The sequence below is a fragment of the uncultured Bacteroides sp. genome, from assembly GCF_902472605.1.
Classification (GTDB): domain Bacteria; phylum Bacteroidota; class Bacteroidia; order Bacteroidales; family Bacteroidaceae; genus Phocaeicola.
Map to the genome: position 1 here is coordinate 1 of NZ_CABROP010000031.1, position 40,936 is coordinate 40,936.

Genomic DNA, 40,936 nt, shown 5'->3' on the forward strand with positions numbered 1-40,936 from the left:
CACATCATGATGGCTTGGGAAACTTCAATCACAGCTGACGGTTGCCACTGCGCTGAACTGAAGGGTACTCCGGAAGAACAGGCTGCCTTGGACAAGAGCTACGCTCACTTGTGCGAATTGCGTGACGAAGTAATCGCTATGGGCGTTCTTCCTGCTATCTCTGAATGGAACAAACTGAACCCGAACATCAAATAATCGGATATTCCATTGATATACAAAAGGAGACTGATATTCAGTCTCCTTTTTTTATGTACCTTGGTCTGTAGTTGTTTCACTTGAAGAATCACACCCCACACATTGAATTTGTACACGGAGAAAACGATTAACATACTAAATATAAGACAGTTAACATTTTCCTATGTACATCAGTCTCTTCTTGACATTCCTCCTGAAAGCACTATCTTTGCCGCTCCCTACGATGTACTTCCTTAACCCCTGAGCAGCAATGAGAACCAATACCCTGTTATTCCTTTTTATCCTGCCACTGATTTGTCATCCCTTGCAGGCTCGCCTGCCGGAAGGCCTTGTGCGTCACGACTCCATCTTCTCTGCCTCGCAGGCCGGAGAAACATCCACGCCTAAAGCGAAAGACCAGTTCCGTAGAAATTTCTCGTACATGGGTATCCCCTTTATTGCCGCCGGACTGGTTGTAAAAGGAGAAAACCGGAATTTCCGTACCCTGCGCAACCGCTTCCAACCTACCTTCCATCATGAATATGACAACTATACACAGTATGTGCCACTGGCTGCTACGTGGGGAATGAAACTGGCGGGGGTAGAAGGACGAAGTTCGTGGAAAGAACTGACTGTCAGCAATGTTTTTTCGGCTGCCCTCATGGCCGGATTCGTCAACACCCTGAAACATACCACCAAGGAACTCCGTCCGGATAATTCCTCGAACAACTCGTTTCCTTCGGGACATACCGCCACCGCCTTTATGTGCGCCACCATCCTGCATAAGGAATATGGCATGATCAGCCCGTGGTACAGCATCGGCGGCTACACCCTGGCCGGACTGACCGGAGTAACCCGACAATTGAACAATCGTCACTGGATTGGTGATGTGCTGGTGGGTGCGGGCATCGGCATGATTTCCACCGACTTAGGATACTTCTTCTCCGATTTGATTTTCAAGCATAAGCATACCGGCCTTGAACAGAATGCCAGTTACACCCGTGATGACGCACCGTCTTTCCTGAGCTTCAATATGGGAGTAGCCACTGCACCTTCTGTGTTGCGCACTGCCGAATTATATGACATGGAACACGGCTCTCCTTTGGGCATGCATCTGCGGACAGGAACTGCCACGGTTGTCAGCGTGGAAGGCGCCTACTTTTTCAATGCTTACCTCGGACTGGGAGGGCGCTTGAAAGTGGCTACCTTACCGGTGATAGCTGATATTCCAGAAGAAAACAAACAACACTTCGACCTGGACAATGACTTGCAGGAAGGAGCTCCGGTCAACATGTTCCTACTCGACGGACTAGAATCGGACCACTTGGGGTTTTGCGACATCGATTTAGGAGTCTACTTTTCGTACCCCTTGAGCCGTTACTTCCAACTGGGCAGCAAACTACTGGTTGGACGACGGATGAATGCCGACTTTAGCCTGAATTCACTCTCCCGCATCAACCCCGATATCTTTGACCGCCAGAAAGTGAGCCAGGAAGCCTACAATCAGTTCTACAAGGAAGATGTGGAATATTATCTCCAACAGGAAGGCCTGACTACCCACGAACTCCTGCACAGCACGTTTGTGGACGAAGAATTTCTGCACATCCGGAAAAGTTCCACCTTCAAACTGGGTACGGGTGTTTCTCTCACCTACCGTTACAAGGAGAATGCGGCCCTGCGCCTGTATTGCGACTATGATTTTGCTTCTCCCCGTCTGACTTATGACCTGAAAAATTCCTGGACAGACGAAGAAGGGAACCGCGAAGCACGCTCCTACAGCAGACGGACCCCGATGCATAACTTTACTTTCGGAGCCTCCATCGCGTTCATGTTTTGAATCGCCTGAAAAGGCGTTGCACATTCTACTTATTTTTATTATTTTCGCCTCCCGATATGATAGACCAAGCCACCATAGACCGGATATTGGATGCGGCACAAATAGTAGATGTGGTATCCGAATTTGTCACGCTTCGCCGAAGAGGGGTGAACTACATCGGACTATGCCCCTTTCACAACGAAAAGACCCCTTCGTTCAGTGTCTCGCCCAGCAAGGGATTGTGTAAATGCTTCAGCTGCGGAAAAGGAGGCAACGTGGTGCATTTCATCATGGAGCACGAACAGCTCTCCTACTACGAAGCGCTGAAATGGCTGGCCAGAAAATACAACATCGAAATCAAGGAACGCGAACTGACCGAAGAAGAGAAGCAGGCACACAGTCTGCGTGAAAGCTTGTTCGTAGTCAATCAGTTTGCTGCCGAATATTTCCAAGACATCCTTTACAATCACATTGACGGACAGCGCATCGGTATGACGTACCTGCGCAGCCGTGGCTTCCGCGATGACATCATCAAGAAATTCCAGTTAGGATATAGTCTGGACAACCGGGACGCACTGGCCCGCACAGCCTTACAAAAAGGCTACAAGGAAGAGTTTCTCGTCAAGACCGGACTCTGTTACCGCAAAGACGACGGTTCCCTGCACGACCGTTTTTGGGGACGTGTCATTTTCCCCGTACATACCTTATCGGGTAAAGTGGTAGCCTTCGGCGGACGTGTGTTGAGCGCGGCCACCAAGAACGTACAGATGAAGTATGTCAATTCGCCGGAGTCGGAAATCTATCATAAAAGCCGGGAACTCTACGGTATCTATTTTGCCAAACAGGAAATTGTCCGCCAGGACCGCTGTTTCCTGGTAGAAGGTTATACCGACGTCATTTCCATGCACCAAAGTGGCATTGAAAATGTGGTGGCTTCCTCAGGTACGGCTCTGACTCCCGACCAGATACGGCTGATACACCGTTTCACCAACAACATCACCGTGTTGTACGACGGTGACGGAGCCGGCATCAAGGCCAGCATCCGAGGTATTGACATGCTGCTGGAAGAAGGAATGAACGTCAAAGTCTGCCTGTTGCCAGACGGGGATGACCCGGACAGTTTTGCCCGCAAGCACAATGCCACCGACTACCAAGCTTATATCAACGAGCACGAAGTCGATTTCATCCGGTTCAAGACCAACCTGCTGATGGAAGAAGCGGGCAAAGACCCCATCAAACGGGCCAGCCTGATTTCCAGCATCGTCAAAAGCATCTCGGTGATTCCGGATGCCATTGTCCGTTCTGTTTACACACGTGAATGCAGCCAGCTCCTGCAAATGGAAGAGAAGGTGCTGATAGAAGCTGTAGCCAAACTCATGGAACAGGCGCAGGAAAACAAATTCAAGGAGAACCAAAGGAAACAGCAGCAAGCCCTCAGGGCACAGCAGGTGTCTCAAGAGAAAACAGAATCGCCTGCCATTTCGACCAGCCCTACTGAAAAACAGGAATCACCTGTTCCGCAGGAAAATCCGACGACTTCACCGACAACTTCAACGGATGCACAACCGGAAGCTACTGCAACGACAGCCACTGCCTCAGCGGATGAATACCTCTCTTACATTCCACTGGAAGGAAACGAACAGAAAGTATTCTACCAACGGGAACAGGCACTGATACGCATGCTTATCCGCTATGGCGAGAAAGCCATGTGTTATTTGGAAAATGAAAACGGAGAAGAACGGCCACTCACGGTGATAGAGTGTATTTCTGCAAGTTTAAAGGAAGACGAATTACAATTTCATAGCGCATTGGACCGCCGTATTCTGAAAGAAGCGGAAACACACTTGCAAGAGCCGGGATTTGTGGCTGAACGCTACTTCCTGAGTCATCCCGACGCAGATATCAGTAAACTGGCTGCCGAAATGGTCAGCGACCGCTATCAACTGAGCAAATACCATTCCAAGGGACAGAAAATCATTACCGATGAAGAACGGTTGTATGAACTGGTCCCCCGTCTGCTGATTGATTTCAAGATTTCAATTGTGGAAGAAGAGATGAAGCACACACTGCAGGCCTTGAACAATCCAGACATTTACAACGACCCGCAAAAGTGCCAGGAAATTATGAAGCATTACCAAGACTTGCAGAAGATACAGATTCCGATGCTTCAGAAAGCGGGAGACCGTGTCGTATTACCTCCCAGCCTATAAAAAACTATTTCCCCTTTTTCAGACGCAGAAGGGGAAATAGCACATCTGTTAATATTTGGCCCGAATCAGGTTCATAAACTCTTCACGCGTCTTTGCCTGATTGAACGCACCGGTAAAATCGGAAGTAGTGGTCACTGAATTCTGTTTTTCCACCCCTCTCATCTGCATGCACATGTGTTTGGCTTCTACCACCACCATTACACCTAATGGATTTAATGTTTCTTGAATGCACTCCTTAATCTGGAGCGTCATGCGTTCCTGTACTTGCAAGCGATGGGAAAAAATATCGACCACACGGGCAATCTTACTCAACCCCGTAATGTATCCGTTCGGGATATAGGCCACATGCGCCTTTCCATAAAACGGCAGCATATGATGTTCGCACATGGAAAAGAAATCAATGTCCTTCACAATCACCATCTGGCTGTAAGGCTCCTTGAACTTCGCCGCATTCAGCACCTCTCTCGGATCCATTTCATATCCACGAGTCAATGTCAGCATGGCCTTGGCCACACGTTCTGGAGTCTTCAATAACCCTTCACGTTGCGGATCTTCTCCCAGCAAAGAAAGAATCTCTTTGTAATGGCCCATCAGCTTTTCCACCTTTTCCTGCGGCCAGTTTATCGAATTGGTATCTGTCATCATTATTCTATAGGTATATTAATCTGTTCGCGCACAATAGATACTTCCTTGAAAACTCCTGTCGCCTTCAATTTACGCATGGTAACATGTGCTTCTTCAATGCTCTTGAAGTCTCCCACCCTGCACAACCAACGTGGAGGCTGGAAATAAGTATAAACCGGCAAGTCAGGAAATTCCTCTCTTACCTTTGCCGCTACATTGTTCGCCTCACTACGTGCCTGACGGGAATTATTTCCGGCATACACCTGTACACGAAAACCGCGGGCCTTCAATGTCTTCACCGGTTCTGAGCTTGTAGACCGTACATAGCGTTTCCCTATCAGAGAAGTAATCTGTGCATCCTGATGGATAGTGACCACTCCTTCACCCGCCCGACGGGTTTGCAAACTTTCAATAATGTTTCGTTGGGCATAACTCCCACTGACACATAATAAAGAAACAATGAATAAAAAATATTTCAGCATAACCGGATTTTTAGATAGACATAGAAAACAAAAGTCAATTGAGCACAGAGGGAAGGAATGACACTGCACGTCCTCATCTCTCTGTGCTCAAGCAATTCCTGATTAATTCAGAGATTGGAAATTATTTAAAAGCATCGATGATACCTTTGAAGTCAGCAGCCTTCAAAGCAGCACCACCAATCAAACCACCATCTACATCCGGATTTGCAAACAATTCTTTTGCATTTGAAGGCTTGCAGCTACCACCGTACAGGATAGAAGTGTTTTCAGCCACTTCCTTACCATATTTAGCAGCTACCAAAGAACGGATGTGAGCGTGGATTTCCTGAGCCTGCTGAGGAGTAGCAGTCTTACCAGTACCGATAGCCCAAACCGGTTCGTAAGCCAAGATGATCTTGCTGAAGTCTTCGGCAGACAAAGAGAATACAGAAGCCAGCTGAGCTTCTACTACTTCATTCTGCTTGTTAGCTTCACGTTCTTCCAATACTTCACCGATACAGAAAATCGGTTTCAAGTTGTTAGCCAAAGCCAATTTAACTTTTTCAGCCAGGATTTCTACTGTTTCGTGGTAGTAAGCACGACGTTCTGAGTGACCCAAGATTACATACTGAGCACCTGTAGATGCAACCATTTCAGCAGAAACTTCACCAGTGTAAGCACCAGAAGCTTTGTCTGCGCAGTTTTCAGCACCTACGCCAATGATAGAGCTGTCTACCAAAGGAGTAACAGAAGCCAAGTGAATAAACGGAGTACAGATGATTACGTCGCAGTTAGGTTTGTCTGCAGTCAATACTTCGTTCAATTCTTTTGCCAAAGCAATACCTTCCTGCAGGTTCTTATTCATTTTCCAGTTACCTGCTACAATGTTTTTTCTCATTTTGTTTTAATTTTAAAGGGTTAGTTATAATGTTTCTTTTTCCTTTTCTTTTTTCTCTTTCTCTCGGCGAGCCTTGATACGCAACCAAATCAAATCGATGATGGTAAACAACAATAACGGGCCCAAGAACCAAAGTGCCACCACTACAATCTTATGTACATTCGTCTCAGGACTCCACGTACTGAAAGGGAGACGTTCCAACGGGGCATTCAACTGGTATTCGTCGGGTAAATTAGAGACACTCCATTTACGCAACACCACCCCTTTTTTCAACAACATCAATCCCGGATTCGAACGGATCATGGTCTTCAACGTAATTTCATCCACCAAGGCAAAAGGATATTCAGCTCCTGTATTTTCCTGCCAATCCATAATATCCTGTTCCGAAGAGGCCGTCAGGCAAAGAAAACGGTAACCGTGTTCCACGCTGTAGTCGTAGACTTGATTAATCAAATCCATTCCGCTGTCGTCAGCCTGCTTCAACCAGGGAGCGACAAGCAGAAATGTATATTGGTCACTCTGTAAAATCTCCTCCGTCAAATCTTCTCCAGTTTCCAACGACGTAATAGAGAAATCATGAATCGGCGGTTCATATCCTTTCTCCTTTACCCGTGTTTTCGAGTCTACAAAAGTCCATGTGGAATCGGTAGGGAAATTATCAATGGTGAATTCCTGCTCTTTCCCATTCTTGGAATAAATAAAAATCGTTTCATATACCGTAGGTTTTTTCCCTTCGGGAATACTCATTCCTTTCTGGATATCAGCCCCTACATGATAAGGCCGAAAATCAAAGACCGGCAGATAACGAAGATTGAATAGGGTAAAAAAGATAATAAACACGATGCTGTACAGCGAAATCAGCCAGTCTACTTTTGTTGTCACCAAGTTGAATATATACCGTTTCCATCGAAACACCGAAATGGCTGCTACCAGCAAGACAATGTTTTTGAAGAAGGTTTCCCAGTTCGTCAGAACCACCACATCTCCAAAACATCCGCAGTCGGATATCGGATTGGCTATGGCAAGCCACAACGTCAACGGAGTCATGAAAGACATAACCAGCAACACCAATAAAGGAGCCACCCGACGCCGAATACCAAAAAACAAGTAAATACCTATGATAAATTCCAGTAGAGCAAACAACATTGCCACCGCATACGGCACATTCCCTTTGCTCAAACCTAAAAAGCCCCATGCTTCCAGATAATCCTGCACCTTGTAAACAGTGCCCAAAGGATCATTTGCTTTTACAAATCCGGAAAACAAAAAGACAACGGCCAGCAGAAAGCGGCAGAAGTTACTCCAGACTACAATGACTCTATGTAAATACTTATTCTCCAAATTCTAACTTTATCAATCCAAATACGGCATAATTAATCATATCCATGTAATTGGCATCCACACCTTCCGATACCAATGTCTCTCCTTTCAAAGATTCAATTTGTTTGGTCCGGTAAATCTTCATCAGAATCAAATCAGTATACGAAGTGATGCGCATGCTGCGCCAGGCCTCATCATAATCATGATTCTTTGCGAGCATCAGTTCCAAGGCCTTCTTAGCATAGATGTCATACAACTCCAAAGCACGGTCTTCCGTAATGTCTTCCTTCTCGGCATATCCCAGTTCCAATTGAATCAACCCAATGATACCATAATTGACAATAGCGATAAACTCCGGACGGATACCTTCGTTCACCAAGGAAACGCCTTTTACCTCTATACTGCGAATACGATTGGCTTTGATAAAAATCTGGTCTGTCACAGAGGATGGACGCATGATGCGCCACGCAGCCCCGTAATCATGCAACTTCTTGGCAAACAAGTCGCGGCAGACAGCGATTACATGTTCAAATTGTTTTTTGGTTTCTTCCATCTTTTATGTGAGAATGTGTGGCAAAGTTACTGTTTTTTCACAGAGCACACAATAATAAGAGACATAAAAAATGCCATTTCATACAGACCTTCCGGCTGCATGAAATGGCTATTTCTATTACAAATGTATTCTACTTATCAAGAGCATCTCAAGACTTGTCCGATACGCAAGGTAGTGGTACGCTTGATACCATTAATCTGGCACAAACGGTCGATAGACACATGATACAAACGAGAAATGCGTCCCAATGTATCTCCTTTACGAATCTTGTGATAACGGATAGCCGATTTTTCAGTTTCCGCAGCTCCTGACTTACCTGACTTCACAGCAGCCAATGCCCGCGTACGCTGATAGGAATAACGGTTGGCACCACGTACAAACAAATAGCTGTCTGTCACAATATCCTGATTGGGGAAATCAAACATAAATTCCGGATTGATGACTTCACCCAAGAAACGTGTTTCAAAATGAAGGTGTGAACCCGTAGAACGACCGGTATTTCCACCCAAGCCGATAGGATCTCCTGCCTTTACATACTGGTCTTCTGCCACAATTTGTTTCGACAAGTGACCATAAATGGTTTCCAGACCGTTGTCATGACGAATCACTACATACTTTCCGTATCCTCTACGTTCATATTTTACCATACGAACACGTCCGTCGAATGCAGCACGGATTGTATCGCCGATATAGACTTTAATGTCCAATCCGTTGTGCATACGCCGCCAGCGAGGACCGCATTTAGAAGTAATGATTGTATGGGTTGTCGGCATACAGAAACCGGTAAGATCAATTCGGAAACTATCTGGAACCTGAGTACCACCGTACGCATGAACGCGATCATTGTTCCAGTTGGGATAAAGACTATAAGCAGGATATACTGCCTGTTCAGCTTTAATCTGACGAATCAAAGCCAGTGAATCAACTGCTTTCAATTTTCTGTCAATAGGCGCCTGACGAGCGAGAAGATCTTGTCCCGAGACACTGATACTCACCATTGCCAAAGCGGCCATCGCTACTGTTCTAATGCATTTTAATATCATTCCATCTATATTTTTCAGCTAGTATCCGTCGGTTGGTTTTCGTGATATAAAATATTCCAGTCCGACCTCCAAATAGAATACCACTACTGGTTAAAAACAATCAAATTTAGAATGCATATTCCCGAAATATGCCTTTCGTTTTACAAACAACGTTCCAAAGATAAAATTTTTTCGTCATACCCGGTTGCCTGGTTAACTATTTTTTATGTATTTTCATACGCCCCGGCATGAATTGATGTTGTAAAACATAAGGATCAGCCACACAAAAGATTAAACAAGATCACTTAGACGAAGTATTCAGCTTGTTTTGCATAATGAATTTGCCGTTCTCCCACTCATAACGTAAAGGAGCAGATACAATATAATGTTTCAGCTCGTCTGCTGTCTTCTTGTCCAAATAATCGGGAGTAGAATAAGTAATTGAGAGAACGGGCTGGTCAACCGACAAGGAAGCTGTCCACAAATACATGTCGGCATAAGTCCGGAGGTTTTTCAACGAATCAGTCTGCACATCAGACTGCGGCATGACATAAAACTCGTTTTCTTCTGGGAGCTGAATAAAGTCACTCTGCGGCAACTCTTTCCAGTTGGTATCATAAAATGCAATCCGACTGTCTCCAGCAGGAGCAAAATAAGTAGATACAGCACAAATCACCTTGACAGAATCATTCAACGGCAGCAGTTTCAGTTCCAGCGTACTGGCCGAACTACTTTTCAGAAACAAATAATCTGATGTCAGTTTTGTCATCTCCGAAGTGTTTCCAAAACGATTTTTCACCTCTGCCTTCATACCACTTTCCAGAAAATCACCAAAATCGGCCCTATTTACTTCTGTCAGGAACGGAGACAAAGAATCAGGCATTGCCACAAACAATGTTTTCAAATCCTGGGCACATATGCCCCCGCATATTCCCAATATAAACCATATAATTAAAAGACGTTTCATAACCTACTTCTTCAAAAAGTGCCCAAATATACAATTATTTTCTTTAGTGTATACAAGGAATCCGTTTTCTCTTATCCCTTCCCATTCCGTCGTTTCAAGAAATCAGTCGGACTTTCCCCAAAATACTCCTTGTAGCACCGAGTGAAATAGGAAGGAGAACTGAACCCCACCTCGTACGTAATTTCAGCCACAGTCTTTTCTGTAGAAGCCAGCAACGATGCAGCCTTCTTCAACCGAGCTATACGCAACAATTCATTAGGTGAATAACCGGTCAAAGCTTTTGCCTTACGATATAACTGTACGCGTCCTAACCCCAACTCTGTGCCTAAGAATTCTACGCTGAGATTGGAATCTCCCATTTTTTCATCAATCAACCCTTTCAATTTTTCCACAAATCCTTTATCCATATCGCTTAAAGACTGCTTCTGGATTGTAGCAATCGAATCTCCCAAGGATTTCAACCGTTTGCGGTTATCTATCAGATTCCGGATACGGGTCAACAAGACCTTGGCATTAAACGGCTTGGTAAGGTAAGCATCCGCTCCAGAATCATACCCTTGAATGCGTTGCTCATCCATGGTATAAGCCGTCAGCATCAATATGGGTATATGGGAAGTCTGAATCTCATTTTTCAATCGGCGACAGCATTCAATACCATCCATTACAGGCATCATAATATCACAAATTATGACATCGGGTACATATTTCATCGCTTGACGGATACCGTCTTGTCCATTGACGGCCTCTATGACCGTATAACGATCCCGTAACAGCATCTCTGTATACTCTCGCACATCCTGGTTGTCATCAATTACCAGGACGATTTCTTTCTCTGCAGTTCCATCCGTCTCAATCGTTTTCGGCAACTGGTGCAAAGTTTCCAATCCGGCATCCAAAACGGCCCCTTCCTGCAAATTCTTCAACGATTCGTTCTTTTCAATAATCTCTTCCACTTCTCCTTCCTGTTTCATTGGAAGTTCCACCAAAAAGCAGGTACCTTTTCCCTCCGCACTGTCCACTATCACATTTCCATGATGCAAATGCACAAAAGCCTCTACCAGAGCCAGTCCCAAACCTGACCCCGTATGCTGCATGTCAATCTGATAGAAACGTTCAAACACATGACGGGCATGATCTTCCGACATACCAATACCCGTATCACTTACTTTCAAACGCAAAAAGCGCAACTGCTTCTTTTCTATCTGAGACAGTTCTACCTTTATTTCTCCCTTTTCAGGAGTGAATTTAAACGCATTCGACAACAAATTATAAATGATACGTTCCATTTTTTCCACATCGGCCACCATCATATAATTTGACTCATCTCCTTCTGCGGACACCGTAAAATGGATATGCTTTCTGGATGCCAATACATGGAAAGCCTCGGTCCACTCTCTAACTCCCGTAAGTATATTAAATTCAGAAAGACGCAAATGCAACTTTCCATGCTCATATTTCTGGAAATCCAAAATCTGCGTAATCAGCCTCAACAAAATCGATACGTTTCGTTGCACAATCTCCAGCATTTTCCGCTCCCGGTTCCCCAATTGTTTTTCTTCTAACAACTGATTTACCGGATCGGCAATCAAGGTCAACGGTGTACGGAAATCATGTGACACACTGGTAAAGAAAGCCAACTTAGCATGGGTCGCATCTTCCAGTTGTCGAGACAATTCTATCAGCTGGTCTCGTTGTACCTGCAACTGATCTCGCTGCTGTTCCAACTGTTTCTTCTGAGTGGACAATTCGGTGTTCATCCGATTCTTTACCCAAAAAGCACGTACCAAAAAGAACATCATAAATCCCACCAACACCAAGATCACCACACAAGCATACAGGAACATTTTTTGTGCGGAATAACGAAGGAAATAATCATCCAACCGATTATGAAGCAATTCTATCTTATGGTCTAAAGCAAAGATATGTTCCGTCTGCAATTGCATAATTCGGGCATTACCCTTATCCACAGCGGCCGTTGACAAATAATTTTCCCGCTCATACTTCTGTCCTTTCAAAATGGACATCGCCACTTGTATCACCTTATCTCCACCTGTAGGATAAATAAAAGTAGCATTCAATTCCCCCTTGGCCACACTTTCCACTCCATATCCTTTCCCTGCCACTGCATCGATTCCAATAAACAGAATATCTTTTTCACGCTTCTGACGCCGCGCCTCCTGATAAGCTCCCATGGCCATCCGGTCATTTTGCGCCACAATCAGGTCAATCTGGTCATGATTTTTTAAAATCGTATCGACTACCACCTTCGCCTTATCCTGAAACCAGCCAGCATCTGCAGAAGCCACAATCTTTATATCAGACGCTTTTTTCAGAGCATCCATCATTCCACGATGACGCTCTATAGCAGGAGTAGAAGCTTTCAGTCCTGTAATCTCCACCACTTTTCCTTTTCCATGCAAGGCATTGACAATGTATTCGCCCACCTTCTTTCCTACTTCATAATTATCGGCTCCTACGTAGGCAGTATATTTATCGGAGTGAATTCTCCGGTCTACCAATACCACCGGAATACCTGCTTCATACGCTTCTTCAAGTACAGGAGCGATTGCTCCTGCCTCATTGGGTGCCACAATAATCAAACTTACTCTTTGACGAATAAATTCTTTGATATCCTTAATCTGCCGTGCATTATCATCCTGTGCCTGACGAATCTTCACCTCTACTCCAGGATAGAACAAAGCCTCACGCAGAATCTCCTTATTCATCTGCACGCGCCACTCATCATTACTACACTGTGAAACTCCAATAATATATTTAGACCTTCCTCTATTGCAAGCCATTAACAAACATACAAGGAAAAAGAGTAAAAGGTATTTATGCCATCGATGTCTCATGGAATCTATATTAAGTTAACTTTGCAAAGATATATCAAAGCAAGGAAAGCCTTTCAACCAAAAAGATTTTTTTCTTGATTATTAAGCAATAAAAATGCGGTTTTAGCTGTCACAGCCAAAACCGCATGCTTTTCAAATCTAACCTAAACTAAAAATACAAACTTATAAACCTTATTCTTTACATTTTATTTCTCAAATATAATGGGAATTCAGGCATAGCTCCATTTTGAGTGCACACAAATGCTGAAACTTCCACAGCCAGTTCATGTGCTTCACGTACGGTCTTCCCTTTCAAGATAGAAGCCACGAAGGTAGCAGTAAACGAATCGCCTGCTCCAACCGTATCTGCAACCTCCACTTTCGGAGTTTCTACAAAGGATACATTTCCTGGAGTAAATACATAACTTCCGTTCACCCCACAAGTCAGAATCAACATCTTCAAGTTATATTTAGCCAGCAAAATCCAGCACTTATCCTGCAAGTCAATGCCCGGATAGCCAAACATACGGCTCACTGTAACCAACTCTTCATCGTTAATCTTCAACACATTACATTTTCTGAAAGAGTTGCAAAGCACTTCCTTAGAATAGAATCCCTGACGAAGGTTGATGTCAAACACTTTCAGTGTGCCTTCCTTCGGCATAGCATCCAAGAACTTGTTGATAGTTTCACGAGAAACGACACTCCGCTGAGCCAAAGAACCAAAACAAACAGCTGTAGTCTGCTTTGCCAGCCCTTCCAGCGCCAGTGTATAAGGAATATTATCCCATGCCACTCCTTCTTTAATATCGTAACAAGGAACTCCTTCTGCATCAAGTTCCACTTGCACCGTTCCAGTAGGATACGGCACACGTTCAATCATGCAATGCAGGTTCTTCTCATAAAAATTTTCCAAGATTTCAGTTCCCAACTTGTCTTCTCCTACCGCACTTACCGCACGTCCGTCAAGTCCAAACTGTGATACGTGATACGCAAAATTTGCTGGAGCTCCTCCAAGTTTCTTTCCTTCAGGCAGCACATCCCACAGTGCTTCTCCTATACCTACTACGATTGTATTATTCATAGTCTTACTATTTAATGTTTAATTTTCAATGTATAAAAAAGTAAATAAATCACACCGGCAGTCATCACTGCTACAGCACCGTTTTGTCCTACTGCATCGCTGGCGATTCCCATCAAAAGCGGGAATACGGTACCACCGAAAAGTCCCATAATCATCAATCCAGACACCTCATTTTTCTTATCCGGCATAGCCAGCAAAGCCTGTGAAAAGATAATAGAGAACACATTTGAGTTACCAAAACCAATCAACGCAATGCAGATATAGATAATCGTACGTGAATCAAAAGCAAAGAGTCCGATCATGGCCAGAACCATACAAATCACGCTAATCAGGAAAAACACCTTAGACGACACAACCCGTAAGATAAATGCCCCAGAGAAACAACCTAACGTACGGAATATAAAATACAGGCTCGTTGCAAATCCGGCTTCCGTCAATGTCATCCCAATGCGTTCCATCAGAATCTTCGGAGCCGTAGTATTCGTACCTACATCAATTCCTACGTGACACATAATGCCCAAGAAAGACAGCAGGATAAACGGCTTACCCAACAGTTTCAGACAATCAGCAAAGCTGGAAGCTTTATCCGGCTGTTCCTCGGTTATTGGTGTAGCCGAAAGCAAAAGAATTGCAAAGATAGCCACAATCATATAAATCGGGAACAACACCCTCCATCCCAGACCAAAGGTCGGAATGGTTTGCAAAGCTCCCCACATAGCCAGATAAGGCGCCAGGAAAGAAGCAATGGCTTTCACAAACTGGCCAAAAGTCAGTGTACTGGCCAAACGATCACCTGAGATAATATTACTCAACAATGGGTTCAGAGAAGTCTGCATCAGTGCATTACCAATTCCCAGCAAGGAAAAGGCACAAAGCATCAAACCATAGCTGTCACCAAACATCGGCAGAACCAGTGACAAGAATGTCACTATCAGACTCAACAACACAGTCTTTTTACGTCCGATGCGGTTCATCAACATTCCCGTAGGTACGGAGAATATCAAAAACCAGAAGAATACCAAAGAAGGAAATATATTCGCTTCTGAGTCACTCAGACCCAAATCCTCCTTTACATAATTGGATGCAATTCCAACCAAGTCCACAAATCCCATGGCGAAGAAGCAAAGCATCACCGGGAAAAGTTTCGCATATTTTAATTGAGCATTTGTCATATTCGTTCGTTTTTTAGTTTACATTCCGTTCTCTCATTTTTAGAGATTATTCCGCAGTCAACTCTATTACATGACTTTGAGTCGGCTGGAAACCAAAGACATCCAGTCCCACCTTCATCAGATAGTCACCGGAAAAGACTTTACCACTCTCCTTCAGTTCAGAATCTTTTTCCGGCATCAAATTGATTTCTTCCACCTTATACATCTTATTCGGGTCCAGCCCCTTCACCTTCAGTTTCATCAGTTTCTCCTGAAAACGGGGATAAATGTCGTAAGCAAATATCACTCCCTTGGAGCGGTCTTCATTAACATAATTCACGGCCATGTGGTTGGATTCATACGGAGACACCAAACGGTATTGTACTCCATCCAATATCACCGGCTGCAAACGTTTCCAGTTAGCCACGGCAAGCTGGCAATATTGCAGTTCTTCCGCTTTCAATTCTTTCAATCCAATATCAAAGCCCAACTTACACATGGAAGCCATATCGGTACGGAACTTGATAGAAGCATTCTTGTTCCAGCTGGTAACATGCGCACACATGGCCTTTGCCGGGAAGAACTGAGAGAATCCCCACTGAATATAGGCCCTTTCCACCGGATCAGTGTTATCACTGCACCAGAACTCCGTGAAATATTTCAAGGCTTCATAGTCACAGCGAGCACCGCCACCAGAACAAAGCATCATCGGCACATCCGGATAATTCTTCTTTACCCGTTTCATGACATTGTAGACACCTCTCACATGGTCAATATAAAGACGTCCCTGTCTTGTTTTTAAGTAAGAAGAATAAATATTCGTAATCGGACTGTTGCAATCCCACTTAAAGTAAGCAATACCCGGATTCTCTTTCAACAGTTTGTCTATGACACCATACACATAATCCTGTACCTGCGGATTACTCAAATCCAGCACCAGCTGATTACGGTAATAATAAGCGTCACGATTCGGATAATGGATTGCCCAATCGGGATGCTTTTCGAACAATTCGCTTTGCGGGTTGACCATTTCCGGTTCAATCCAAAGGCCGAACTTCACTCCTTCTTTCTGAGCAGCCTGCACCAAGGCATTGATACCACCAGGAAGCTTGTCAGCCGTAGTTTCCCAGTCTCCCAGTCCTGCGGTATCCCCGCTACGCTTGTATTTGTTTCCAAACCATCCATCATCCAGCAGAAACATATCCACGCCGAGTTCTTTCGTTTCCCGAATCAAATCGACCAGAATCTCCTCATTAAAATCAAATCCGGTATTTTCCCAGTTGTTCAACAAACTCAGGCGAGAACCTTTTCCGCCTTTCAACTGGTAATTACGTGCCCATTCCTGGAAATTACGGCTTCCTTCACCCGTACCTTTATAACTTAATGTAAAGATGAACTCAGGAGTAGTGAACACCTCTCCTTTCGCCAGTTCATAATTGGAAGCATAAGGATTGACAGCCGGAATCACACGCAGGTTCCCCACGTTATCCACTTCAAAAGTAAAACTGAAATTACCTGTCCATCCCAATGTACCCATCAGGACCTCTCCCTGATTTTCTGAGGCAGGAGCATTCAGACCGACCATGAAAAAAGGTTGTGCATGCATGGCAGCACGGCTTCCCAACTTGGTATCTATCACTTTCTTTCCAAATACCAGTCTCTGAGTGTTCATCTGTACTTCTTTTGCCCAATCTCCACTGAACTCGGTCAGGTAATAGGAAGGACTATTGAAATACAACATGGTTGAAGCATAACGGAACAGCTGAACGGGTTTCTTTTCCTGATGTTTTATTTCACTCCAGGTCTTGATGATATTTTCCTTCTCATAAGCTACATAATGCAATGTCACGTCTACCGGATATTTATCGTCTCGCAACAAGATATCGGTCTGCGTACCTCCTTCCACACTCTTGGAAGAAGAAGACACATAATATAGCCACGTGGAAGCATTCCCATCAGCATGGGTAATGCCTACCGCCGGTTCAAAAAAATCCTCATTACCCGAACCGGAATAAACCTCCCATCCGCGAGTGGAAACACTCGCATCCGAAGCAGGATGTATCCGCCAGTCAAGGTTCTCCAAGTCAGCCTCATGTAACAGTTTCTCTCCCAAATAGGTTTGATAGAGCCGTCCGTTTTCAGCCACCTGAAGCACCAAATCCGTCTTATCCGTAGAAATACGGATAATCTTCTTCTCAGCAGCTCCTACATACTGAAACCCCACCAGTACACCCAAAGCCGTCACAAAAAAGTTTTTCATGGTCATGTCTGTCTCTCGTTTATCGTTTATTACAACCCCAATTTATATATGTTCATATTCTCCACCTTATAGTCAGCACCTTCACCATAGAAACGCAGTGTGTTGTATGGCTTGGTAGGGAATACCAGATTTGTCATGGCAATACGTCCGCCGTCTACAAAAATTTCAACAGAACATTTATCTACAAAGATATTCAAATGATAAGTTTTACCTTCACACAAGGAAAGCGGAGCCCATGTGCCCAAAGCAAAGTCATTCTTATAGTTGATTGACATGGTCTTGCGGTGGTCATCTGTTTCTTTTTCATGTACGGTTACCTCTCCGTAACGTGTCAAATCCACAATACCGCTTTCCGTACGGTCAGCCACCAACTTACCTGCCTTCATGTCTAGGTAAACTTTCATCTTCTCACCTTTGTCATTCAGCAACTCAAAGCCTGCCACCTGTGCCTTGCCCGGAGTCACATCCATTTCCAGTTCATAAGCACCGTCTGTGTTCGGCACAATCTCATTCATCTTATATTCGTCTTTTACAGTGAACGCATCCACCTTACGAGTATCCTTACGCAAAGTTTCAGTTTCCTTCACCGCATTGGCAGCCATGTAAATCTGACCGTCCTTTGTGTAAAGAGACAATTCACGCGGCAACGCATTGGCGCCACGATACTGGCGAATAGGAGTAGCATTGGCATACTGCCAGTTGCTCATCCAAGGCACAGCAATCACGCGGTCACCTGTATTAGAGAAGCAAACAGTAGCATAATGGTCTTTTCCATAATCCAACCATTTCGCTACTTCAGGCTTCGTATCACATTTAAATTCTTTTCCGTCAAAGTCACCTACGAAATATTCTGTGGCACTACCTCCAAACATACATCCCGGGTTGATATTGACAATCATCACCCACTTCATCTTGTTCTTGTCACCATCTACCGGCAACTGAATGAAGTCAGGACATTCAAACTGATTAGGCTGAACGCCATATCCCTTTCCAAATCCACTCTGATATTCCCAGTCTTTCAAATTAGAAGAAGAATAGAAACGCATTTCCTTATCAGCAGAAACAATCATATACCATTTCTGAGCTGGTTCATACCAGAACACTTTCGGATCGCGGAAATCTTTCAATCCGTCAAACGGAGTCAGAATCGGGTTCTTCTCGTATTTTGTATAAGTACGTCCATTGTCATTGCTGTAAGCCATGCACTGAATCTGTCCGTGTTCATCACTGGCTGAGGTATAGAAAGCAATGATAGCGTCCTTTCCGTAGCCTGCGCTGTTGTTTTTATCCACCACTGTACTTCCAGAGAAAATATGTCCCAAGGTGTCACGGGCAATTGCCGGCTTCAAGTGATCCCAATGAATCAAATCCTTGCTGACTGAGTGTCCCCAGTGCATATTGCCCCATTTAGAACCGTAAGGATTGTACTGGAAATACAAATGATACTCTCCGTCTTTATATACCAGACCGTTGGCATCGTTCATCCAGCCATAAAGCGGGGTGTGATGATATACCGGACGGTAATAATCCGTATTAGTTGTATTAAATGTATCCGACAGCTGGATATGATCCCAGCAAACCGCATTGGCAGCTACCTTTCCGATGGTCACAGTAGCCTCTTTCGCACCGGCAGGCAGTTCAAAAGGTACATAGTATTCTACACTGTCTACCGCCAGACGGATATCCATCGGTGTGTCAGCCGGACTACCTGTATCCAACTTTACCTTCCCTTCATTGGAAGATTCCTGAATAGGAAGCAATAAATATTTGGCTGGATTCTTAATATGTACAATGGTCAAAGTATCGCCTTGATGTTCGAACACAAGGTCGCTCTTCTGCGATTGACATGCCCCCATACCAGTCAATAAAAATGCTCCTAATGCGAGGTTAACAAAATTCTTTTTCATGATATGTTATTTTATAGGGATTAAAAATACAAATTATTTATATAATAAAATACCTTAACTGAAAACTCTTTATACTCCGGCAGCCCGAAGGCATACCGGAGAATTATATAATTGATTAAAAAAATGAATGTCAGAATTTTATCTGTGCGGAGAATTCCACCGTGAACGGGCGAATATAACTTCCGGCCATAACCGTGTTTGCATATTTTCCTGCTTCATCCTTCGTCACCAGTTCTGCTCCGGCAATACTACCTTTCGCACCCGTCTGGTTCAGGAAGTTGACAACTGAACATCCCAATGACAGCTTCTTGTTTACTTGCCAGTTCAACCCGCCGAAAGTTTCCCAACGGCCATTGAAGTAATAGGCATCGTTGATATTGGCATAAGTCTTGCTAAAGTAACGGAAACTGGTCCAGATTTTTAAGTCCTTCGTAATCATATAGCTCGGGTCAATTTCCACAATGACCTGTGGAATTTCCGCTACGATGTTACCGGTAGCATTAATTTGGCCCACATAACCGTCAGAGAATGTCACTGAAGTTTCGTATTTCTTGTAAGTCGGCTTCTGGTAAGTGAAAAGGAAGTGTAAATCGAATCCTTTAAACGGATGTGTCACCACGTCAGTAGTCCAACCCAAGGTCTTGATGTCATAAGTCAACGGTGCGGCCAAGATTTCATTTTCACCATTGATGCTATGCTGTAAGTTCAAGGTAGAGTTGTTGTTGGTCTTTGAAATATAAGAGAACAAAGAAGTCAAGCTCAACCATTCATTGTTGTAATAAATACCCACACGTCCCAGAGGTACTGAAATCTTGTCCACATTCGGCGATACAGCCGGTGCAAAATTCTCTAGTTTCGGATGCTGTGTAATATAAGTGAAGTCACCGGTAAATCCGAATTCTTTCGTCAGCTTATAAGTTGCAGCCGCACTCAACGCATAGTTGAACCAGTCATAGTCCATCGGAGTCGGCGCGATGACTGTTCCGTTAGGAGCTGTAGCCCCCAAATGATAGTCAGCAAAACGTCCTACGAAATTACCGTTTGCATCTTTCACTGCCGCATTGTTTCCACGAAGTGCCTGATACTCCAGACGCGCACCATAGTAAAGGTTGAATTTGTCTGTCACATCCCAGTCATGAGTGAAATACACAGCCAATTTATTTTCGTGACCCTTATAATATTCTGATGCATTCTTGTTGAAATCGTAGTAATAACCATTACCATCATACGAACGAGAAGTAGAAGTCGCATAATCCGGATTATACAGACGAACCGGATAACTTCCATCGGTAGGAACTGACTGGTCATACATAGTGGTATTAGATGCATAGTCTATGTCATAATACCATTCGTTCAATCCCAAACGCCAAGTTCCGTTCGACAACTTACGAGACAACTCTGTAGTAAACATAAACTCATCAATAAATCCACGATTCAGACATGACATACGGCTCTGCACATATTCTCCGTTGTATGCCTGCATGCGACCATCTTCACCTTCATACTGATAATTGATGCTGCTGTTTGCACGTTGTGAAAGTTCCATCGGAGTCTGGTACACACAAGAACCTGTCGCATGATCATATTTCATAATCACCTTCCATGAAAGTCCGTTGTCCCAGTTATAATTGTTCATCAATGACACTTCACTACCCTTGTTCTGTACCGCATCATACAAACTGGTCTTCTTCAACTCACCGGTTTTCATGTCACGGTATATCATTTCATTATCTACCGGCAAGTACGAAGTCGTACCCAAAGCAAAAGCGCCCAGTTCACGTACACTACCATCACCCACATAAACAAACGGAGCCGACTGGGTGGCATACATATATACCGGATGGCTGTTGCTGTAATGATACATAGCCGTAAATTCACCGCGGTTCTGATTGTAATGCTTCGTCAAGGCAAACTTGTAAATCTGAGTACGGTCCTGGAAAGGAGTCGACTTGATTTTGAACGTTCCCGGGTCGAAATCCTGGTAAATACTTCCACTATAGAACCAATCCTTGGCAATCTCTCCATTCAAGTTCAACGAGATTTCCTGCATGCCAAAATGGTTTGATTTGTAGTTCAACGTACCATTAAAGCCTTTTTGCCCCAACTGAGTAAAAGAGTTCACCGCATAGCCAATATTTCCCGTCGTAATGGCTGTTTCAGAAATTTTCAGCAACCCGACATGACTCAAGCTGGCATCTGCTCGCCACAATGAATTCACACTGTGAGGATTGGTAGCATAAGTTACCGGAACTCCGTTTTCAAGCACATTCACATCCGCAGAGGGCAAACCAATTTGAATTTCACGAGGTCCATTCGCACTGGCAGCATTCAACATTACATTACGGTTTCCTTCTTCCTTAGAACTACCGTCATTTGAGGTTTTGTTGTCTTGTGCATATCCATTCACACAAGCCAAAGCGAGCAGCAACACTGCAGCTCCCATACGATTAGAAAACTGTTTTTTTTCGGCCTTCATAGCATTAATTAATTAGCTGTTTGCATGAAAGTTGTTTTTTATTTATTGTTTGCTGCAAAAATAGGAAATTGACTATTTGTAAAACATAAGGAATGTTACATCCTGTGACAATATTGTTGCATGTAACATAATTGCAACAGGATGAAACATTCTTACAAATTAAAGAAAAAGTCAGTATATCACCATCCCCCTCGGGGGAGTAGCCAGTTACTTCAACGGATATACCCGCAAAATCTTGACAGTGTAACCGTCATTGTCTGATTCAAAACACATCTTGTTATAAGTTTCCGACGGGAATACCAGATTGGTCATTACAAACTTTCCATCCTCACCGAAAGCTTCTACACTTGAACGGTCTACAAACAAACGCAACGTTATTTCTTTATCTGTGGTAGCAGGAGCAACCGTTACTGCCGGGAAATCGCTGCTGAAATCCACTTTTCCGCTCTTGCTGCGATCCATCACAAACTGCTTGCGTGGCACATCGTAATACATGGAAACCTTCTCTCCTTTCTCATTCAACAGGCAGAATGAAATCTTTGAGGCGCCCGCATTCTGAATCACCATCTCAATCTCATAAGCTCCCTTGTTGTCTTTCAACAAGCTTGCCACTTCATGATGACCAGCGACCTTGAATGAAGGCACAGAAACCTTCTCACCACGAGCTTTCTTGATTTCCTTGGAAGGAGTACTCTTCAGATACAGTTCTCCCCCTTCACGATAAATTGTCAAATCACGCGCAATGGTATTAGCGCTGCGGTACTGACGGGTCGGCACATTGTTGGCATATTGCCAGTTGCTCATCCATCCCAAAGCCACGCAACGGCCTTCAGGTGCATTGTTCCAAGTGACAGTGGCATAATTGTCCTTACCCCAGTCCATCCATTTGGTCTGTGTCGGGAATTCATTCACGAACTTCTTTCCATCAAATGAACCGATAAAATATTGTGCGGCGCTACCCCCGAAAGGACCACCCGGATTCAGGTTACAAATCAGCACCCATTTCTTCTCACGGGTACCTTCTACTGGAAGCTCAACCAGGTCCGGACATTCCCATACACCTCCGTGAGCACCCTGCATGGCACCAAATTCACTTTCTTTTTTCCAATCCTTCAGGTTAGCAGAAGAATAAATCTCCATATGCTGACCTACCGCCAGAATCATACACCAATGTTTGCCCGGTGCATACCAGAACACTTTCGGATCACGGAAGTCCTTCTCTTCAGAAGTTACAATCGGATTTCCTTCATATTTTGTAAAAGTCTTTCCATTGTCCAGACTATAAGCCATGCTCTCTGCCTGTACGTCTCCCCAAGGAGTAGACTTGGCAGAAGTATAGAAGGCCACGATAGCATCTTTACCAAAGCCTGCCGTATTCTCATGATCTACTACACACGAACCGCTGAAAATAGCGCCCCATGCATCCGGAACGATGGCACAACCTTCAAATGTCCAATGTGCCAGATCGGTACTGGTAGAATGTCCCCAGTGCATGTTTCCCCATACAGAACCGTAAGGATTGTACTGGAAATACAGATGATAAACTCCATCTTTATAGAACATACCGTTCGGGTCATTCATCCAGCCGTATGCCGGTGTGTGATGATAAACCGGACGGAAACTTTCCTTGTTCGCCATATCGAAAGAATCAGACAGCTTCAGTTCTTTCCAACAAAGTGCATTTTCAGGAACTCCCTGTATGTCGATAGAAATGTGTTGTCCTTTATAAGCCGACAACGCAAATGGAACGTATGAGTCTACTCTTTCACGTGCCAAACGCACATTCATGAAAGTACCTTCCTGTTCATTATCCTTTACCACACAAATTTTACCTTCCGGTGCATCATCCTGTATAGGAAGAATCAGATAGTTTTCTTTCACATCCAGAGAAACAATACTCTGTTCACTTACCAGATGACGAACTGTCCACGCAGATTCCGCTTGCACGATAGGAGCCATTCCTAAGAAAAGTCCTAAAAGGGCTGCTTTCATTGTATAGGCATACTTTCTCATAAAATAAATTTGTTATTGGTCATTATAAACTAATAACTTTCCCCTCCCTCCCCTTGCAAGGGAGGAAAAGGAAAGTCAGAATTAATTATTCATATCCTTTATTCTGTGTGTACAATCCCGGGATGTAGAACATCTGGTTGTAAGGCACAGGGAAGAATTCGTTCTTCTCAGGAGTGAAATGAGCGTCCTTGTAATACTGTCCATAAGTCTGACCTTCATATACGTCATTCTGTTCACTCTGGAAGTACGCATTCAAAGTCTTTGAAGCAATACCCCAACGACGCAAATCAAAGAAACGTCCGTTTTCCATGGCCATTTCCAGACGACGTTCCCAACGCAGACATTTACGGGCAATTTCCTTGTTAGAGAAATAACCTTCCGGATAGAGTGCAATTTCACACTGGTCTGCAGCATAGCTGATATGTTTGGTAACGGACTGCTTTGCACGATTACGGATATCATTCACGATGTTCTCTGCTTCGTCCAATCTGTTCAGTTCAATCAATGCTTCCGCACGCATCAGCATCACGTCCGTGTAACGGAATACATAATCATTCATTGCAAAAGCCTGCCATGAACCGTTGTAAGTTTCTCCCTCAGAACGTTGCGGTACTTCCTTCAACGAAGTATAATATCCATACGTATTCGGTGTACGTGAATTGGCGGTAGTCATGGTATATTCAGCCTCATACTTGTAAGGGAAAGTCGGCATACCTACTGTATGGAACAAACGTGGATCCCATTTCTGATCCGTAGGCTGACCATTAATCGGATAATCAATCTCGTTGTTATAGTCATCAAACATCGGTAGACCGTTTTTGGTCTTGAAGGCATTCACCAAATTCTGAGACGGCTTGTGGAAATCCCATCCGCAAGACCACATCTGCCAGCAGCCATTCAGCATATTCGACCAGTTGGCACGTCCGTAAGTGGTATTGTCATCCTCATAATCAGAGCACTGCACCGCAAAGACAGATTCTTTACTATTCTTGTAGGCCGGTAAGAAAATATCTCCATAATCTTCCAAATATCCGTAATCGGAAGACACAACCTCATCCGTATAGTCTATCACCTTCTGCATGTATTCAGAGTTGATATGGCTTTCACCCGTAGTAGCTTCATATCCGTCTCCCCAAGCCAAAGTCAGATAGCATTTAGCCAGATAAGCAGCAGCTGCTACCTTATTAGCCCGGCCATCTTCACCCGGTCCTTTCACCGGCAACACGTCATAAGCTGCTTTGAAATCATCAATCACTTTCTGGAACAATTGTTCGTAGCTCAATGCAGTATTGCTAACCTGTTCATACGAATTATCTTCCACTACTTGTTCGTCAATCCAAGGAACCTGACGGAACACAGTCAACAATTTAAAATAGAAATGTCCGCGCAAGAAACGCATTTCAGCCACACGCTGTGCCTTTACATCTTCGCCCAACTGATCGCCATTACGTTCCAAGGCCAGCAACGCACGGTTGCAACGAGAGATAGCCACATACAAACGATACCAAAGTTCATCCATCTCACCCGGAGTGGTAGGGGTCAGTGTAGTCCAGATATCAAAGGCATGATAACCTGTATCCGTCGTTCCTGAACCACCTTTCAGACAGTCGTCCGAGCTCACGTCACCATAAGGGAACAAGTTGAACGGGTAAGTGTACCAGCAGTCGCCCAACATGGCGTAAGCCGCATTTACCATTTTCTCCGGATCAGAGAAGGCTTTGTCTTCGTCTACTACTGCAGTCGGAGTATAATTCAAAAAATCTTCACAGCTACTCAATGACAAACCGAGTGCACAAGCTGCCAGCAATATATATTTTTTCATCATTTCCTTTATTTTAAATTAGAAACCAATTTGTAAACCAAATGATACAGAAGTTGCAAGCGGATAATTCCAGTTCGGATTTTCCGGATCCGGACAAGTCAGACTCTTGCTCTTGATAGTCAGCAGGTTTTGACCTGACACGTAAACTCTGGCACTAGTCATCTTAAACTTAGACAAGAAAGTAGTGGGCACGGTGTATCCAAACTGCAACGTACGCAATTTCATATACGATCCGTTTTCTACATAATAGCTGGAAGCTCTACCTTCATCTGCTGTATTATTTGTTGTCAAAGCCGGAATAGTAGAACTTGTGTTGTTCGTGTTCCAAGCACCCAGCAAACGGTTTCCTTTGTTAGAACCCGCATCTACAATACTCCAGAAATCTGTCTGCGCTTTCTGGTTATTGTACACATCCTGATCGCAAACACCTTGCCAGAACATCGTCAAATCGAAGTTCTTGTAGTTCAACGCAATATTCAAACCATAAGAGAAAGCAGGTACCGGATTATAAATCCACTCCTGGTCGTCCTGAGTAATGATGCCGTTTCCATCTACATCTTTATATTTCAAGCCACCGACACGGGCATTAGCCTGTCCGGAAGCGTCTACTTCAGCCTGGTTCTGGAACAATCCTTCTACGATATATCCTACTGAAGAACCATAAGGCATGCCTGACTCTACCAAGTTTTCTCTTGAAGTATGAGCATAAGCTCCGGTAGTAGTCGACGGCAGGTAAGTAACCTTGTTACGGAAGAAGTCTACATTGGCACTGACGTCCAAGCCCAGTCCACAGGCCAGTGACTTACGGTATCCTACATTGAATTCCATACCCCAGTTACGCAAAGAAGGACCATTCAACCAAGAATTACCACCTTCACCAATGGCACCCAGATAAGCCGGATTAATCAACATGTCACCTACATTCTTCACATATCCATCAATCGTACCATACAAGCTGCCATTCAAGAGAGTAAAGTCTGTACCCACGTTATACTGTGTAGCAGATTCCCATTTCAAATTAGGATTGGCAAGCTGAGTTGCACGATATCCTGAAGGGAAGGTTCCTGAACCCTGAAGATACAAGTCGTATGCAGTTGAAGTCACACGGTCCAATCCGTAATCCACTACATACAAACCAAACTGTGCATTGTTATCAATTGCCTGGTTACCAGTTTGTCCCCAAGACAATCTCACTTTCCAGTCATCCATCCAGCTTGCTTTGATCCATTTAGATACACGCAAACCCAATGTAGCTGCTGGGAAAGTACCCCAACGGTGACCTTTACCAAAACGAGAAGAACCATCTTGACGGATTGTAAATGAAGCCAAAACCAAGTCATCAAAGTTATAATCAATCTTTCCAAAGAAAGAAGCCAGACGGTAACCGACTTTCGCACCTGTATTCTTCATGACGCCTGTCGCAGCATTCGGCCACATATAATCTACATCTTCCAAGGCATAACCTTCTGAATAAGCGCCGAATTCAAGTGAACTCTGCTTTGACAATTCAGATCCAACCAAGACATTGAAATCATGTTTCTTCGCCACTTTGAAATTGTAGTTGATGGTATTTGACCATGTCCAGTTCACTTCATTCTTATTTGTCAATGTCGTCTTAGCGATGTCATTGTTGACGATATCAGAATGGAAAGTATGCGTCATTGAATTAATAAGTGAGTTATACGTATCAATACCAAAGTTGGAACGGAATACAAAACCTTTAAAAGGTTTGATATCTACATACCCGTTACCAAACAAACGCCAGTAGTCCAAATGGTTGTCTTTGTTGTGATACAATTCACGCAACGGGTTCTGACGGTCGCTCATACCACCTACCGGACCCGCGAAAGTTGTTCCATCAGTTTCATATACCGGTACGGTCGGTGCCATCTTTAATGCATTTTCCATCGGTGCACAGTCTACCTGACTTGAATAAGTCACTGTAAAGTTTTCACCGATAGTGACATACCTATTTATATTATAGGATGAATTCATACGGGCTGAAATATTTTCAAAATCCGTATACTTCAAGATACCATTGTTTTTCTTATAACCCAAAGAGAACATCGTTGAATGTTTGTCATTCGCATGCGAAAGAGAAAGGTCATAATTCTGAGAGAAACCAACTCTTGAGATTTCATCCAACCAGTCTGTATCAGAATAACGCATGGTCTTCTTGCTGTTGATGAATCCGTCATACCGGCCATTGACTGTATAATTTACATATTGGTTTGTTTGCGGATTCCATACCGTAATCGGAGTTCCTGATGCCGCATTCAAGTCCAAACCATAGTTGTTGGCATAAGCCACCGGATCCAATCCATCATTCAATGCAGCTTGCGCCATGGCTGTAGCATATTCAGATGAATTACATACATCCATCAATGACTGAGAAGAATAGAACTGAGCAGTCAGATTGGCAGAGAAATCTACTTTCACCTTATCAGCCTTCTTACCTTTCTTAGTAGTAATGATGATCACACCATTAGAAGCTCGTGAACCATAGATAGAAGCAGAAGCCGCATCTTTCAATACCTGCATACTCTCAATATCATTGGCATTCAATGAATTCAGAGACATATTAGTCGGCACACCATCAATCACATAAAGCGGATCCTGAGAAGAGTTAAAAGAACCGATACCACGAATACGTACCGTAGCCGTACCACTCGGAGAACCATTAGTCGTAATCGTCATACCAGCCACTTTTCCTTGCAAAGCTTTCATCGGGTCTGGATCCGGAGCTGTTTTCATGGCATCTGTTGAAACCACAGCAACTGAACCGGTCAAATCGGCCTTACGCTGAGTAGTATAACCTGTTACCACCACTTCCTGCAGCATTTCCGTATCTTCTACTAAGTCTACATGCAAAACTGCCGCAGCTTTCAAGGTTTGAGTTTTAAAACCCACATAAGAAATTACAATTTCTGCTCCTTGTTTTACTGATAAAGAGAATTTACCATCAAGGTCAGTAATCGTACCATTTGTGGTACCTTTTTCAAGAACGGAGGCTCCAATAATCGGCTCCCCATCAGACTTCGAAATCACAGTTCCTTCGACCTGCAAACTTTGCGCTTGCAATACCATACACACCATTGAAAATAGGAGTGTAAATAAGAATGCTCTTTTATGGCTTTTCATTTACGCATAAGATTAAGTTAAACATTAAGTTGTTTCATTTAACCGTTTTTCAACGGTGTTGCAAAAGTACCGACCGACCACCAAAACATATATAAAAAATGTTTCATCCTCGAATAATTATGTTACATGAAACATAGTTATTCAAAGATGAAACATTCGTACGATAAGTGACTTTCTAAAGAGAAAGTTGCTTATTATCAAATATTATCAAAACGTTTCTTTTCGTTTTTTGCTTGTAACAATCAGATAAACTCCCAACAGAATCAAAGGAACGCTCAACCATTGGCCAATGTTCAAAGTCATACCTACCTCTTCAGCTACTTGTGGATTTTTCATAAATTCCAACCCAAACCGGGCCCCAAAGAATATCAACAACGACACCCCAGTAATCAGGCCGACTCGTTTCTGTAAATGATACTTATGATACATCACCCATGAAACAATCAAAGCAATCAGACAATATAGCATCTCATAAATTTGAGTAGGATGACAAGCCTGGGCTACTCCATTTTGGTTATACAATTCCTGCCATTCACGTGAACGCACAAATTCAAATCCCCACGGTAAGGTGGTCGGGAAACCGAAAATTTCGGAATTCATCAAATTACCGAAACGAATACATATACAAACCACGGCTACTGCCGGAATCAGACGGTCGAACAACCACCATACACTTTTCTTCGTGACAGTCTTGGAGTACCAAATCAAGGCCAATATCAAGGCAAAGACACCCCCATGACTGGCCAGTCCCCCTTTCCAGATTTTCAGAATCTCAATGGGATGCGCCCCATAATAATCCCATTCATAAAAGAGACAATGCCCCAGACGGGCTCCAATTACACTACTGACAATACAGTACATAAATAATTTATCCGCCCAGTTATCCGGACAGCCTTCTTTCTTCAACATACGGGAACCGATTTCATAGGCCAAGATAAATCCCAAGCCCCACATCAGACCGTACCAGCGGATTTCGAGCGATCCCAAGTGAACCAGCACCGGATCCACATCCCATACAATGCTCGCAAATGTCATTTCTTTCAGTCTTTAATTAATAGAACTCCACAAAGGAACAAAAAAAATAAATACGTGCAAACAAAGACCACTGTTAAAGCCGTTTCAAGGCCAACTTGATTACCTTTTCCACCGGCGCCTCCGGTTCCTCCTTGAGAATCTGAGCCGTCACTTTCTGCGAAGGGGCCTGAGCAAAGCCCAGCATAGTCAAGGCAGCTACCGCTTCCTCATACACTTCCGAGTTGGCGGCTACTGCCACTGACTTCACAGTAGTGGCACTCTCGATGCCTGTCACGGCAATCTTATCCTTCAATTCCACAATGATGCGCTGCGCGGTCTTCAATCCGATACCTTTCACGGTCTTCAGCAATTTGTCGTTCCCACTGCCGATGACATTACACAATTCCGAGGGAGAAAGTGCCGACAAAATCATCCGTGCCGTATTTCCTCCAATACCCGACACACTGATGAGCAGCAAGAACAATTCCCTTTCCTGGCGGGTGGCAAACCCGTACAGCACGTATGCATCTTCCCGGATGGCCTCGTAAATATAGAGTTTGACCTCTTTCTTTCCCTGTACGGCCGAAAATGTATTCAATGACACATTAATGCCGTATCCCATTCCGTGACAATCTATTACTACCCAAGCCGGAGTGGCCTCTACAAGTTCTCCTTTGATATATTCAATCATGTTTTTCTAACAATTTATAAAATAGCGAACAAAAATAATGATAAGAAAGTTATAAATTGTAAGTTCAGCGAGTTTTTTTGGAAATTCTCCCATTTTCAGCTTGTTTGGAACGATTCTAATTCTGTATTTTTGCGACACATTCAACGAAACAACCTAAACATATAAGAAATATGAAGAAAATAAGAGCAGCCGTAGTAGGTTACGGAAACATCGGGAAATTTACCCTGGAAGCCCTTGAAGCAGCTTCCGATTTTGAAGTAGCAGGTGTGGTACGCCGTCATGGAGCAGAAAACAAACCGGCAGAACTGGCCGACTATCCGGTAGTAAAGGATATCCGCGAGCTGAAGGACGTAGACGTAGCCATCTTAGCTACCCCGACCCGCAGCGTAGAAGCCTACGCCAAAGAAATCCTGGCATTAGGCATCAACACCGTAGACAGTTTTGACATCCATACGCAGATTACCAGCCTGCGCCGCACACTGAACGAAACCGCCAAGGCACACAACGCCGTTTCTATCATCTCTGCTGGATGGGATCCGGGAAGCGACTCTGTTGTTCGCACATTGCTGGAAGCCATCGCTCCGAAGGGTATCACTTACACAAACTTTGGTCCGGGCCGCAGCATGGGACACTCTGTAGCCGTTCGTGCCATCGAAGGCGTGAAAGATGCGTTGTCCATGACTATCCCGGTAGGTACAGGCATTCACCGCCGTATGGTGTATGTGGAACTGGAAGAAGGAGCTGATTTCAAAACAGTAGAAGCAGCCATCAAGGCCGACCCGTATTTTGTAAACGATGAGACACACGTCATCCAGGTGCCTTGCGTAGACGACCTGAACGATGTAGGTCATGGCGTAAACCTGGTACGTAAAGGTGTATCTGGAAAAACTCACAACCAACTGTTTGAGTTCGACATGAAAATCAACAATCCGGCCTTGACCGCTCAGGTACTGGTATGCGTAGCCCGTGCTTCCATGAAACAGCAGCCGGGATGCTACACCATGATCGAAATTCCAGTCATCGACCTGTTGGCCGGCGACCGTGAAGAACTGATTGCACATCTGGTATAATACAATACATCTCTATATCGCAACGGGCCGATTCCTCTGCATGAGGTACCGGCCCGTTTCTTTTATATCATTCTACAACCATTTCCGGACAATCTCTTCCGTGCGGTTCCACAATTCCTTTTGCTGCACATGAGGAAGATATTTCTTCGACAGCCACACCGGATGTCCACTGGCATTCAATGTGCCTGTCCGCTTTCCAGCTTCTTCGTCCAATAAAAGCCCCACTGCCGTAGCGGCCCCCTGACGGGGTGTCCGGATAAAAGGACGGAAAAAGATATCCGTCAGCGGGTCAAACCATAAATGCATGGTGATAATGTCTGTCGACACAATCCCCGGATCGGCTGCATTGACTACAATTCCTCGCTCTTTCACACGGTCGGCCAGTTCCAGCGTGAACAAAGTCAATGCCAGTTTGGTGTTGCTGTACACCGGAATCCGCCAGAAACTTCCTTTCTTTCCCTGGTAGAAAAAATCCGGAAAATCCAACCGACCAATGGCATACGTACACGACACCATGTTCACCACCCGACTTCCCTCTCCCATCAACGGGAGCAATTTTCGTGTCAACAAATAGGGTCCTACGTAATTCACGCTCACCGTGCGTTCCAATCCGTCCTCCGTATAGTGCCGTCCGGTTTCCATCGTTCCCGCATTGTTCATCAACAGCATCAGTTTCTCTCCACGAGCGCAGATTTTTTCCGCAAAAGAGGCTACAGAAGCCAACGAAGCCAAGTCGATAAATTCCACTTCAATATCCGTATTCCCCGTATTCTTTATCAACTGTGCTTGCTTCATCTCCGCCTTCTCCAAGTTACAGCACGCCATCACCACCCGATAACCGGCCAATGCCACTGCACGGGTGATTTCCGTTCCCATTCCCCCGTCGGCCCCCGTAATTACTGCCAGTTTCCGTTCCATTTTCATCCTTTACTTTCAATCCGTTCAATTTCTTTCTTCAGACAAGGAGGCAGTTCTTCCTTCAGATGCTGATGACAAGCCATGTCTAAAGTGTACATGCGGGCAATGCAATAATTACTGTGCCGACAGTTGCAACGTGCATTCTCTTCCCGCCGCATACGGTTCACGAAATCCGGTTCATTGAGTAGGGCACGTCCCATCTGTACAGCCTCAAACCCATGATTCAACACCTCGTCTATCTTCTTGCGGGCCACCAGTCCTCCTACATACACCAGTGGCATATCCAGTGCCTCACGAAACTTCAGGGCATCTTCCAAGAAATAAGCCTCACGGAAAGGTACGGAAGGAATCATGTATTTTCCCACCAGCCGCACACTGTATTTCAACCACCAGCAAGTCATGTAATGCGTCATGGTACGGATGGGCATTTCCCCACGCATTACGTACATCGGCGCCTTGCTAACGAAGCCACCACTCAACACCAGTGCATGCGCCCCCAGTTCCTGCAGCTTCTTTGCCACCTGCAAGGATTCGTCCAGATCCATGCCTCCACGGAACCCATCGCGCATGTTCATCTTGACCAGCACCGCCATATCATTCCCCGCTGCTTTCATTACTTCCTCCATCACCATTTCCATGAAGCGCATCCGATTCTCCAGCGAACCGCCAAATTCATCCTTTCGGTGATTGGTAGAAGGCGAAAGGAACTGGCTGATGAGGTAACCATGACCTGCATGTATCTCTACGGCATCAAAGCCAGCTTCCCGCGCCAGACAGACCGCCTGTCCGTAAGCCTTGGCCATCTCCGGCAATTCATCGGCCCGAAGTCCGCGCACAAAGGTGGGGGAATACAAATTGAACCCACTGCTTGCCCCTACTGGCAGACAGCCGCAGATACTCTTATGTGACATATTCCCGCAATGTCCCAACTGGATACTTGCTGCTGCCCCTTCGGCATGTACGGCATCCGTCAGTTTACGCAATCCCGGCACAATCTCCGGCCTCATCCACAATTGCCGGTCGAACGAAAGCCCGCTGCGGGTCACAGCAGCATACGCCACCGTGGTCATCCCTACTCCTCCGGCAGCCACCGAACGGTGATAATCCAACAACTGCTCTGAAGGTACATTTCCCGGACACATACTTTCAAATGCCGCCGACCGGATGGTACGGTTACGCAAAGTCAATGGTCCCAAAGTGACGGGCGTAAATAAAAGTGAATCCATCTCTCCTCCTTTTCCTAATATATATAAGGTATAATTCTTTTTCGATTTCCCACTGCCTGTCGCCCGAACTCCTCACAGTAGCGTTTATAAATGGCATCGGCACGAGGTACCAGATTAGCTGCCGTCCACCAGACAAACACCCAAGCCGCAGGCGAGGCGGTCAGCAAAGCAAAGCCCGTCCATTCCACCAGTTCCCCGAAATAATTGGCCGAAGTCACATAGCGGTAGAAACCTTTCTCCGGCAAGTAATGTCGCGTATCGCCCGGCTTGCGCAGGTTCCGGATTACATGGTCTGCCTGCCAATTAATAGCCATCCCGATGGCAAACAAGATAATTCCCAGCCACGGCAAAGGATGCGACCAGTAAGTCGCCGGTTCATACTTTCCGGGTACGGCACAGCTGAAGAAACTGGCCACCAACAATGTAGCATTGATGACATTGAAAAGTATCCCCATCGCCATAATAGCCAGCGGCATCCGGCTCTTTCCTTTCATCAGCAACGGAAAGACAAACGAACGTTGAAAATAATGCAGCAGAAACAAGCCCACGAACACGGCCTGCGGCGTATATAAGCTGACTCCTCCTTTCCAGGCTCCTATCCCCATCACTACAAATGCAGGAGCCTCCATACATACCCAGCCAACTTTATTGGGGACAGACCATCCCCATGAGCGGGTGCGGAACATGCCGTAACCGGCTTTCACAAAATACAGTGACACAAAGACGACTACTGCCAATGCAGACATGCCGTAGAGCAACAGTTGATAGGTTTCGTAATTCATAGCATGCGATTTTGACCTTGAAGATAAGGAAAATATCTGTACAAGAGAGAAAAATTCCGCTTTCTTCTTATTTATCAACCACTAATTATGAATTACTTACGGTTTTCCAGGCTTCAATTCCTCGAATCTGATTACTGAAATTGACCCCAATCTTATACAGTTTACGCGAATCAGATGCAAACGGAAGGGCATAATTCTTTTCTTCTATCTGGCGAATAGCCTCCTCAGCACTTCCCTCCAACTTGAATTCCATCACATAAATATAGTGATCAGTCTTCAACACCAAATCAATGCGTCCCTGCGAAGTATGATATTCCACTTGTGTATAAAAACCCAACAATTTAAATACAATAAAAAGTACATTTTGATAATGCAGTTCCAAATCACGTGTCATTTCATAGGGAATACCTGCAAAGAAACTCTGCAAGCGATGCATGAAGCCCTCAATATTCCCCTCACGTACCTCTTTCACAAAACTCATCAACTCAAAAGCCGTATTCCCTGAATCCAAATGTGCGTAACAAGGAAGCAAAAACTTGGTAAAACCCTCTTCTACTTCCTTATTCGGAAATCCCAATTCATATACTTGAAACTCTCGATTATACCCTTTTATAGTCAAATACCCACTTTGATACAAATAAGGGACCGGATTATTGCTCATTGAATTTATTCCTTGCAAGGAATCAGCCATCGCTACTTCACTCGTCAGACGCTGTAAATCATATCGGCTTTCCTTTAACAGTTCGACCAAAAAAGTCGGTGTACCCGTTTCAAACCAGTAACTACCAAAATCTCTGTTAGCAAATGTATTAAGTAAACTAAAAGGATTATAAATATCCACTCCATTGGGGGTAAAATGGTACCCGTCATACCATTCCTTCAACCTCTTGTAGGTCTTTTCCAACCGTGCTCCTCCGGCTTCTGCCAAAGCCTCTACATCCGGCACAAAATCTCGATGAAGTTCCTCCTCCGAAATACCGCAGATATTTTCATATTCACGCAACATGGAAATATCCCTCAGATTATTCAGGTCACTGAACACGCTTACTTTACTGAATTTAGTTACCCCTGTAAGCAATGCGAATCGAATATATTGGTCACAACTTTTCAATACTCCATAAAAAGCCTTTAAGGTATTTCTATATTCAGTCTGAAGTACCTCGTTCCCTATTGTTTGCAACAAAGGCTTGTCATATTCATCCACCAAGATAACCACCTTGCATCCTGTCGCCTCCGAAGCACGGCGTATCACGCCCTGAAAACGCAAAGAGGATGAAGTTTCCGAAATCTCCTTTCCATACAATTTTTCCCACCGGGTAAGAGCCACATTCAGCATATTCGCCAAATCTCGTGCAGATTCATATTTCTGGGCATTCAAATCCAGATGAAACACGGGATATTTCACCCATTGCTGCTCCAATCGCCCGATAGAAAGTCCTTTGAACAGATCTTTCTTCCCTTGAAAATAGGCTTCCAAAGTAGAAACCAGCAGACTCTTCCCAAAACGGCGCGGACGGCTCAGAAAATAATAGTTTCCTCCCGTTACCAGCCGATAAATCCATGCGGTTTTGTCCACATAGACATATCCTCCTTCACGGATTTTTTCAAAACTCTGAATGCCAATCGGATAAAGTCTGCTCATACTATGGTTATTTACTCGTTTATGTACAAAAATAAGAATTTACTTTGATTTTTCAATCAAGGAAAATCAAAATCTATCATGACTACTTACATGCTAAAAGAAAAAACTCTGCTTTGCCATACATATACAGCAAAAGCAGAGTTTCAAGTTTTATGGTATCTGAAATTGTCTTTAAAAGTTATCAATTAAAAATGATGGAATTCATAATCTGCCACTCGTGACGAGCATCGAGCACAAGCACTCCGGCCGTACTCAAGTCAATAGGCTCATCCTCACCATAGTTCTGCGACTGGTTTTTCTCTCCCATCGTATACAAGCGGTTCCGTACAATACTGAAACACGTTTCCGTATCAATATTATCGAGCTCGGTAATCACGGTACGTCCGTTCTCTCCCTCGGGCAGCGATACCAGCGTACGGTTTTCGCCTGCTGTTTCGTAATTACGCAAGATAACATCCCAATACTTTATCACCTTTCCGTCCGCATCAAGCATCTGCATCTGGAAAGTAGGCACCCCTGCATCCACATCCTCCTGCGTCATGACTACCGATATCCAGAAACTATCGCCGAATACCGTACCCCGAGGCAGCGAAATCGTGCCTTTAGGATAAGCCTCCTCGTCGGTCCGCCAGTTCGTGTCGGCACTGTCCAGATAGCCGTCGCCATTCATATCCAGTGGCAGCAGTCCGTTTTCCGTATTTCCCGGGAACCACTTGCACAAGTCAATCTCATACACTTCAAACGCATTGTCTACAGCCGACCCAGCCAAAGCACAATCATAATCCGTACGCGGATTCATACCATTTATCACATTATCCTTATGAAAATCGAAAGCATCGTCCACACTTCTGAATCCTCCGAAAATGACGCTCCGATTACGTTTGGTAGCAACCAGCCGAAGTTTCGCCACACTGCTGCCGTTTACCTGCACCGGCACACGGGTAAAATAACCGAACGTACCCGCTACCTGGCGGCGAGCCACCATCAGCCCGTGCTGTGCTTCCGCCTCATCACTCAGTTTGGAAAGAATTACGCCATTCTCCACCCAGAAAATTTCCGCCCCGGCAAACACCTCTTCGGCATATCCACCGTCGGGTACGGTAGCCACCTCCGTGTGGTTGAAAGAATCGCCTACCTCCACGCCTTTGAACGGCTCATAGCCGCCATACGTACCGCTTTGATAACCTATTACGTAAGCCATGTAAGTCTTGCCTTCCTCCAGGCACTCATCGCCGGTAAGCGTAATCGTGGTATAGCGTCCCATTCCATCTTCCGTACTCCAGGGGATGCTCGCCTTGTTGTCCGGATTGCTCCAATTGTCAATCGTCTTTTTATACACCACCTTTGCCGGACTCTGATACTCCACAATCAGTATACTGAGCTTGTCGAACGTCTGCGTAGGCGTAACACTCGAAATAGGACGGCGTGACGCCACAGCTGCCGGATTCACTCCCTCTCCACCTTCAAAAAGCTCTCCCACACTTTCTACCGCAACCGAAAATGTCTGCTGCTGAGGCTTTCCACTCTGCCCCTCTGCATCGGGCGACGAAGAATCGCTGCAGGCAGAAAGAAGCATCAGGGCGATGCCTGCCAAATATGTCAATCTATATAACTTCATAAATAAATCATCCAGTTAAGTAACTTCATACCTTTATAGCAACCTACCTAATGCAGTGCCAATTGTCATTTTAACACGCTTGAACAGTCAATAGGTTGTGACGGAGTTCCCAGACAATAAAAATGATTCGCCTCAATCGGAAAAAGATACTTGTCGAGGTCGTCGATAATACCGGTACCTATATCAGTTTCGTCTTCGAAATCAAGTCCGTCGCTATTTTGCCAAGGCTTCGTCAACCGTACCTTTTTGCTGGTACCCACAATACCAGTAATGGAGGTAGTCACAAACTCCGCTACAAGCGTATAGTCGTACAGCTCCCTATCTGGGATATTGACAGGCAGCATGAATGCCGTCATAGAGCATTTATAAGTAGGAGCTCCTGGAGCAATTCCAGAACCCGATTCAGGCTTAACCAAATCATCCTCTGTAAAGGTCTTATCCATCAGTACCCTGCCCTCTTCGTTAAAAGAATCACCTCCATAAGGACTAGTGATGTAATCTGTAATTCCACTTGCTGTTGGGGCACTGGGCAATAGTTTCACTTGCGTATTCTGCGAATTATAAAGCAAAATTCTCACGCGCTCTACTTCCTGCGGAATCTGATTCAGGCAAACCTGCAGACCTGCGACCCTGCGCCACAAATTAATCTTACCAATATTCTTGCCACTCTCCGACTTTGGCGTGAAATCTACAAAGCCTGTAAAGAATTCCGAATGTGCCATATCAGTCGGAGTTTTATCCTTTTGAAGCATAATCGGATTAGTCAACTTACTACCAATCTCAATAGACTTAGGCAAGCCATAAGTTTCTATCGAGTTCATCCCGTCATAGCCTGGCATATTATCTTGCTCTGTCGCTCCATCTACACCTACCGCTACAAGCCGATATATTTTTCCGACCGTAAATGTATAAGCAAATGTATACTGCATTTCTGCCGTTTCAGTCGGGATATCAGTTCCAAAGTGCTCTTTCCATCCCACATTAAAGCGGGCTTTGCATTCACCATCGTTCCGTTCTTTGTTCATTTCGTAGATATAGAGATATACATCCGTAACATGCTGTTTACCTTTAATTTCATGACCGTCATCTTGATTCAGATTGCCATCATAAACCGGCAAGGAAGTACGGGTCTGCAAGTCACTCTGAGCCGCAATGGTAACCGTTACTCCCTCAACAATCTGCACCGGCTCATTTTCCTTGCTGCATGAGGCTCCCAGCAAGAGGAAGCCACACACAGTCAGGGCACAAAATACAGCATGTATGAATTGTTTCATTTTCATAACCCACTTTCCTTTCATTCTTTTACGAGATAGAAACGTCCGTTATTACTCTTCATCGCACCTGCATTTACTGTAAGCGAAGTACCGTCCAGCAGATAGCGATTTCCAGTCTGTTTGTCCACCAGTGTCCATCCCTTCCAGTTGCTGCCATAATTCAGGGTGAATTTTGTCTGTTGCGAACCGTCCTTTACCATGAATCCTAAATCCACACGAGCAGCATTCTTTATCTTCTGGATATCGAGCGCACGCTTGCCGGCTACGGTATACACCTTTACCTTCGGCATAAAGTCCTCGTCAATCAGTGCAACAACATCCTCCTTCGCATTGTATGCATCCGATGCTCCGGCACTGCGAAGCAGCGAACAAGAACTTACAGAGTTACCCGATACAGCAGAGATTTTCATTTCGCCTGCTGCCGGAACAGAAGCACTGCGGGAACTTCTGGTTGCGGTACTTGCAGAAGGCTGTACAAACATATCCGAGGTATAAGTTATATTAACATTGTCTGAAGCATAATCTCCTGACACCTCTACATAAAATGCCTGCAACGGTGCAATGGAGTTGCTCTGTTCTCCATATCCTTCAAAGCTTAAATCTCCGTTTTCACCTAAGGAAATTCTGACCAATCCCTCTTCTTCTCCGAAAACATTTTCAGAATCTATGATACGGATAGCCTGAACAGACTGGTTATTTTCTGTCAGGAATGTCTTTATATCCAGATAACTCATAAACGGGTTGCCTGCCACAAAATAGGTAGCTCTCTGTTTATCCCCCTGTTTATCATTCCGCAATTTAAAAGTAAATGAATTACGTACTTTTTCTGGTGTAAATCCACTCTCTTCATAAGCAAATTTTCCATTCATATTTCTTGCCTCGTCCGGCAAAGTTTCTGGTTTCACCTTTCCTCCGGAAAGCGTATAATAATAGTACTTGGTATATGCTTTCGGGAAACGAAGACGATAAGAAGTTCCCCAATCATTTCCAACCATCATCTTGATGCCCTGTGCCTGCTCGTACGGCTGAGCCACGGCATTGAATGTACGGCTCCAATCGGCAGTGGCAACTACAATACCGTTAGTACCAGAAGTTGCAGTTTTAACCGCACGACTGTACATTTTCTGGCGTACTATCGGATTGTGTCGTACTTCACGATAAGTATCCCCATTCAGCGGAGTAAAGTATGCCGGCATCTCAGGCGAAACAAACATATCGCCCGTAACCATGCCGTGAAGTGGAGTAGAAATCATATGATACATACCGCTTTGTACTTCCATTTCCACGTATGCACAGTCATACTCCAGATATTGTGTATTGAGTACAGCTGCTCCCGGTTCGAAATGAATATTCGCACAATAGTTACCGCCATAGAATTTATCTACACTTCTCCAAGCTTTCAAGTTCGGATAACGTGTGGCTCCTGTAGGAATCACCACATTGGTACATCCCCAAGGAGAACCGTCCGTCCAGTTGCTCCAGTTGTTCCAGTCGGTATCTGCCGGATTTCTCTTCCAGGTAGTCTTCAGCGGATGTACCTGAGCACGCAGCCCGTTGTAAGTAGACAATCCCGAAATAGAATAATCGCCTACCGGCAATGACAATTCAAAGAAATAGCCCTTATCATCCTGCTGCAATTCAGCCTCCTGTTCTATCTTCTGCCCGTTGCCGTTATATGGATAGCAGGTAAATGTAATTAGCTTATTTAATAGCTCTGGCTTAGCATCGACAGAGATACGTACATGGCCCAAATAAGTTGTTTTATCCACACAAACATGTTCGGTTATCCCATTGTATGTAATACCGTCGGTTCCTCCCTGGTCTGCCGGTTCTTCCGCACAATCGGGAATGCCATTGTTGTTCGCATCCGGACGGATGTAGAAGCCCGACAACCAGACTGTTTCAAGCGTATTTGCCAGTGAAGGGAATGAAATACGTACTTCATCGTAATCCTGTAAAGGGGTCACC

The 40,936-nt window shown here is 44.6% G+C and carries 27 protein-coding genes and 2 pseudogenes; 4 read left to right on the plus strand and 25 right to left on the minus strand.

Annotated elements, in window-relative coordinates:
• The 3 genes and pseudogenes from RDP42_RS08480 to dnaG all read left to right on the plus strand — a co-directional run.
• A pseudogene (locus RDP42_RS08480) lies at positions 1 to 195 on the plus strand (malate dehydrogenase); the annotation flags it as partial.
• 250 nt (positions 196 to 445) lie between these two features.
• Positions 446 to 2,011, plus strand: coding sequence for a phosphatase PAP2 family protein (locus tag RDP42_RS08485; protein ID WP_308763324.1), 1,566 nt, complete (start codon positions 446 to 448; stop codon positions 2,009 to 2,011).
• Positions 2,012 to 2,067: 56 nt separating this feature from the next.
• The gene (dnaG, locus tag RDP42_RS08490; protein WP_308763325.1) at positions 2,068 to 4,200 is read left to right on the plus strand and encodes a DNA primase; all 2,133 of its coding nucleotides are present in this window, start codon (positions 2,068 to 2,070) and stop codon (positions 4,198 to 4,200) included.
• Positions 4,201 to 4,248: 48 nt separating this feature from the next.
• Here the strand turns inward: dnaG and folE are convergent, their stop codons facing one another.
• The 18 genes from folE to ruvA form a co-directional block, all read right to left on the minus strand.
• Complete coding sequence (gene folE / locus RDP42_RS08495; RefSeq protein ID WP_303912169.1) at positions 4,249 to 4,842, minus strand: GTP cyclohydrolase I FolE; 594 nt, start codon at positions 4,840 to 4,842, stop codon at positions 4,249 to 4,251.
• Between the two features lie 2 nt (positions 4,843 to 4,844).
• Complete coding sequence (locus RDP42_RS08500; protein ID WP_308763326.1) at positions 4,845 to 5,306, minus strand: SPOR domain-containing protein; 462 nt, start codon at positions 5,304 to 5,306, stop codon at positions 4,845 to 4,847.
• A 121-nt stretch (positions 5,307 to 5,427) separates the two neighbouring features.
• Positions 5,428 to 6,183 (minus strand): triose-phosphate isomerase, encoded by a 756-nt coding sequence (gene tpiA, locus RDP42_RS08505; RefSeq protein WP_022354710.1) that lies wholly within the window; start codon positions 6,181 to 6,183, stop codon positions 5,428 to 5,430.
• A 24-nt stretch (positions 6,184 to 6,207) separates the two neighbouring features.
• On the minus strand, positions 6,208 to 7,524 hold the full coding sequence (locus RDP42_RS08510) for a BT_3928 family protein (RefSeq protein ID WP_308763327.1): 1,317 nt from the start codon (positions 7,522 to 7,524) through the stop codon (positions 6,208 to 6,210).
• A complete protein-coding gene (locus RDP42_RS08515; protein WP_303912121.1) occupies positions 7,514 to 8,056 on the minus strand; it encodes a DUF1599 domain-containing protein in 543 nt (180 codons plus the stop codon). Before RDP42_RS08515 ends, RDP42_RS08510 begins: the two co-directional genes overlap by 11 nt.
• A gap of 137 nt (positions 8,057 to 8,193) precedes the next feature.
• Complete coding sequence (locus RDP42_RS08520; RefSeq protein ID WP_308763328.1) at positions 8,194 to 9,099, minus strand: peptidoglycan DD-metalloendopeptidase family protein; 906 nt, start codon at positions 9,097 to 9,099, stop codon at positions 8,194 to 8,196.
• Between the two features lie 280 nt (positions 9,100 to 9,379).
• Positions 9,380 to 10,045, minus strand: a complete 666-nt coding sequence (locus tag RDP42_RS08525) for a DUF3256 family protein (RefSeq protein WP_308763329.1) — start codon at positions 10,043 to 10,045, stop codon at positions 9,380 to 9,382.
• Between the two features lie 71 nt (positions 10,046 to 10,116).
• A complete protein-coding gene (locus RDP42_RS08530; protein WP_308763330.1) occupies positions 10,117 to 12,900 on the minus strand; it encodes a substrate-binding domain-containing protein in 2,784 nt (927 codons plus the stop codon).
• A 178-nt stretch (positions 12,901 to 13,078) separates the two neighbouring features.
• Entirely contained in the window at positions 13,079 to 13,963 is an 885-nt protein-coding gene (locus RDP42_RS08535) for a carbohydrate kinase (RefSeq protein ID WP_308763331.1), read from the minus strand.
• An 11-nt stretch (positions 13,964 to 13,974) separates the two neighbouring features.
• Positions 13,975 to 15,135, minus strand: coding sequence for an MFS transporter (locus RDP42_RS08540; protein ID WP_308763332.1), 1,161 nt, complete (start codon positions 15,133 to 15,135; stop codon positions 13,975 to 13,977).
• 46 nt (positions 15,136 to 15,181) lie between these two features.
• Complete coding sequence (locus tag RDP42_RS08545; RefSeq protein WP_308763333.1) at positions 15,182 to 17,374, minus strand: alpha-galactosidase; 2,193 nt, start codon at positions 17,372 to 17,374, stop codon at positions 15,182 to 15,184.
• A gap of 29 nt (positions 17,375 to 17,403) precedes the next feature.
• Positions 17,404 to 19,281, minus strand: coding sequence for a DUF4980 domain-containing protein (locus RDP42_RS08550; RefSeq protein WP_308763334.1), 1,878 nt, complete (start codon positions 19,279 to 19,281; stop codon positions 17,404 to 17,406).
• A 130-nt stretch (positions 19,282 to 19,411) separates the two neighbouring features.
• On the minus strand, positions 19,412 to 21,757 hold the full coding sequence (locus RDP42_RS08555; RefSeq protein ID WP_308763335.1) for a TonB-dependent receptor: 2,346 nt from the start codon (positions 21,755 to 21,757) through the stop codon (positions 19,412 to 19,414).
• 207 nt (positions 21,758 to 21,964) lie between these two features.
• Entirely contained in the window at positions 21,965 to 23,716 is a 1,752-nt protein-coding gene (locus tag RDP42_RS08560; protein WP_308763344.1) for a DUF4980 domain-containing protein, read from the minus strand.
• Between the two features lie 139 nt (positions 23,717 to 23,855).
• Positions 23,856 to 25,595, minus strand: a complete 1,740-nt coding sequence (locus RDP42_RS08565) for a RagB/SusD family nutrient uptake outer membrane protein (protein ID WP_210436320.1) — start codon at positions 25,593 to 25,595, stop codon at positions 23,856 to 23,858.
• 15 nt (positions 25,596 to 25,610) lie between these two features.
• On the minus strand, positions 25,611 to 28,679 hold the full coding sequence (locus RDP42_RS08570; protein WP_374046966.1) for a SusC/RagA family TonB-linked outer membrane protein: 3,069 nt from the start codon (positions 28,677 to 28,679) through the stop codon (positions 25,611 to 25,613).
• Positions 28,680 to 28,940: 261 nt separating this feature from the next.
• The gene (gene lgt, locus RDP42_RS08575) at positions 28,941 to 29,768 is read right to left on the minus strand and encodes a prolipoprotein diacylglyceryl transferase (protein WP_308763336.1); all 828 of its coding nucleotides are present in this window, start codon (positions 29,766 to 29,768) and stop codon (positions 28,941 to 28,943) included.
• 73 nt (positions 29,769 to 29,841) lie between these two features.
• On the minus strand, positions 29,842 to 30,438 hold the full coding sequence (gene ruvA, locus RDP42_RS08580) for a Holliday junction branch migration protein RuvA (protein WP_308763337.1): 597 nt from the start codon (positions 30,436 to 30,438) through the stop codon (positions 29,842 to 29,844).
• Positions 30,439 to 30,608: 170 nt separating this feature from the next.
• Between ruvA and RDP42_RS08585 the strand changes: the two genes are divergently transcribed.
• On the plus strand, positions 30,609 to 31,508 hold the full coding sequence (locus RDP42_RS08585; RefSeq protein WP_022354692.1) for a diaminopimelate dehydrogenase: 900 nt from the start codon (positions 30,609 to 30,611) through the stop codon (positions 31,506 to 31,508).
• A 72-nt stretch (positions 31,509 to 31,580) separates the two neighbouring features.
• Here RDP42_RS08585 and RDP42_RS08590 read toward each other — a convergent pair whose 3' ends face one another.
• From RDP42_RS08590 to RDP42_RS08620, 7 genes and pseudogenes are all read right to left on the minus strand, one after another.
• Complete coding sequence (locus RDP42_RS08590) at positions 31,581 to 32,426, minus strand: SDR family oxidoreductase (RefSeq protein WP_308763338.1); 846 nt, start codon at positions 32,424 to 32,426, stop codon at positions 31,581 to 31,583.
• Between the two features lie 2 nt (positions 32,427 to 32,428).
• The gene (locus RDP42_RS08595) at positions 32,429 to 33,652 is read right to left on the minus strand and encodes an NADH:flavin oxidoreductase (RefSeq protein WP_308763339.1); all 1,224 of its coding nucleotides are present in this window, start codon (positions 33,650 to 33,652) and stop codon (positions 32,429 to 32,431) included.
• A gap of 14 nt (positions 33,653 to 33,666) precedes the next feature.
• Entirely contained in the window at positions 33,667 to 34,434 is a 768-nt protein-coding gene (locus tag RDP42_RS08600; RefSeq protein WP_308763340.1) for a DUF1295 domain-containing protein, read from the minus strand.
• An 85-nt stretch (positions 34,435 to 34,519) separates the two neighbouring features.
• A complete protein-coding gene (locus RDP42_RS08605; RefSeq protein ID WP_308763341.1) occupies positions 34,520 to 36,076 on the minus strand; it encodes an ATP-binding protein in 1,557 nt (518 codons plus the stop codon).
• A 181-nt stretch (positions 36,077 to 36,257) separates the two neighbouring features.
• A complete protein-coding gene (locus RDP42_RS08610; RefSeq protein ID WP_308763342.1) occupies positions 36,258 to 37,694 on the minus strand; it encodes a hypothetical protein in 1,437 nt (478 codons plus the stop codon).
• Positions 37,695 to 37,759: 65 nt separating this feature from the next.
• Complete coding sequence (locus RDP42_RS08615; RefSeq protein WP_308763343.1) at positions 37,760 to 38,968, minus strand: FimB/Mfa2 family fimbrial subunit; 1,209 nt, start codon at positions 38,966 to 38,968, stop codon at positions 37,760 to 37,762.
• 20 nt (positions 38,969 to 38,988) lie between these two features.
• Positions 38,989 to 40,936, minus strand: a pseudogene (locus tag RDP42_RS08620) (hypothetical protein); the annotation flags it as partial.

Bases quoted from the DNA above. Each gene is read 5' to 3' on its own strand.
- RDP42_RS08485 (WP_308763324.1), top strand. From the start codon at position 446: ATGAGAACCAATACCCTGTTATTCCTTTTTATCCTGCCACTGATTTGT.
- dnaG (WP_308763325.1), top strand. From the start codon at position 2,068: ATGATAGACCAAGCCACCATAGACCGGATATTGGATGCGGCACAAATA.
- folE (WP_303912169.1), bottom strand. From the start codon at position 4,842: ATGACAGATACCAATTCGATAAACTGGCCGCAGGAAAAGGTGGAAAAG.
- RDP42_RS08500 (WP_308763326.1), bottom strand. From the start codon at position 5,306: ATGCTGAAATATTTTTTATTCATTGTTTCTTTATTATGTGTCAGTGGG.
- tpiA (WP_022354710.1), bottom strand. From the start codon at position 6,183: ATGAGAAAAAACATTGTAGCAGGTAACTGGAAAATGAATAAGAACCTG.
- RDP42_RS08515 (WP_303912121.1), bottom strand. From the start codon at position 8,056: ATGGAAGAAACCAAAAAACAATTTGAACATGTAATCGCTGTCTGCCGC.
- RDP42_RS08520 (WP_308763328.1), bottom strand. From the start codon at position 9,099: ATGATATTAAAATGCATTAGAACAGTAGCGATGGCCGCTTTGGCAATG.
- RDP42_RS08525 (WP_308763329.1), bottom strand. From the start codon at position 10,045: ATGAAACGTCTTTTAATTATATGGTTTATATTGGGAATATGCGGGGGC.
- RDP42_RS08530 (WP_308763330.1), bottom strand. From the start codon at position 12,900: ATGAGACATCGATGGCATAAATACCTTTTACTCTTTTTCCTTGTATGT.
- RDP42_RS08535 (WP_308763331.1), bottom strand. From the start codon at position 13,963: ATGAATAATACAATCGTAGTAGGTATAGGAGAAGCACTGTGGGATGTG.
- RDP42_RS08540 (WP_308763332.1), bottom strand. From the start codon at position 15,135: ATGACAAATGCTCAATTAAAATATGCGAAACTTTTCCCGGTGATGCTT.
- RDP42_RS08545 (WP_308763333.1), bottom strand. From the start codon at position 17,374: ATGAAAAACTTTTTTGTGACGGCTTTGGGTGTACTGGTGGGGTTTCAG.
- RDP42_RS08550 (WP_308763334.1), bottom strand. From the start codon at position 19,281: ATGAAAAAGAATTTTGTTAACCTCGCATTAGGAGCATTTTTATTGACT.
- RDP42_RS08555 (WP_308763335.1), bottom strand. From the start codon at position 21,757: ATGAAGGCCGAAAAAAAACAGTTTTCTAATCGTATGGGAGCTGCAGTG.
- RDP42_RS08560 (WP_308763344.1), bottom strand. From the start codon at position 23,716: ATGGCTCCTATCGTGCAAGCGGAATCTGCGTGGACAGTTCGTCATCTG.
- RDP42_RS08565 (WP_210436320.1), bottom strand. From the start codon at position 25,595: ATGATGAAAAAATATATATTGCTGGCAGCTTGTGCACTCGGTTTGTCA.
- RDP42_RS08570 (WP_374046966.1), bottom strand. From the start codon at position 28,679: ATGGTATTGCAAGCGCAAAGTTTGCAGGTCGAAGGAACTGTGATTTCG.
- lgt (WP_308763336.1), bottom strand. From the start codon at position 29,768: ATGACATTTGCGAGCATTGTATGGGATGTGGATCCGGTGCTGGTTCAC.
- ruvA (WP_308763337.1), bottom strand. From the start codon at position 30,438: ATGATTGAATATATCAAAGGAGAACTTGTAGAGGCCACTCCGGCTTGG.
- RDP42_RS08585 (WP_022354692.1), top strand. From the start codon at position 30,609: ATGAAGAAAATAAGAGCAGCCGTAGTAGGTTACGGAAACATCGGGAAA.
- RDP42_RS08590 (WP_308763338.1), bottom strand. From the start codon at position 32,426: ATGGAACGGAAACTGGCAGTAATTACGGGGGCCGACGGGGGAATGGGA.
- RDP42_RS08595 (WP_308763339.1), bottom strand. From the start codon at position 33,652: ATGGATTCACTTTTATTTACGCCCGTCACTTTGGGACCATTGACTTTG.
- RDP42_RS08600 (WP_308763340.1), bottom strand. From the start codon at position 34,434: ATGAATTACGAAACCTATCAACTGTTGCTCTACGGCATGTCTGCATTG.
- RDP42_RS08605 (WP_308763341.1), bottom strand. From the start codon at position 36,076: ATGAGCAGACTTTATCCGATTGGCATTCAGAGTTTTGAAAAAATCCGT.
- RDP42_RS08610 (WP_308763342.1), bottom strand. From the start codon at position 37,694: ATGAAGTTATATAGATTGACATATTTGGCAGGCATCGCCCTGATGCTT.
- RDP42_RS08615 (WP_308763343.1), bottom strand. From the start codon at position 38,968: ATGAAACAATTCATACATGCTGTATTTTGTGCCCTGACTGTGTGTGGC.